General features: G+C 67.2%; 54 protein-coding genes and 4 tRNA genes. 32 read left to right on the forward strand and 26 right to left on the reverse strand.

The features are described 5' to 3' along the window. Positions 1-121: 121 nt before the first annotated feature. The 5 genes from ACFVWR_RS13185 (at position 122) to ACFVWR_RS13205 (ending at position 4,454) form a co-directional block, all read left to right on the forward strand. Positions 122-874 carry an ATP-binding cassette domain-containing protein gene (locus ACFVWR_RS13185; protein WP_387212606.1) on the forward strand — a complete coding sequence of 251 codons (753 nt, stop codon included), beginning with the start codon at positions 122-124 and terminating at the stop codon, positions 872-874. Next, positions 871-2,154, forward strand: coding sequence for a sugar ABC transporter permease (locus tag ACFVWR_RS13190; RefSeq protein WP_387212609.1), 1,284 nt, complete (start codon positions 871-873; stop codon positions 2,152-2,154). Before ACFVWR_RS13185 ends, ACFVWR_RS13190 begins: the two co-directional genes overlap by 4 nt. Next, positions 2,151-2,435, forward strand: a complete 285-nt coding sequence (locus tag ACFVWR_RS13195) for a hypothetical protein (RefSeq protein ID WP_387212613.1) — start codon at positions 2,151-2,153, stop codon at positions 2,433-2,435. Before ACFVWR_RS13190 ends, ACFVWR_RS13195 begins: the two co-directional genes overlap by 4 nt. 139 nt (positions 2,436-2,574) lie before the next feature. After that, positions 2,575-3,885: a low temperature requirement protein A gene (locus tag ACFVWR_RS13200; protein ID WP_387212616.1), complete on the forward strand. Its 1,311-nt coding sequence runs from the start codon at positions 2,575-2,577 to the stop codon at positions 3,883-3,885. Between the two features lie 50 nt (positions 3,886-3,935). Next, positions 3,936-4,454: a hypothetical protein gene (locus ACFVWR_RS13205; protein ID WP_387212620.1), complete on the forward strand. Its 519-nt coding sequence runs from the start codon at positions 3,936-3,938 to the stop codon at positions 4,452-4,454. Between the two features lie 38 nt (positions 4,455-4,492). Here ACFVWR_RS13205 and ACFVWR_RS13210 read toward each other — a convergent pair whose 3' ends face one another. Beyond that, positions 4,493-5,407 carry a cupin domain-containing protein gene (locus ACFVWR_RS13210; protein WP_387212623.1) on the reverse strand — a complete coding sequence of 305 codons (915 nt, stop codon included), beginning with the start codon at positions 5,405-5,407 and terminating at the stop codon, positions 4,493-4,495. Between the two features lie 72 nt (positions 5,408-5,479). Between ACFVWR_RS13210 and ACFVWR_RS13215 the strand changes: the two genes are divergently transcribed. The 4 genes from ACFVWR_RS13215 to ACFVWR_RS13230 all read left to right on the forward strand — a co-directional run bounded on the left by ACFVWR_RS13215 (position 5,480) and on the right by ACFVWR_RS13230 (position 9,176). Continuing rightward, positions 5,480-6,865 (forward strand): dihydrolipoyl dehydrogenase family protein, encoded by a 1,386-nt coding sequence (locus ACFVWR_RS13215; protein WP_387212626.1) that lies wholly within the window; start codon positions 5,480-5,482, stop codon positions 6,863-6,865. 72 nt (positions 6,866-6,937) lie between these two features. After that, positions 6,938-7,558, forward strand: coding sequence for a TetR/AcrR family transcriptional regulator (locus tag ACFVWR_RS13220; protein ID WP_387212629.1), 621 nt, complete (start codon positions 6,938-6,940; stop codon positions 7,556-7,558). A gap of 233 nt (positions 7,559-7,791) precedes the next feature. Next, positions 7,792-8,706 carry an NADP-dependent oxidoreductase gene (locus ACFVWR_RS13225; RefSeq protein ID WP_387212632.1) on the forward strand — a complete coding sequence of 305 codons (915 nt, stop codon included), beginning with the start codon at positions 7,792-7,794 and terminating at the stop codon, positions 8,704-8,706. Positions 8,707-8,738: 32 nt separating this feature from the next. After that, the gene (locus ACFVWR_RS13230; protein WP_387212635.1) at positions 8,739-9,176 is read left to right on the forward strand and encodes a GNAT family N-acetyltransferase; all 438 of its coding nucleotides are present in this window, start codon (positions 8,739-8,741) and stop codon (positions 9,174-9,176) included. 66 nt (positions 9,177-9,242) lie between these two features. Here ACFVWR_RS13230 and ACFVWR_RS13235 read toward each other — a convergent pair whose 3' ends face one another. Next, on the reverse strand, positions 9,243-9,461 hold the full coding sequence (locus ACFVWR_RS13235) for a hypothetical protein (protein WP_387212638.1): 219 nt from the start codon (positions 9,459-9,461) through the stop codon (positions 9,243-9,245). Positions 9,462-9,472: 11 nt separating this feature from the next. Beyond that, positions 9,473-10,630: an FAD-dependent oxidoreductase gene (locus ACFVWR_RS13240; protein WP_387212641.1), complete on the reverse strand. Its 1,158-nt coding sequence runs from the start codon at positions 10,628-10,630 to the stop codon at positions 9,473-9,475. A 127-nt stretch (positions 10,631-10,757) separates the two neighbouring features. Between ACFVWR_RS13240 and ACFVWR_RS13245 the strand changes: the two genes are divergently transcribed. The 4 genes from ACFVWR_RS13245 to ACFVWR_RS13260 all read left to right on the forward strand — a co-directional run bounded on the left by ACFVWR_RS13245 (position 10,758) and on the right by ACFVWR_RS13260 (position 14,477). Then, entirely contained in the window at positions 10,758-11,339 is a 582-nt protein-coding gene (locus tag ACFVWR_RS13245) for a TetR/AcrR family transcriptional regulator (protein WP_387212644.1), read from the forward strand. 230 nt (positions 11,340-11,569) lie between these two features. Further along, the gene (locus tag ACFVWR_RS13250) at positions 11,570-13,540 is read left to right on the forward strand and encodes a potassium transporter Kup (protein WP_387212647.1); all 1,971 of its coding nucleotides are present in this window, start codon (positions 11,570-11,572) and stop codon (positions 13,538-13,540) included. Positions 13,541-13,629: 89 nt separating this feature from the next. Continuing rightward, a complete protein-coding gene (locus tag ACFVWR_RS13255) occupies positions 13,630-13,755 on the forward strand; it encodes a hypothetical protein (protein WP_387212650.1) in 126 nt (41 codons plus the stop codon). Then, complete coding sequence (locus tag ACFVWR_RS13260) at positions 13,752-14,477, forward strand: Type 1 glutamine amidotransferase-like domain-containing protein (RefSeq protein ID WP_387212653.1); 726 nt, start codon at positions 13,752-13,754, stop codon at positions 14,475-14,477. The genes ACFVWR_RS13255 and ACFVWR_RS13260 overlap by 4 nt, the downstream gene beginning before the upstream one ends. A 276-nt stretch (positions 14,478-14,753) precedes the next feature. Here ACFVWR_RS13260 and ACFVWR_RS13265 read toward each other — a convergent pair whose 3' ends face one another. The 3 genes from ACFVWR_RS13265 to ACFVWR_RS13275 form a co-directional block, all read right to left on the reverse strand. After that, the gene (locus tag ACFVWR_RS13265; RefSeq protein ID WP_387212656.1) at positions 14,754-14,993 is read right to left on the reverse strand and encodes a hypothetical protein; all 240 of its coding nucleotides are present in this window, start codon (positions 14,991-14,993) and stop codon (positions 14,754-14,756) included. Between the two features lie 249 nt (positions 14,994-15,242). After that, entirely contained in the window at positions 15,243-15,389 is a 147-nt protein-coding gene (locus tag ACFVWR_RS13270; protein WP_387212659.1) for a hypothetical protein, read from the reverse strand. 20 nt (positions 15,390-15,409) lie between these two features. Then, positions 15,410-15,988 carry a hypothetical protein gene (locus tag ACFVWR_RS13275; RefSeq protein WP_387212662.1) on the reverse strand — a complete coding sequence of 193 codons (579 nt, stop codon included), beginning with the start codon at positions 15,986-15,988 and terminating at the stop codon, positions 15,410-15,412. A gap of 306 nt (positions 15,989-16,294) precedes the next feature. Here ACFVWR_RS13275 and ACFVWR_RS13280 point away from each other — a divergent pair, with 306 nt between their 5' ends. Both ACFVWR_RS13280 and ACFVWR_RS13285 read left to right on the forward strand, forming a co-directional pair. After that, complete coding sequence (locus ACFVWR_RS13280; protein ID WP_387212665.1) at positions 16,295-16,660, forward strand: GNAT family N-acetyltransferase; 366 nt, start codon at positions 16,295-16,297, stop codon at positions 16,658-16,660. A gap of 122 nt (positions 16,661-16,782) precedes the next feature. Beyond that, positions 16,783-17,079 (forward strand): hypothetical protein, encoded by a 297-nt coding sequence (locus ACFVWR_RS13285; RefSeq protein ID WP_387212668.1) that lies wholly within the window; start codon positions 16,783-16,785, stop codon positions 17,077-17,079. 118 nt (positions 17,080-17,197) lie between these two features. Here the strand turns inward: ACFVWR_RS13285 and ACFVWR_RS13290 are convergent, their stop codons facing one another. Then, positions 17,198-17,749 (reverse strand): CGNR zinc finger domain-containing protein, encoded by a 552-nt coding sequence (locus ACFVWR_RS13290; RefSeq protein WP_387212671.1) that lies wholly within the window; start codon positions 17,747-17,749, stop codon positions 17,198-17,200. 78 nt (positions 17,750-17,827) lie between these two features. Between ACFVWR_RS13290 and ACFVWR_RS13295 the strand changes: the two genes are divergently transcribed. Both ACFVWR_RS13295 and ACFVWR_RS13300 read left to right on the forward strand, forming a co-directional pair. Continuing rightward, entirely contained in the window at positions 17,828-18,208 is a 381-nt protein-coding gene (locus ACFVWR_RS13295; protein ID WP_387212674.1) for a carboxymuconolactone decarboxylase family protein, read from the forward strand. Between the two features lie 5 nt (positions 18,209-18,213). Further along, positions 18,214-19,098, forward strand: a complete 885-nt coding sequence (locus ACFVWR_RS13300; RefSeq protein ID WP_387212677.1) for a hypothetical protein — start codon at positions 18,214-18,216, stop codon at positions 19,096-19,098. A 422-nt stretch (positions 19,099-19,520) separates the two neighbouring features. Here the strand turns inward: ACFVWR_RS13300 and ACFVWR_RS13305 are convergent. The 3 genes from ACFVWR_RS13305 to ACFVWR_RS13315 form a co-directional block, all read right to left on the reverse strand. Continuing rightward, positions 19,521-19,595, reverse strand: a tRNA-Val gene (locus tag ACFVWR_RS13305). 20 nt (positions 19,596-19,615) lie between these two features. Further along, positions 19,616-19,689: transfer RNA gene (locus tag ACFVWR_RS13310), tRNA-Cys, on the reverse strand. Positions 19,690-19,742: 53 nt separating this feature from the next. Continuing rightward, positions 19,743-19,814, reverse strand: a tRNA-Gly gene (locus ACFVWR_RS13315). A gap of 163 nt (positions 19,815-19,977) precedes the next feature. On the opposite strand from ACFVWR_RS13315, the gene ACFVWR_RS13320 reads away from it, so the two are divergent. The 3 genes from ACFVWR_RS13320 (at position 19,978) to ACFVWR_RS13330 (ending at position 21,134) form a co-directional block, all read left to right on the forward strand. Beyond that, positions 19,978-20,050, forward strand: a tRNA-Val gene (locus tag ACFVWR_RS13320). Positions 20,051-20,113: 63 nt separating this feature from the next. Beyond that, a complete protein-coding gene (locus ACFVWR_RS13325; RefSeq protein WP_387212680.1) occupies positions 20,114-20,740 on the forward strand; it encodes a hypothetical protein in 627 nt (208 codons plus the stop codon). Between the two features lie 58 nt (positions 20,741-20,798). Next, the gene (locus ACFVWR_RS13330; RefSeq protein ID WP_387212683.1) at positions 20,799-21,134 is read left to right on the forward strand and encodes a hypothetical protein; all 336 of its coding nucleotides are present in this window, start codon (positions 20,799-20,801) and stop codon (positions 21,132-21,134) included. Between the two features lie 32 nt (positions 21,135-21,166). On the opposite strand, the gene ACFVWR_RS13335 is transcribed toward ACFVWR_RS13330, so the two are convergent. From ACFVWR_RS13335 to zapE, 4 genes are all read right to left on the reverse strand, one after another. Next, positions 21,167-21,529 carry a type II toxin-antitoxin system PemK/MazF family toxin gene (locus ACFVWR_RS13335; protein WP_387212686.1) on the reverse strand — a complete coding sequence of 121 codons (363 nt, stop codon included), beginning with the start codon at positions 21,527-21,529 and terminating at the stop codon, positions 21,167-21,169. A 19-nt stretch (positions 21,530-21,548) separates the two neighbouring features. Continuing rightward, positions 21,549-22,889, reverse strand: coding sequence for an ammonium transporter (locus ACFVWR_RS13340; protein ID WP_387212689.1), 1,341 nt, complete (start codon positions 22,887-22,889; stop codon positions 21,549-21,551). A gap of 102 nt (positions 22,890-22,991) precedes the next feature. Further along, positions 22,992-24,275: an ammonium transporter gene (locus tag ACFVWR_RS13345; protein ID WP_387212692.1), complete on the reverse strand. Its 1,284-nt coding sequence runs from the start codon at positions 24,273-24,275 to the stop codon at positions 22,992-22,994. A gap of 211 nt (positions 24,276-24,486) precedes the next feature. Further along, positions 24,487-25,569: a cell division protein ZapE gene (gene zapE / locus ACFVWR_RS13350; RefSeq protein ID WP_387212695.1), complete on the reverse strand. Its 1,083-nt coding sequence runs from the start codon at positions 25,567-25,569 to the stop codon at positions 24,487-24,489. Between the two features lie 165 nt (positions 25,570-25,734). Between zapE and ACFVWR_RS13355 the strand changes: the two genes are divergently transcribed. Together ACFVWR_RS13355 and ACFVWR_RS13360 are read left to right on the forward strand one after the other, a co-directional pair. Then, positions 25,735-26,634 carry a sulfurtransferase gene (locus ACFVWR_RS13355; protein WP_387212698.1) on the forward strand — a complete coding sequence of 300 codons (900 nt, stop codon included), beginning with the start codon at positions 25,735-25,737 and terminating at the stop codon, positions 26,632-26,634. A 9-nt stretch (positions 26,635-26,643) separates the two neighbouring features. Beyond that, positions 26,644-27,078 (forward strand): SufE family protein, encoded by a 435-nt coding sequence (locus ACFVWR_RS13360; RefSeq protein ID WP_387212701.1) that lies wholly within the window; start codon positions 26,644-26,646, stop codon positions 27,076-27,078. Between the two features lie 36 nt (positions 27,079-27,114). On the opposite strand, the gene ACFVWR_RS13365 is transcribed toward ACFVWR_RS13360, so the two are convergent. After that, complete coding sequence (locus ACFVWR_RS13365; RefSeq protein WP_387212704.1) at positions 27,115-28,290, reverse strand: alpha/beta fold hydrolase; 1,176 nt, start codon at positions 28,288-28,290, stop codon at positions 27,115-27,117. Positions 28,291-28,389: 99 nt separating this feature from the next. Here ACFVWR_RS13365 and ACFVWR_RS13370 point away from each other — a divergent pair, with 99 nt between their 5' ends. From ACFVWR_RS13370 to ACFVWR_RS13385, 4 genes are all read left to right on the forward strand, one after another. Continuing rightward, a complete protein-coding gene (locus ACFVWR_RS13370) occupies positions 28,390-28,986 on the forward strand; it encodes a DUF3000 domain-containing protein (RefSeq protein ID WP_387212707.1) in 597 nt (198 codons plus the stop codon). Continuing rightward, positions 28,979-30,175, forward strand: a complete 1,197-nt coding sequence (locus ACFVWR_RS13375; protein ID WP_387212710.1) for an HRDC domain-containing protein — start codon at positions 28,979-28,981, stop codon at positions 30,173-30,175. The genes ACFVWR_RS13370 and ACFVWR_RS13375 overlap by 8 nt, the downstream gene beginning before the upstream one ends. Before the next feature lie 71 nt (positions 30,176-30,246). Next, positions 30,247-31,452: a thiolase family protein gene (locus ACFVWR_RS13380; protein ID WP_387212713.1), complete on the forward strand. Its 1,206-nt coding sequence runs from the start codon at positions 30,247-30,249 to the stop codon at positions 31,450-31,452. A gap of 3 nt (positions 31,453-31,455) precedes the next feature. Next, positions 31,456-33,591, forward strand: a complete 2,136-nt coding sequence (locus ACFVWR_RS13385; protein ID WP_387212716.1) for a 3-hydroxyacyl-CoA dehydrogenase NAD-binding domain-containing protein — start codon at positions 31,456-31,458, stop codon at positions 33,589-33,591. Positions 33,592-33,672: 81 nt separating this feature from the next. Here the strand turns inward: ACFVWR_RS13385 and ACFVWR_RS13390 are convergent, their stop codons facing one another. Continuing rightward, positions 33,673-34,272 (reverse strand): TetR/AcrR family transcriptional regulator, encoded by a 600-nt coding sequence (locus tag ACFVWR_RS13390; protein WP_387212719.1) that lies wholly within the window; start codon positions 34,270-34,272, stop codon positions 33,673-33,675. Between the two features lie 50 nt (positions 34,273-34,322). Here ACFVWR_RS13390 and ACFVWR_RS13395 point away from each other — a divergent pair, with 50 nt between their 5' ends. Beyond that, positions 34,323-37,304, forward strand: coding sequence for a glycoside hydrolase family 2 TIM barrel-domain containing protein (locus tag ACFVWR_RS13395; protein ID WP_387212722.1), 2,982 nt, complete (start codon positions 34,323-34,325; stop codon positions 37,302-37,304). 6 nt (positions 37,305-37,310) lie between these two features. On the opposite strand, the gene ACFVWR_RS13400 is transcribed toward ACFVWR_RS13395, so the two are convergent. Further along, on the reverse strand, positions 37,311-38,303 hold the full coding sequence (locus ACFVWR_RS13400; RefSeq protein ID WP_387212725.1) for an aldo/keto reductase: 993 nt from the start codon (positions 38,301-38,303) through the stop codon (positions 37,311-37,313). Then, positions 38,300-38,689, reverse strand: coding sequence for a MerR family transcriptional regulator (locus ACFVWR_RS13405; RefSeq protein ID WP_387212728.1), 390 nt, complete (start codon positions 38,687-38,689; stop codon positions 38,300-38,302). The genes ACFVWR_RS13400 and ACFVWR_RS13405 overlap by 4 nt, the downstream gene beginning before the upstream one ends. 95 nt (positions 38,690-38,784) lie before the next feature. Here ACFVWR_RS13405 and ACFVWR_RS13410 point away from each other — a divergent pair, with 95 nt between their 5' ends. Together ACFVWR_RS13410 and ACFVWR_RS13415 are read left to right on the forward strand one after the other, a co-directional pair. Further along, positions 38,785-39,954 (forward strand): N(5)-(carboxyethyl)ornithine synthase, encoded by a 1,170-nt coding sequence (locus ACFVWR_RS13410; RefSeq protein WP_387212731.1) that lies wholly within the window; start codon positions 38,785-38,787, stop codon positions 39,952-39,954. Between the two features lie 12 nt (positions 39,955-39,966). Then, the gene (locus ACFVWR_RS13415) at positions 39,967-40,503 is read left to right on the forward strand and encodes a dihydrofolate reductase family protein (RefSeq protein WP_387212734.1); all 537 of its coding nucleotides are present in this window, start codon (positions 39,967-39,969) and stop codon (positions 40,501-40,503) included. A gap of 24 nt (positions 40,504-40,527) precedes the next feature. On the opposite strand, the gene dxs is transcribed toward ACFVWR_RS13415, so the two are convergent. The 6 genes from dxs to dut form a co-directional block, all read right to left on the reverse strand. After that, positions 40,528-42,465: a 1-deoxy-D-xylulose-5-phosphate synthase gene (dxs, locus tag ACFVWR_RS13420; protein WP_387212737.1), complete on the reverse strand. Its 1,938-nt coding sequence runs from the start codon at positions 42,463-42,465 to the stop codon at positions 40,528-40,530. A gap of 88 nt (positions 42,466-42,553) precedes the next feature. Continuing rightward, on the reverse strand, positions 42,554-45,367 hold the full coding sequence (gene acnA / locus ACFVWR_RS13425) for an aconitate hydratase AcnA (protein WP_387212740.1): 2,814 nt from the start codon (positions 45,365-45,367) through the stop codon (positions 42,554-42,556). A 141-nt stretch (positions 45,368-45,508) separates the two neighbouring features. Then, positions 45,509-47,884 carry an HAD-IC family P-type ATPase gene (locus ACFVWR_RS13430; RefSeq protein WP_387212743.1) on the reverse strand — a complete coding sequence of 792 codons (2,376 nt, stop codon included), beginning with the start codon at positions 47,882-47,884 and terminating at the stop codon, positions 45,509-45,511. 4 nt (positions 47,885-47,888) lie between these two features. Continuing rightward, positions 47,889-48,677, reverse strand: a complete 789-nt coding sequence (locus tag ACFVWR_RS13435) for a DUF3159 domain-containing protein (RefSeq protein ID WP_387212746.1) — start codon at positions 48,675-48,677, stop codon at positions 47,889-47,891. A gap of 5 nt (positions 48,678-48,682) precedes the next feature. Further along, a complete protein-coding gene (locus ACFVWR_RS13440) occupies positions 48,683-49,312 on the reverse strand; it encodes a DUF3710 domain-containing protein (protein WP_387212749.1) in 630 nt (209 codons plus the stop codon). After that, a complete protein-coding gene (gene dut / locus ACFVWR_RS13445) occupies positions 49,309-49,779 on the reverse strand; it encodes a dUTP diphosphatase (RefSeq protein ID WP_387212752.1) in 471 nt (156 codons plus the stop codon). Before dut ends, ACFVWR_RS13440 begins: the two co-directional genes overlap by 4 nt. 38 nt (positions 49,780-49,817) lie before the next feature. Between dut and ACFVWR_RS13450 the strand changes: the two genes are divergently transcribed. Further along, positions 49,818-50,264, forward strand: a complete 447-nt coding sequence (locus ACFVWR_RS13450; protein ID WP_387212755.1) for a DUF3093 domain-containing protein — start codon at positions 49,818-49,820, stop codon at positions 50,262-50,264. Positions 50,265-50,267: 3 nt separating this feature from the next. Here the strand turns inward: ACFVWR_RS13450 and ACFVWR_RS13455 are convergent, their stop codons facing one another. Continuing rightward, entirely contained in the window at positions 50,268-50,561 is a 294-nt protein-coding gene (locus ACFVWR_RS13455) for a DUF4193 domain-containing protein (protein WP_387212758.1), read from the reverse strand. 206 nt (positions 50,562-50,767) lie between these two features. Between ACFVWR_RS13455 and sepH the strand changes: the two genes are divergently transcribed. Beyond that, a complete protein-coding gene (gene sepH / locus ACFVWR_RS13460; RefSeq protein ID WP_387212761.1) occupies positions 50,768-51,931 on the forward strand; it encodes a septation protein SepH in 1,164 nt (387 codons plus the stop codon). Positions 51,932-51,959: 28 nt separating this feature from the next. Here the strand turns inward: sepH and ACFVWR_RS13465 are convergent, their stop codons facing one another. Beyond that, positions 51,960-53,093, reverse strand: coding sequence for an alkaline phosphatase family protein (locus ACFVWR_RS13465; RefSeq protein WP_387212767.1), 1,134 nt, complete (start codon positions 53,091-53,093; stop codon positions 51,960-51,962). 73 nt (positions 53,094-53,166) lie between these two features. Between ACFVWR_RS13465 and ACFVWR_RS13470 the strand changes: the two genes are divergently transcribed. Beyond that, entirely contained in the window at positions 53,167-55,656 is a 2,490-nt protein-coding gene (locus ACFVWR_RS13470; RefSeq protein WP_387212764.1) for a DNA topoisomerase (ATP-hydrolyzing) subunit A, read from the forward strand. Positions 55,657-55,739 lie beyond the last annotated feature (83 nt).

Raw genomic sequence — 55,739 nt, forward strand, 5'->3', positions numbered from 1 at the left:
CCCCGGGATCCGACGCGGAGCCCTTCTCGTGGACCGTCGGACGCTCTGCGCTCCGGCCGCATCCCCCACAGGACAACGACGCCCTGCACCTCCACGGGCGTCCGACATCAAGGAACCTGGCATGAATTCGCCCATCATCGAACTATCCGACGTCAAGAAGAGCTTCGGACCGGTCAGCGTCCTCAAAGGCGTCTCCCTCAGCGTGTATCCGGGCAAAGTGACCGCTCTCGTCGGCGACAACGGCGCGGGGAAGTCCACGCTGATCAAAGGCCTCGCCGGAGTGCAGCCCTACGACGAGGGCGAGGTGAGGGTCGACGGCGAGGTCGTCGCACTCCACAATCCGCGTGAGGCCGCCCGGCTCGGTATCGAGGTCGTCTACCAGGACCTCGCGCTCTGCGACAACCTGGACATCGTGCAGAACATGTTCCTCGGCCGCGAGGAACTCTCGGGCGGCACTTTCGACGAGGGGAGGATGGAGCGCGAGGCGTCGGAGACGTTGCGCTCGTTGTCGGTGCGCACGGTCAAGTCGGTCAGGCAGAAGGTCTCCTCGCTGTCGGGCGGCCAACGGCAGACCGTCGCGATCGCACGATCGGTGCTGAAGTCCGCCCGCGTCGTCATCCTCGACGAACCGACGGCCGCACTCGGCGTCGCGCAGACGGAGCAGGTGCTCTCCCTCGTCAAACGCCTGGCGGAGCGGAACGTCGGTGTGCTCATGATCAGCCACAACCTCGTCGACGTCTTCCAGGTCGCCGACTACATCAACGTGCTCTACCTCGGCCAGATGGTCGCATCCGTGGAGACCGCGAAGACGACCCGCGACGACGTCGTCGGTTACATCACAGGCAGCAAGACCTACACAGGAGCGAACCAGTGAGCGCCGTCGAGGAATCAGAGACCCCCGCCCCGCAGGCCCTCGCCCCCGAGCTCATCGGCAGCGGGCAGGAGGGTTCGCTCCGCGACCAGGCGACCGCCTACCTGCAGCGCCTGCGCAACGGCGACATGGGCGCTCTTCCTGCGATCGCCGGCTTCGTCGTTTTGAGCATCCTGTTCACGCTGTTGAGCCCGTACTTCTTGACCGAGCGCAACTTCGCCAACCTGCTGACCCAGGCGGCGACCCTCGTGATGCTCGCGATGGCGCTCGTGTTCGTGATCCTGCTCGGCGAGATCGACCTGTCGGCCGGCGTCACCTCCGGCGTCGCGATGTCGTTGTTCGTCGTGCTCTCCGATCCCGGCGGGCTCGCCATGAACTGGATCGTCGCCCTCATCGTCTCGCTGCTCTCTGGTGTCGTCATCGGACTGTTCATCGGCTTCTTCGTGGCCAGGGTGGGCATCCCGTCGTTCGTGGTGACGCTGGGTCTCTTCCTCGGCTTCCAGGGGGTGCAGCTGATCATCATCGGCAACGGCGGGCTGTACCGCATCCAGCAGGCGGAGATCCTCGCGATCCAGAACAGCAACCTCCCCACCTGGGGCGGCTGGGTGATGCTGGTCATCATGCTGCTCGTGTCAGCGGCGACGTCGTTCTTCGACCGCCGTCGCCGCACCCGCGCGGGCGTGCCGAACCGCACGATCGCCCTGGTGTGGGCGCGGCTCGCGGCGATCGCGATCTTCGGCGGCGTCGTGGTGGCCCTCCTCAATCAGGACCGCGGCACCGGCTTCCTCCCGGTCTCCGGGGTGCCCATCGTGGTTCCGATCACGCTCGCGATCCTCTGGATGGGCACGTTCGTGCTCGACAGAACGCGGTTCGGCCGGTACATCTATGCGATCGGCGGGAACGCCGAGGCCGCCCGCCGAGCCGGCGTCAAGGTCATCGCCATCAAGTGGGCAGCCTTCGCCGTCTGCTCCACCCTCGCCGTCGTCTCGGGCGTCTTCAGCGCCAGCAAGGTGGGGTCGGTGGATGCGGCGTTCGGCCGTGACATCGTGCTGAGCGGTATCGCTGCTGCGGTCGTGGGCGGGGTGAGCCTCTTCGGTGGCCGCGGGCGCCTGCTTCACGCTGCGATCGGTGCACTGGTGATCGCGGTGATCACGAACGGGCTCGGCCTGCTCAACCTCCCCGGCGGCGTGAACTTCCTCGTCACCGGTGGAGTGCTGATCCTCGCCGCGACCGTGGACGCCCTGTCCCGGCGCCGGGCGGGCGGTTCCCTCATCCGGCAATGATGGTTCCTCTCCCCCACCGCACAATGATGCTCGACGTCGCCGTGCTCGACGGCGACATCGAGGTCAGCTTGGAGTACATCGGTCGCGCCACTTGGTCGGTCGTCGCCGACGGACGATACGCCGGCATCATCAGGGAATGGGGCAATGCGTATCAGGCGCGTTCCCCCGGCGATGAAACCCTGGGAGGTGCAGAGAGGGAGGAGTGGACCGTCGCGCTCCATCTCCTGCTGATGGAGGCCGATGTCGGGGTCGCCGTCTCCGGGAGGGCCGTGTTCCGCTAGGGGGAGCGCCTCCGGTGGTCGTGGTTGACCTTCGCTGCCCGTTTTCTCCAATAATGAACTGTTGCACCGCCGCGATGAGCGAGGAGGCCGCGATGCCGTGGAAACCGGGACACACCGTGGAGTGCGCGAGGAGGAGCGCGTGAGCGAGTTCGGTTCGCAACTGCGGCTGGAACTGCGGCACCGCATCCGCCCGATGGCCGGTCGGGATCCTGCTGAGCGCGGCCGCACCACCACCCCGTTGGAGCTGCTGTACGACCTGACCTACGTGGTCGCATTCGCCGCGGCCGCCGATCAGTTGGCCGAGCAGCTCGGCCACGGGGTGATCTGGCCGGCCCTCGGTGCGTACGTGTTCGCGGTCTGGGCGGTCAGCTGGGCGTGGCTCAACTTCACCTGGTTCGCCTCCGCCTACGGCAACGACGACGTGCTGTTCCGGGTGGCGACGATCGTTCAGATGATCGGTGTCATCGTGCTCACCTATGGCTTGCCGGTGAGCTTCGAGGCCGCCGCGCACGGGGAGAGCCCGAACAATCTGCTCATGGTGATCGGATATGTGATCATGCGCGTGCCACTCATCGTGCTCTGGCTGCGTGCCGCCTCGGAAGACCCGGACCATCGCCGAAACGCGATCTCCTATGTGCTCATCATCTCCGCGGCGCAACTGGGCTGGCTGCTGACGGCGGTCATCCCGCTCGCCGCCGGTGTCACCGTCGTCTGCCTCGTCGTTCTCGCGCTCGCCGAGATGGTCGCGCCGGTGATCGCGACGGAACGATACGGCTTCTCCCCGTGGAACCCCGGGCACGTCGCGGAGAGGTTCGCACTGCTCACTCTGATCACCATCGGTGAGGTGATCGCGGGCACGACATCGGCGGTCGGCACCCTCACCCAGGAGAGCGGATGGTCGGTCGAGGCGGTGCTGATCGCTTCGTCGGGCCTCGTGATCGCGGCGGCGGTGTGGTGGACGTACTTCCTCGTGCCGTCACGGCTCGTGCTCGAAGAGAAGCCGGAACGCACCTTCGGCTGGCGGTACGCGCACCTGGCGCTGTTCGGGTCGATCGCGGCGATCGGCGCCGGGCTGCACCTGACCACGATCGCGATGGAAAAGGGCGGCGTCTCCCTGCTCGGCATCGCGCTTGCGCTCACCGTGCCGCTCGCGACCACCATCGCGATCATCTTCCTGGTGTGGAGCGTGCTGATGCGCTCCTTCGACCTGTCCCACCTGCCCCTGCTCCTCGTCACCTTCGCGCCACTTGTCGCGGCCGTCGTGGTGGGCGCCGCATCGCATCCGGGGGAACCGCTCGACTTGGAGACCCCCGGCTCGCTGACCGCGCTCAGCGCCGTCACCGGGCTCGTGGCCCTGGGCGCGGTGATCGAAGTCGTCGGGCACGAACTGCTCGGCTACCGGCACACCCTGCGCGCCTGGCAGAAGGGGACCGCGGAGGCTAGCGTGTGACGCCGCTCGGACGATTCGCGACCTGACGGGACCCTGGGTACGCTCAACCCGTGCGACAGCCAAACAGAGACGAGACGACGGCCCTCCGTCTTCAGGTCGGAGGCTCGACCCGCAGGGAGCTGCGAGCGGCGCTGCGGTCGAACGACGTGATGCTGAACGCCTACGCCGAAACCCTGCTGGATCATCCCGTGTTCGACCTCCGAGAGCCAGAGGTCGTGCGCATCGTCGAGTGCTCCGTCGCTGAATTGGAGCTCAGCGTCGGAGCGACACTGCCGGAGGTGTTCTCTGCTGCGCGGGAACACGGCCTGGAGCTGACCCCGCCCGACACCGGTCCCTACCTGCGGCTCGCATTGGCGTCCCAGGCGAACGCTCCGGATTCCGTGCTTTCAGCCGGCAGGTCGCCCGCGGGCGCGCTGAAGGTCGCCTCGGCGCCGCTGACCGTCGACCCGAGCTTCCCCAAAGGGTTCTATCTGCGCGTCGTCGATGGAACGCCGTGGCTGCGTGGATTCCGCTGCGACGACGAGTACCGATTCTCACCCGACGACAGGTTCGCGTTCCAGCTGCCCTGAGTGCGCTCGCTCTTCGGCCGCTCGGCCGATCGTTCGCCTCACTCCGCCTGGGACCTGCGAAAGCGGGCAGGGGTCTCGCCGATCTCGGCGCGGAAAGCGCGGGCGAACGCCGACTCCGAACGGAACCCGACGGCGGCGGCGATCGCGGCGACGGAGAGATCCGTCGCCATCAGCTGGTCCGCCGCCGTCATGAGGCGCGCACGCCCCAGAAAACGCCCGAAGGTCATGCCTGTCGCGGCTTGGAAATGCCGGATGAACGTCGCGCGCGACATGGACGATCGCCGACTCAACCGGTCGATCGACCAGTCGGCGCCTGGGTCGTCGAGGATGAGGCGCACGATCTCGCTCATCCTCGGCTCGCTGACGGCGGTCCAGAGGAGAGAGTTCGCCCCTCCGCGGGCGGGCGTGCGCAGGACAAGCGCCATCAGCACCGTGCAGAAAGCCGACATGATCGCGGCCGAGCCGGCGCCGTCGTGCGTGGCCTCCGACCGCATCAGGGAGCTGAGTCCGGTCAGGAGGTCGCGTCCGTCTTGCGAGCGGAACAGTGACACGTGGGTCGGAGTCGGAAGTGAGGCGAACAGCATCGCGCCGGCCCCAGCCCCGACCGTGTAGTGCCCGCAGAACAGGTCGATCACCGGATGCCCGCCGCCGTCACTGCTCGTCAGCGCGAAGGTCTGGCCCTGGCGCTCCGTGGTCGGTCGCACCGCACCGACGCCATCGGTGATCACGCGGTGACCGCTTCCCGAGGGGATCACCACCACGTCTCCGGCGCGCATCGTGATCAGAACGCCCCCGACCTCGAGCTGGCACTCCCCCTCCAGCAGCACGTGGAACGGCACTTCGCGTTCACCCATGGCGTCGACCTCCATCCTGGTGGAGGCAGCCAACAGGCAGCGCTTGTCGAGGGTGGCGTCGAGACGGGCCATCCTGAGCAATCGGCTGATGTCGTCCATCTGAGACTTTCAGGCTATTTGTTGCGACCGGATGCACTATTCGTATCACGACGCTCGCCGCAAACTCAAGATATGAACACCACCACAGCTCTCACCGCCGACGTTCTCGTGATCGGTTTCGGCAAGGGCGGCAAGACCGCCGCGCACGCGCTGACAGACGCCGGCCAACGCGTCATCCTCGTCGAGCAGTCCGACCAGATGTACGGCGGCACCTGCCCCAACGTCGGTTGCGTGCCGACGAAGATGCTCGTCCACTACTCCAACTCCAAGCGGCTGGAAGACGAAGCGCAAGAGTTCTTCGCGAACTCGATCGAAGGCGTCCGCGCGCTCACCAGCGCATTCCGGGCCGGAAACCTCGCATCCTTGGACGGCAAGGACACCGCCACCGTCATCACGGGCGCCGGGCGTTTCGTCGACGAGCACACCGTCTCGATCGGTGAAGGCGACGACCGCATCACGGTCACCGCACCGACCATCCTGATCAACACCGGCTCCGAGCCGATCGTGCCCGATCTCGAGGGCGTCAGCACGAGCGCGTACCAGGTGAGCAGCACCGACCTGATCCACGCCGAGCGTCTCCCCCGCCACCTTGCGATCATCGGAGGCGGATACCTGGGCCTGGAGTTCGCGTCGATCTACCGGCACTTCGGTGCCCAGGTCACTGTTCTGGAGGTGGCGGACCGCCTCCTGCCGAGGGAAGACGACGACGTCGCCGAGGTCGCGACCGGCATCCTCGCGGGCGACGGCATCCGGATCATCACCGGCGCCACCGTCACGTCGGTCGCCGACAGCGCTTCGAACGCGGTCGTCAGCTACGTCAAAGACGGCGAGAACCACACGGTCGAGGCGGATGCCTTCCTCGCTGCCACAGGCCGCCGGCCCGCCACCGGCTCGCTCGACCTCGCGGCCGCCGGCGTGGAGACGACCCCGCGCGGCGCCGTCATCGTCGACGAGCACCTGAGAACAAGCCGGTCGCACATCTTCGCGCTGGGAGATGTGAACGGCGGACCACAGTTCACCTATGTCTCACTTGACGACGCCCGCATCGTGATCGACCAGTTGCTGGGCGACGGCACACGTGTCACCAGCGACCGGGTGGCGGTTCCGCGGACCCTGTTCATCACTCCGCCACTCGCGACGGTCGGCCTGACCGAGCGCGAGGCACGGAATCAGAGCTTGAACATCCGGGTGGCCCGCGAAAACGTCGCGGACATCATCGCGATGCCCCGCGCTTACACGGTGGAGGAGACCCGCGGCGTGATGAAGTTCATCCTCGACGCCGACACCGACCTCATCCTGGGAGCAGCGATCCTCAGCATCGACGCGCAGGAGATCATCAACACGGTGGCCCTCGCCATGCGCCAGGGCGTCACCGCGACGACCCTCAAGAACGCGATCTACACCCACCCGAGCTCGACCGAGGCGCTGAACGAAGTGCTCGGCGTGATCGTCGGGTAGTGACCGGATGCTGTCGTCGCCCACCAGAAGCGGAAGACCCTGACGCCTCCCACGTACTATGAGGAGGTGTCCATGACCGCCGATACGCCGACCAAGCGCCTGACCGCGCGCGGCGCGAAGACGCGAGAGCGGATCGTCGATGCCGCGGCCGACCTGATGTACGTTCGTGGCATCGGAGCGACGACACTCGACGATGTGCTCGCGGCGAGCGGTGCGAGCAAGTCGCAGCTCTACCGTCACTTCGCCAACAAGGACGAGGTGGTCCGTGCGGTCATCGTGCGGATGGGTGAGCACGTCATCCAGCGAGAGCAGAACGCACTGGGCCGCGTATCGACGATGGCCGGTCTGCGGCGCTGGCGGGATGCGCTCGTGCAGAACAACGCGCTGCGGCACGGTGCATACGGCTGCGCGCTCGGGTCGTTCGCATCCGAAGTCGCCGATCACGATGACATCGCCCGCGCGACCCTGCAGGCGCTGTTCTCCGAATGGAACACGCTGCTCACCGCCGCTTTGAAGAGGCTCCAGGAGAACGGCGCCCTCCCCCAGGATGCCCCCGTCGACGAGCTCGCCACTGGCCTGTTGGGCGCACTCCAGGGCGGTTACCTGCTGGCGCAGACCGCCCACGACGTGACGCCGATGGCGACCTCGATCGACATGGCCCTCGCGCACATCCAGGGTCTGTCGGCCCGCTGACCGCTACCGTCTCGCGTCCGTTCACGCTGGGATTCAGCGAGGACGGCGCCATTCCGCTACCCCCACAGGGGACCGTTCAGTCCACAACGCACGTCATTCGCGAGACTTCATATAACTGAACTGGACTCAATCGTCCAGAAAACGGGTTAGTCTATTCCCTGACTCGACCATCCGGTCGAGACTGAGAAGTACGAGGCCGCGCTTCCGCGGTCGAAGGTGCAAGGAGATGCCCGATGAAGGCGATAGTCGTGACCGATCAGGCCGAGGGAACGGCCGGCATGAGGCTGGTGGAGCATCCTGACCCCCGGCCGGCCATCAATGACGTCATCGTCGAGGTGCGTGCTGCCGCCTCTGTGCCCACGGAGGTGGACTGGCCGTCCACCTGGGCCGACCGCGCGGGCAAAGACCGATCGCCCGCCGTCCTCGGTCACGACGTGGCCGGGATCGTGTCGGCGCTCGGCTACGGCACAACAGGCCTCACCATCGGACAACGCGTGTTCGGCATCACCGACTGGCATCGCGACGGAACGCTGGCCGAGTACGTCGCCGTCGAGTCCCGCAACCTCGCGCCTCTGCCCGGGGATGTGGAGTTCACCGTCGGTGCCAGCCTTCCGATCTCGGGTCTCACCGCGTGGCAGGGCCTGTTCCAGCATGGCCACCTGCGGTCCGGCCAGACGGTGCTCGCGCACGGTGCCGCCGGAGCGGTCGGCTCGATGGTCACGCAGCTCGCCCGCGAAGCCGGCGCCTACGTCATCGGCACCGGGCGCGCCGCGGACCGCGAGAAGGCGCTCGAGTACGGCGCGAACGAGTTCGTCGATCTCGAGCACGACGACCTCGAAGACGTCGGCGGCGTGGACCTGGTGTTCGATGTCATCGGCGGTGCGATCCAGGAGCGGTCGGCCCTGCTGATCCGCTCGGGCGGCACGCTCGTCACCGTCACAGGGCTGGGCGATGTGCGACCGGAGGGCCTCTCGGTCGACTTCGTCGTCGAGTCGGTGCCGACGCAGCTCACCGAGATCGTGGAGCGCGTCCGCGACGGTCGTCTCCGCACGAACATCGACGAAGTCGCCACCCTCGACGACGCCGTCACCGCACTCAACCCGACCCAGCGACGCAAGGGCAAGACCATCATCAGCGTCCGCTCCTGACGAGACCGTCGAACACAGCGAAGGAAGCAGCCATGGCCACCACAGACTTCGAATACCCCGACGAGGCCGGATACCCTGACGGCGTCGGCACCTTGACGCAGGACCAGGTCGTCCTCATCGACGAGGTGCGAGACGACCACTCCCCCTCGATCACCTTCTTCGTCGCCGACAAGGACAAGATCTCCACATACGAGGCCATCTCCGGTGACACCGTGATCGGCGGCCTGACCTACAACGTCGCAAGCGAGAACCGACGCGTTCTCGTGGCGGCCGCGGTGTTCCCCGAGTACCGCGGACAGGGCGTCGCCACGGAACTGATCCGCCAGGCCCTCGACGATGTGCGCACGCGCGGCACCACGGTCACCATCCTCTGCCCGATCGTCTGGGCCTTCATCGACCGGAACCCCGGCTACACGGATGTCGTCGATACGCAGTTCCCGGGCCTGCGCAAAGCCCGTCGGGAGAAGTAGCGAGATGAACAGGAAAAGGCCGAGCGATCCACCCCACTTCCCGGTGATGGAGTCGAGTTCACGAGTCTATTGAACAAGGCGCGCGGCGAGTTCGAGCGCATCGCGACTCTCGACGGAGCCGGAGCGGCCACCTGCCCCGCGCACTCGCTCGTCGCCTGCGTCTGCTGGGACGTGCAACAACTGGAGCGCGCGTAAGAACCGTCTTTCATGGGTCGACACCGCCCAGCTCGCGATGGTGGGCATCGCCCTGCCGACAACGCTGTTGTCGAGGACGGAGAGCAGCATGATCGGCGGCATCAATCCTCGTCCGCGTCGCCGTTGTCGTTGTCGTTTCCGAGTTCCCAAGCACGCCCGTCGAGGAGCATCTCGGCGCCGCCGTCGAGCATCTGCGCGATCTCGGACGAGCGCGGAATCATGGTCGCTTCATATGCGGTCACAGCCTCGTCGATCGTCGATGCTGCAGCGATCGCGAGCGCGAGCTCGGATGCGTCGAGCATGGCGAGGTTGACGCCGACCCCGAGTGGCGGCATGAGATGTGCAGCATCCCCGAGCAGCGCGATATTCGGGGAGTGCTCCCAGCTCAGCGGAACCGGGAGGGCGAACAGCGGCCGGTCGACGTAAGCGCCGTCGTTGTCGGTGATGAGGCGCAGCAGGGCTGGCGACCAGTGCGCGAACTGCGCCGTCAGGTGCGCGCGGATCCCATCGGAGCTGTCGGGCCGCAGCCCGGCGTCCGCGATCCAGTCGACCGAGGCACGCTGAATGACGTAGACGCGCATGTGGCCACCGCTGTTGCGCTGGGCGAACAGGGCGCGGTCCCCGTCCGAGGCGGTGGCGCTGCCGGCGCCCACGAGTTCGGCCAGCACGGGGTGTCGGGTGTCCATCTCGTTGAACCAGGCCTCGAGGAAGGTGGCGCCCGTGTAGATGGGCGTTGCGGTTGATATCGCGGCCCTCACCCGAGAGTTTGCGCCATCGGCGCCGATGACGAGATCCGACTCAACCGTGGTGCCGTCACCGAAGGTCAAGATGCGCGGGCTGGTGTCATCGCCGCTCACCGAGAGCAGCTTGTGCCCCCAGCGGATGGTGCCGGGCTGGAGGGACTTCAGGAGGAGCTCGCGCAGTTGGCCGCGGTCGATCTCCGGCGAGACCGCTTCATCCGCGTCAGGAATGTGATGCGATACGACCTGCCCATCCGGCTTCAGCATGCGCATTTCCTGACCCTCGAAGCGCGCCAGGGCGAAGAACTCGTCGATCAGACCGGCTTCGCGCAACGCGAGCTGACCGTCGTCGTCATGCAGGTCCAGGGAGCCGCCCTGGTTTCGGGAGCCGGCGTCGGTGTCTCGATCGTAAACAGTGACTGCGATGCCGTGCTGCTGCAAAATGCGCGCGCAGGTCAGCCCGCCAGGGCCGGCGCCGATGATGCTGATACGTGCGGTGGAGAGGGTTGGAGTGTTCATAGCCTGTTCTGCAGTCGGCGATGAGAACGCATCCCGGGCGGGACCCGTTCTTCGCACATCCATGGTGACACGATTTCTGGAGTTACTCCAATCTTGTAGTTGTTAAATGAATCTGTATGCTGGGAGCATGGTCGATGAACGCACCTCTGGCCGCCGCGAGCGCAAGCGCGCGGCCACCCGTCAAGCCATCAGCGATGCGGCTTTGGAACTTTTTCTTGCCCGAGGCTTCGACAGCGTGAGCGTGAACGAGGTCGCTCAGAAGGCCGACGTGGCAACCGCAACGCTGTTCAACCACTTTCCGAACAAAGAGTCCCTTCTATTCGACCGCGACGACACCTTCGACATCCGACTGGCGGAAGCGGTACGTGGGCGTCCGACCGGCATGACCATTCTCCAAGCCCTTCGCGAGCGTGCGCTTGCGGTCTGGGTGCCGCTCGCCCGTGACCCGAAACTCGCGGCGCGCAGGCAACTCATTGCCGGCACGCCGGCGCTGCGTGCTTACGATGAGCGCTCCTGGCTTCAGCACTCCGACGCTCTGGCGGCAGTGATCGCAGCGGAACTCGGACGGCCACTCGACGATCTCGCTTGTGTGACGCTCGCTCGATACTTTCTGGACATCGCCATCCTCACCGCCGACCGCGAGGACGTGGAGGGCGCCGTGCGAATTGTGTTCGACATGCTCGAGCACGGCTGGAACCTCGAAGGCTGACGCCCGCGCATCGCGGAATGTACGTGGATGTCGCGTAACCACTACAGAAGTGCGTAGAACTCAAGGTTGCCGCCGCCAAGCGGCCAAGGCGGGCGGCGCCCATGTGTCGACGAGGCTTATGTCAACTCGCCGTGTACTCGTGCGATGCGGGCCGAATGCAGGCCAGACAGGGGTAACGTTGCGAAAATGCAAGGTAGCTGGTTTCGCCGCCCGTGGCGCAGCAGGGTCGCATGACCCGGTCGATTTCGACCCGGCAGGTTAGCGGCGGTTCGGGACACAGAAATCAGCCGCGCATCCCCAGAGTTGCCGGGCACACGAGAGGGCCGCTCGTAGCGGTCGCGATCGCTGCACTCGGCGTGGTCTTCGGCGACATCGGAACGAGTCCGTTGTACGCGCTGAAGACGGTCTTCCTGCTCGACGGCGGCGCTGTGCGCGCGAACGAGACCGACGTGTTCGGGGTCATCTCGCTGATGTTCTGGAGCATCACGATCGTCGTGTCGATCAAGTACGTGGGTATCCTGATGCGCGCGGACAACGACGGCGAGGGCGGCGTGATGGCGTTGGCCGCGCTCGCGCAGCGGCTGTACTCCAAACGCGCCGGCAAGGCCGGGATCCTCCTCGTCATCGGCATCGTGGGGGTCTCCCTTTTCTATGGCGACTCGATCATCACGCCGGCGATCAGTGTCCTCTCAGCCGTCGAGGGACTCGAGGTCACCGTGCCTTCGATCTCGCACTTGGTCATCCCGATCGCAGCGGTGATCCTGATCGGCCTGTTCGTCGTGCAGCGCTTCGGGACGGGCAAGGTGGGCGGTCTCTTCGGCCCGGTCATGGTGCTGTGGTTCGTGGTCCTTGCCGCCGCAGGCCTTGCCATGGTGATCCAGTATCCGTCGGTGCTGCTCGGTCTCTCGCCGACCTACGCGGTCGTCTTCATCGTCTCGCATCCCTCGATTTCGTTCATCGCGCTTGGCGCGGTGGTGCTCGTGATCACAGGAGCGGAAGCCCTGTACGCCGACATGGGGCACTTCGGGCGCTCTCCGATCCGTCGGGCGTGGTTCTTCCTCGTCTTCCCGGCGCTCACCATCAATTACCTCGGGCAGGCCGCTCTGATCCTGCATGATCCCGCGGCCAAGGCCAATCCGTTCTTCCTACTCATCCCGGAATGGGGACGGCTCCCTATGGTCATCCTGGCGACGGCGGCCACCGTGATCGCCAGCCAGGCGGTCATCTCCGGAGCCTTCTCGTTGTCCCGGCAGGCAGTGCAGCTCGGCGTGCTGCCTCCGCTTACCATCCGACAGACGTCGAAGCGCGAGGGCGGTCAGATCTACATGCCGGCCGTCAATGCCCTGCTGTTCATCGGGGTTATGACCGTGATGCTGGCGTTCGGCTCATCCGAACGACTGTCGACGGCCTACGGTATCTCTGTCACCGGCGCCCTCGTCGTGGACACGCTTCTGCTCGTGCTCGTCGCCCGTCCGCTCTGGAACTGGGGACGGTGGAAGATCGCGGCCGCCGCTGTCGCGTTCGGCGGCCTCGAACTGGCGTTCCTCGCCGGCAACCTCTCGAAGATCGTGAACGGCGGCTGGGTGCCTCTGCTCATCGCCGCGGCGGTCATCACCGTCATGACGACGTGGCACCGCGGGCGGCAGCTCGTTCAGAACGACAGGAAGAAGAAGGAGGGTTCGCTCGCGCAGTTCATCGAGGACGTGCGCGTGCAGAACCTGCCACGGGTGCCTGGGGTCGCCATTTTCCCGCATCCGAACAAGGACAGCACCCCGCTCGCTCTGCGCGCGAATGTGAAGCACAACCACGTTCTGCATGAGCATGTCATCATCGTGTCGGTGGCCACGGCGCCGGTGCCGCACGTGCCGCCGTCCGAGGCGTTCACTTACGACGATCTCGGTTACGCCGACGACGGCATCGAGCACCTGGCGATCCGTTTCGGCTTTTCGGACAAGCCGGACATCCCGCGGGCGCTCCGCGCTGCGTGTCATGCCGGAGCTCTCCCCCTCAATGCCGGCGACTTCAAGAACGCCTCGTACTTCATCTCCCGCGGTGCGATCCGTACGACGAAGAACAAGGGCATGGTTCGATGGCGGCGTTCGTTGTTCGTCGCCCTTGCTCACAACGCGGCCGATCCTGCCGCCCGCTTCGGACTGCCGGCCCTCCGCACGGTCACGATGGGCAGTGACGTCGAGATCTGACGCAGCAGCTGCTCAGGGTGCCGTTCGTCGTAGTCTGACCCGCGGCTGCGTCGCCTGTCGATATTGAGACACCGGGGTAGCCTCTTCGGATGACGTTCGATGCGAACGACGCGGGCTCCGGCGTCGATGGGATCCGCCGCGAGCTCCTCACTTGGGACCAGTTCGGCGGTGCGGCACCATCGCTTGCCGTGGCAGCTGGGGATGATGCCGCGTGAGCGTGCACCTCATCGGCGGCGGCGCGACCACGGCTGTGGACGCCCCGCTCTACGCGCCGTTCGTCGCCGAAGCGGCGCAGCGAGCGGGACAGGCGGGACGCGAGCGGCCGCGCGTCGCCGTGATCTCGCTGCACCCCGAGGCCGAGGAGAAGGCGGAGGCGCTTGGCGAGCTCCTGGCCGAGGCCGGAACGGGACTCGCGATCGAGGTGCACCGAACCGCAGGGCGGCACGGCGAGGCGATCGGGCTCGGCGCGATCGCCGACGTCGATGGCATCGCGGTGGGCGGCGGCGTCGTCGAGGACGTGCGCGCCGGGCTCGAGCCGCTGTTCAGCGAGTTGCGCCGGCTGGTCGCCGGCGGCGTGCCCTTCCTCGGCGTCTCGGCCGGTGCGATGATCGCGGCGGAGGGCTCGCTCGGCGGCGGCTCGCGCATCGGCGGGGTGGTCGTCTCACCTGAGGACTCCGGCGAAGCGGGCGACGAGCTGGAGATCGAGGCCGGCATCGGCCTCGTCGACATGGCCATCGAGGTGCACGTGGCCCAGCGCGGCATGCTGTCCCGACTTGTCGTCGCCGTCGAATCCGGACTGGTCGCGGGCGGCCTCGGCATCGACGAGCGCACGGCCCTGATCGTGGGAGATGGCGAGCTCCGGGTCGAGGGCAAAGGCAGCGTCTGGCGGGTGCTGCCAACCGAGGGCGGCGTCCTGGTCTCCACGATCGGCACTTGAGGGCGCCATCGATCCCTCGCATCCGTAGGACCGCAGTCCGAATGCCCATCCGCTTACGGAACGTTCTCGATCCGTACCCTCGACGACGGCCGTGCCCTCTTCGCCCTGGCCGGTGAACGCCGGTTTGGTAGCGGACGCCCGATAGCATCGTCTCGAACCGCGACGAAGGGGGGAGTCCGTCATGGAATCCAAGCTGCGACCGAGAGTGATGCTGTGGTGGGGCATCGGCCCGACCGTCGCCGGAGTGCTGTTGACCGTGCTGGTGCCGCAGATCGGCTACGCCGACTGATTCACATCCGTGTGGTCCCATATGAAGGCGGTCACCTTGCTGCCGAAGCGGACACCAAGGCGTTTGCCGCCGTTGCCGTCCGGTCCGTAGTAGACCACCTCGTACCCGAAGTACTCCGGGCTCGCCGGCGTGGACACCGGCGCACCGAGCCCCCAGGTCACGACGATCTTGTCGGGCTGCTCCTCGACGAGCACTGAGGTCGCGATTCGGGGGTAGGCGTCAATCATGCGCTCAGACTAGGACTCACCATCGTCGTTCGCACCTGGCTCCGGGATGCTCGGCGCCCGTACGAGTCGTTGACCAGTTGTTCCAGTTCGCCGTCGATCTCCGCGTCGAGCTTGTGTGATTCGCAGACCCCAGGCCACGCGCCGTCCTCGTGTTGGGTCTCATGTGGTCACTTCGGTCACGGTAGCAAGAAGGGCGGCAACGCGGAATGCGCTGCCGCCCTTCATCAGCTGGTGAGGAGAGTCATCTCGTCAGGTATGGCTGCCGTTCAGTTGCTCGCGCTGCTCGCGGTACCGCCTGGTGAACCGTCGGTAGGCCCAAACGAGGCCGACAACCAACGCAGCGATGATGATGGCTCCGACCACGAAAAGCAAATTCCATAGCGTCACAGGTCCCATGATTCCTCCTCAGTTCGAACTTACGCGGACCAGCTCTCATTCGCGACTCCACCGCTGACGGTGGCCTGCAGCCAGAACACCGTCTGGTACGGGATTGCGCACATGGACGCCGAGACCTCCAGGCGCGCGACGTTGTAGGCGGGCTTGCCCAAGTACTTCTGACTGGACCCGCACGCGCCACCGATCGACCAGGAGCCGCCGTAGACGTTGGTGACCGTGTTGGTGGATGCGTTGTAGCTCATCAGGAAGCCCATGCTGACGACGCCAACCCACATGTCAGCCTGACAGTTGTTTCGCATGTTGCCGCTGACCGTGCAACCGTGAACCGCGTCCATCGGCTGGATGGTCCCGGGTGTGATCACGCGAGGAACCTGCGCACGCGTGACGGCAACCGAGCCGTCTGCGTAGTGCTTGACCGTCTCGTCGAAGCCGGCGACGCGCTGCGTCTGAGAGCTCACCGGCGCGGACTCGCTCGAAAACGAGTCCCACTTGCCCCCGTTCTCGTACTCAGCGATGAGCGTGTCGATCGTGCCCTGATCGACTCCGTACTTCGCCAAGAAGTCCGACGCCGACCCGGTCACGCCGGACACCGTTTGCACGGACGCGTTATCGACATCGACCGGGCTCGCTGTTTGCGCAGGCATAGCCCGCCCCGACCACGACGAGTGCCGCACTTGCAGCAGTTGCGAACGCCCCCAATAGCGCTCGCGACTTGAGTGATTTCATCCCTAGTTTCCTTCCCCAACATGAGTGGAACCGAGCCTCCGGGAGGAGGTCTCTATAAGGGGATGTCCGGCAGAGCCCATGGGGTTCCCACGAATCGAGATCTCTTCGTCCCGACACGGGTAGGGCCACGATGGTGCGTGCTCGCTTCTCGGACTGACCTCACCCGATACGCTGCAGCCATGTCCGAGGAGATTCGCGTCCACGTTGCAGGTTCCCTCTCCGAGGAGGACTTCACCGCTATCGAGCAGCTGCTTCCGCAGCTGTCGTCGAGCGCGACGTTCGACCGCGACCGCGTCACGTCGATGCTCGATCATGACGGCACCGACCTCATCGTCGCCCGCGAGGGCGGCCAGCTCGTTGGTATGGCGACGCTCGCGTCGTTCCCTTTGCCGACGGGCATGCGTGGTCACCTCGACGATGTGGTCGTCGACCAGGACCTGCGAGGCCGTGGCATCGCTCGGCTGCTGCTCGAGGCGGTGATCGAGCTCGCTCGCGAGCGAAAGCTGCGGACCCTCGATCTGACGTCGCGTCCGAGCCGCGGGTAGGCGATCCGCCTCTACGAGTCGGTGGGCTTCCAGCGGCGCGACTCGATGCTGATGCGGTACGCTGGCGAGCTTTCGTAACGAGCCATCGGGACAGCGCCGTCCGCTCCTGCGAAGATGTGAGCATGACGAGCGATGAGCAGCAGCACGCGGCCGCCGCCCTCCGAGATTGGGCGCGCGGCTCAACGACTCTCGTCGCCGCGACCGAGCTTCTGATCCGGAGCGGCTTCGCGCAGGAGTGGCGTCCTTGGGTGCACTTCGACGAGTTTTACGACTTGCTTCAGGCCGACGACCAGTATGAGCTGGAAGGTACAGCGATCGCCGCGCGAGAGATTATCGAGCGATGCGACAACGATAGGATGCGCGAGATCAACCTCGGACTCGTATGGGCAGAGGCTGACGACGAACACCTGAATGAGTAGCGCTTCAGTTTTGCCTACGCAGAACGATCGCGATCCAGTACCCCGAGCGGACCTGTTGGCGATCGGCTTACGGGCACTCGATCCCGCCTCGGACGTTCTGACGGTGGCGCCCCGGTAATCACTCGGCGGATGTCTCTGCTTGTCGTGCGCGGAGGGCGCGCACGCGCCCGCGGCTGGCGCAGGAGGGAGACGGGCACCAATGGCGTCGACCGGAAGTGTCTAGGAATACCCACCTGCAATCCGTCTCGGCGCACTCCTTCAAGAGCGCTCGATCGGGGCCATGCACAGTAACGAGCGCTTGCATGGCGATGACCGCCAGGGCGGCTTGCACGGGGGTTCGGCGATCTCGGAGCATCCCCGAAAGAGACAGCACCGCCGTCGACGTCGCGATGCGGTCAATGTATTCGGCCGCCGCGACCGGTGGGTCGACTTCGGCGATCGACGCCATCGCAACCTCGCGGAGCGCTTCGCGCAACGACACGATCTCTTCAAGCTCTGCCGCCGTCACGGCCGAGGCGGGCGAAAAGCCGGCGAGGGTCAGCCAGAGACCTGCTGCCTCGGGGGTGGCCAGGCGTTCAACGGGGCGAGGCCCGAAACTGCGTCCTTTCGTGGCGAGCAGATTCAACCAGGTCGCTCCTCCGTCGAAACGGAACTCCGCTGTGCTTCCCATATTGACACTGTAACGCTTAAACCGTTACAAAGGGGAGATCATCGACGCGAGGAGATACTGATGGGCTCAAGTTTTGACATGGCTGCAGGCCGTGCGCGGCTAGCGGAGCTGCAGGACGACGCCACGACGGCCGGCTGGCGAAGCACGGTGGATGCTGCCGCTCCGGGATTCGACGAGTGGATCGTGGGCGCGGTCTTCGGGGGCACCTACCAGCGCGACGGTCTGGCGTCACGGGATCGGCAGCTGTTGATCATCGGGGCGCTGACAGCCCTCGGTGGCGTCGAGCCCCAACTGAACGGCCACTTCCAGACATCTCTGCGCATCGGGATGACACGCGATGAGATCAGTGAATCGCTCGTCCATCTCGTTCCCTATGTCGGGCTGCCGAGGGTAATGGCGGCGCTTCGTCTGCTGCCGCCAACGAATGCCACGGCCTTTGGCGAGGGTTCTGCCGGTTGAGGAACGTGATTCGCACGGTGCTCGGCAGTCTCGACCCGTCCGCAGCAGGGATCGTCGACTCTCACGACCACCTGTTCCTCTCCACTCCACTGCTGCCCGGTGACGAGCTGGACGACGCCGCTGCCGCGACCGACGACCTGCGGGGCTTTGCGCAGCAAGGTGGAGGCACCCTCATTCAATGGACTCCCCGCGGCCTTAAACGAGGGCTCGACGCGCTTCGCCGCATCAGCGAGTCAACCGGCGTCCACATCGTCGCGGCAACCGGGAGGCACCGGAGGGCGCTCTATCCCCGTCACGCTCCCGGTGCCGACCTCGATCCGAACCAGCTCGCGGACGCATTCATTCGCGACCTCGTCAACAACGATTGCGGCCTGATCAAGGTCGGCGTCAGCTACGAGGAAATCACCCCGGACGAGGTCGACGCTTTATACGCCGCCGCAGTCGCCCACCATGCCACGAGCGCCCCCATCGCGGTCCATCTGGAACAGGGGTCAGCGGCCGACCTGGTCCTCGACCGCCTGTTCGCGGAGAACGTTCCCGCGCGTTCGATCATCCTCGGGCACGTAGCGAAAAACCCGGATCCAGACGGAATTGCCAATACAGCACAAGCGGGCACCTGGCTCTGCCTCGACGCCCCGTCGCCTCGGAACCGGATCACCACCGACCAACTCGCGCGCATCGCCGGAAGGCTCGTCGATCAGGGTCATTCGTCGCAACTGCTGCTCGGCGCGGACACCACCACCGCCGGAAGTCGCACGGCCCCGCGCCAATACGGTCCGTCCGGGCTCCTCACTGATGTAATGCCCCAGCTGACCGAGGCTCTCGGAACCGACAAGATGACCGAAATCATGGTCACAAACCCCGCCCTCGCCTGGAGCGTACCCCTGTGACCAGTACCGGCGCGGGAGTGAGCTACATCCGCTGCTGAACCGCCATGATTCCATTGACCGGCCAGCGCCGCACGGTAGACGATCCCTCAGTGGGCATCTCGGCGTCGGGCGACGATTGCGGCTGGAGGGCGCTGGCCGGTGACGTAGGATTCGACCATCTCGAAGCCGGTCACGCTCAGTTCAGCGCTGAGGTCATCCACGGGCCATCTGTATGCGGGCGCGACCGCATGAGCGAATTCCTCGACGACCGGGCCTGTGACGAACCCCACAAGCAGTTAGCAAAAGGGCCGGAGCTGTCGCAAACTGACCTTCGCCTAGAAGTTACCCAATCGGGTACCCCACGCTGACCCCACGATGCAGCGCATCCGCCGAAAACGGAGGCCAGAAACGCAAGAAACCCCCGGTTTTCCGGGGGTTTCATGTGGTGGGCGATACTGGGATCGAACCAGTGACCTCTTCCGTGTCAGGGAAGCGCGCTACCGCTGCGCCAATCGCCCAGACCTGAGTTGCCTCAGGCTGGAGGTGGATACGGGATTCGAACCCGTGTATACGGCTTTGCAGGCCGCTGCCTCGCCTCTCGGCCAATCCACCGTACGGGTTCACCACCGTAATGAGAAGCCCGATCTCACGACCGGGCCGACTCGAGCGGATGACGAGATTCGAACTCGCGACCCTAACCTTGGCAAGGTTATGCGCTACCACTGCGCCACATCCGCATTTCGTTCCGCATCGCTGCGGCACTTGAATGACTGTAGCCGATCTTTTCGCCGATCACCAAACCGGATGACGCCACCGGGTGTGTCGTGCGCTCGATGTGCGTCCAGGGTGTTTCGTCGGCTAGTATCGAGACTCGCAGCCGGGAAACTTGGCAGCACTTCAGGGCGATTGGCGCAGTTGGTAGCGCGCTTCCTTCACACGGAAGAGGTCATCGGTTCGAGTCCGGTATCGCCCACCGAAAGATGACGCCGAGCCGATGAAACCAAGCGGTGCCGCCGCGCCCGCTAGAGTCGGTCGGGTGAAGCGAACCGTACCGATCGTCCTGCTTATGGCGCTGCTCGACCTGACGGGGTGTACGGCTCCACTCACCACCGGGCCGCACACAGCAGCAACGCACGCGACGACCACGGACGCGACGCCGACGGCCCCCGCGTCCACGACCGTCGCGGAAGGCCTCCTGACCAGTTGCGACGCCCTCTACTCCCCCGAGTTGCAGAAGTTCGTCTCACCGGACGGATCGCTCGTCCTGAACCCGGCTTGGAAGTCCGGGGCGGGCACGATTTGGAGCCCCGACGGAGGTTACGGCTCCCATGACCCGACGATCTCGGCCCTGCTGTCGGCCGACCCCGGTCTGGTCTGCGACTGGGCGCCGGCGACGGGCCCGTCCGCGCAATTCCTCACCACGCAGGTGAGGCACGCCGACCAGACGGTTCGAGACGCCGCCCTGGCCCGAGCGAAGGCGCTGGGCGCGGTCTGCACGCCATATCGCGGCGGCGACTGGTGCGTCACCAACGTCCCCGACGGAAACGGCGCCCTCGTCGGAGAGTCGCAGTTCTTCCGGGGCGGCGTCTGGCTGGCGTCCGACTGGTACGACGCCGGCCCCGACCAGTACACCGACAAGATGATCACGACCCTGTTCGGATGACCGACGCTCCGTAGCCGGACGCGTTTTCCGGATGCGGTTCGCAAGTGAGGAGGAACGGATGCGGACACGACTGCAGATGCTCGTTGTCGCGGGCACCATCATCGTCGTCATCTGCGGCGCCGTCGTCTTCTTCGTGCAGGTGCACGCCGCGACAGCCGATTGGTGGCCGGGGGCGATCCCCACCCGTGTTCAATACGAGGGACGAAACTTCACCTGCCTCAGCGGCGGGCGCAAGCTAGCTGCGACCCGCGACGACCTGATGGGGCTGGAGGCGCGCGGACACACCATCGGGGGCGGCACGATCTACGCGCCTCCCGGCCTCACACTCCCCCTCGGGATCGTCGTAGCGTCAGGCGACGAGCTGCGTCAGTGCTCCCTCAGCGGCGGACCGTGACCAGCGCCCCTGCGCCTTCCGTGGGTGCCCGGTCAGCGCCAGCCGTATCGGGCGCCGAGCGCAGCCCGCACCGCTTCGAAGCGGCGGGCGTCGAGTGCTGCCGCCTCGCGGCGCATCCCCGACTGGTGCACCCGGAACACCCGGTCGAGCACGGCGTAGCTGGGGCGCCGCTGTGCGTCCCAGGCGCCGGTGCCGACCGGCACATACTCCGGCCGGCCGGGATGCTCCTGGCTGGTCAGCTGCACGGCGAGCACGCTGCTCCCGGGCTCTGACGCGACAACGAGCACGGGCCTGTCCTTGCCCCGGCCGTCACGCTCCTCGTACGGCACCCAGGTCCAGATGATCTCGCCCGGGTCGGCGTCGCCATCGGTGCTCGGGGAGTACGCGGTCGTCACCTTGCCGATTCGTCCGGGGTCAACCTCGACCGTCGCCTCCGGGCCGCTCCGTCCCGGTGACAGGTCCGGTGGGCGCACCGTCGGCGCCGTCGACGGCCGTGTGAGGTTCTTCGTGTTCGGACGGAACACGTCGGCCGGAGCGCGCAGAAATCTCATCGGTGATGCCACGATCGGCACCATACCCGACGCGGGCGAGGCCGATGCTGAAGCGCAGCGCCAGCGCGATGCCCGACGACACCGCGAACGAGTAGAGCGCTACGCCGAACCCGGCGATCGCCTGGCCGACGAACAGGTCGAAGTTTCCGCTGTCGATCATGCCGCCGCCGGTGGCGAACAGTCCGACGAAGAGCAGACCGACAAGACTCGCCACGATGTGGACGACCCCGATCATCATCGGAACGCCGAAACGGGCGCGGGCGGCCACATCCACCATGGAGGCGCAAGCGAGCGCGGCCAGCACGCCGAGGATGAGCGCCCATCCTGGTGCCACGACTCCCGAACCCGGAGTGATCGCCACCAGGCCAGAGACGGCGCCGCAGAGGGCGCTGGTGATGGTCGGCCGGCGCAGCATCACCCTGTCCACCACCACCCAGGCGAGAACGCCCCCGGCCGATGCGACGAGGGTGTTGATCCAGATCAGCCCGGTGTACGCGTCGACGGCTCCCTCGGAGCCGACCGTGATACCGAACCAGCCGAACCAGACCAGCGCTCCCCCGATGGACGACAGGGGCAGGCTCTGGGTGCCGGCCGGCGGATGACTGCGCCGTCCGCAGGCCAGGATGACCCCAGCGGCCGCGCTCCCCGCCGCCAGTGACACCGGCAGTGCGCCGCCGAAGTCGATGACCCGCAGACCGGCGACGGCCCATCCGTCGTTCAGCGCGAACACGGCGAAGAACGCGGGGAAGAGCACCAGCACCGACCAGAGCGCGACGAAGACCATCCAGGCGCGCAGGGTCACCCGCGACGCGACAGCGGCACCGAGGATGGCGACGGCGACAGCGCTGAGCACGATCAGGTACGCCGCCTGTGCCAAGGGATACGGATCTCCCGCGGATTTCGCCAGCGCTGAGCCAAGACCCCAGTCAGGACGCCCCACGACGCCGGGGATGAGCGCCGGGCCGACCATCATCCCGTAGCCGCCGACCAGCGCGAGCAGCACCACCACGGCGGCCCCGGAGACGGCCGCTCGAAACGCTGCGATGGCTCCGGCCCGCCCCGACATCCCACCGTAGAAGAACGGGACCCCGACGACCACGGCGAAAGCGAAGGTGGCGCACACGAGCAGGAGCAGCGCATCCACCTGCCGGCTCGAAGCCGTCGATGCAACCAAGGCGATGGCGTCGGGCCGCCACGAGACCATCGGCCGTCCTCCTTCTCGCCGTGTGCTGCGTTCACCCTAGCGCCACGCGAAACGGGGCGCCGCCCGAAGGCGACACCCCGTTCTGCTGCTGTGTGAAATGGATCAGACGGTGTCGAGCGCGTAGCCCTCTTCGCCGTGCACCGTGGTGTCGACGCCGGCCAGCTCGTCCTCGTTCTTGATGCGGAACCCCATCGTCTTCTGGATGATCCAGCCGATGACGAAGGTCAGCACGAACGAGTAGATCAGCACGGCGAAGGCGCCGAGGGCCTGGGCCCCGAGCTGCTTGAAGCTGCCCGTGTCGATGAGGCCGATGCCGGTGCCGAAGATACCGATGTAGAGGGTACCGATGATGCCGCCGACGAGGTGGATGCCCACCACATCGAGCGAGTCGTCGAAGCCGAGCTTGAACTTGAGGTCGACAGCCAGGGCGCAGACCGCACCGGCGATGAGACCGAGCACGATGGCCCAGAACGGCGTCAGGATGTTACAGGCCGGGGTGATCGCGACCAGACCCGCGACGGCGCCGGATGCTGCGCCGATCGAGGTCGGCTTGCCGTCGCGGAGCTTCTCGATGACCAGCCAGCCGATGGTCGCTGCGGCCGGAGCGGCCAACGTGTTGATCCAGGCGAGGGCCGCAATACCGTCGACCGCAGCCTCGGAACCGGCGTTGAACCCGAACCATCCGAACCACAGGAGCGCGGCGCCAAGGAGCGTGAGGGGGACGTTGTGCGGCTTCGCCATGCCCTTCTGGAACCCGATGCGCTTGCCGAGCACGAGTGCCAGGGCGAGGCCCGCAGCACCGGCGTTGATGTGCACCGCCGTTCCACCGGCGAAGTCGTTGACGCCCAATCCGAAGACGATCCAGCCGCCGTCGGTCAGCCCCTTGTCACCGAGGGTGAAGTTGAACACCCAGCTCGCGACCGGGAAGTAGACGACCGTGACCCAGATCGCCGAGAAGACCATCCAGGCGCCGAACTTGGCGCGGTCGGCGATCGCACCCGAGATCAGGGCGACGGTGATGATCGCGAACGTGGCCTGGAAACCGGCGAACGCGAGCATGTTCATGTCGGGCCCGCCGTTGTCGGCGGTCAGGAGCGGGATGAGCCCGGCGTTCGTGAACGGGTTGCCGAGCACGTGCGGGATCAGCCAGTCGTCACCGGACGTGAACGACATGGAGTACCCGTAGAGCACCCAGAGCACTCCGACGACCGCGATCGCGCCGAAGCTCATCATCATCATGCTGACGACGCTCTTGGCCCGCACCATTCCTCCGTAGAAGAAGGCGACGCCGGGCGTCATGAGCAGAACAAGCGCGGCGGCGACGAGCAGCCACAGGGTGTTCACCGACACCGTCGTAGCGGCTTCAGCTGCTGTGTGTAGCAACATACGAATGGTCTACCTCTCTCGTGAGTGCACAAAATGTCCCCGCTCGACCTCGGGTTCACGAGCGCTTCGGGGTGTCGCCAGTTTTACCGGGAGAGGTTTCGGTCGAGCGATGCTCGTGTTTCGCGAGTGTTACGGGTCGACGGTGGATGTAAACATCGTGTTTCGTGCAGCGGCGAATGCGGTCGGAGCGTCCGGGCCCGCCGGCCGCCCGCTACTCGTCGTGTGGGGGAAGTTCGCCCGTGGTCAGCGCGATCATGCGGGACACCGAGCGCAGGTACTTCTTGCGGTAGCCGCCGCCGAGCATCTCCTCGTCGAACACCTCGTTGAGCGGCACGCCCGTCTGGATGATCGGTATCTCGGCGTCGTAGACGCGGTCGATGAAGGCGACCAGGCGCAGAGCCGCCATCTGGTCGTGGAGGATGTGCACGTCGGTGAGCCCGATGACGTCGACGCCGTCGAGCAGCTTGATGTACTTCGACGGGTGGACCGTCGCCAGGTGCGCGATCAGGTCGCCGAAGTCGTCGGAGCTCACGGCGGTTCCGCGCGCGGCGAGCGCCGCCGTCGTCTCGTCGAACGCCTCCCGCTCGATCGTGACCGCGCGCCCCTCGGTGTCGCGGCGCCGGTAGTCGAGCCCATCGATGCGAACGGTCTCGAACCGGTCGGACAGCGCCTGGATCTCGCGCAGGAAGTCACTCGCGGCGAAGCGCCCCTCGCCGAGCGCGTTCGGTGGGGTGTTCGACGTGGCGGCGATGCGGGTTCCCGAGGCGACGAGTTCGCCGAGCATCCTCGTCATCATCATGGTGTCGCCGGGGTCGTCGAGCTCGAACTCGTCGATGCAGATCAACGCCGATCCGCGCAGCAGGTTCACGGCGCCCGCGTATCCCAGTGCGCCGACCAGGGCGGTGTACTCGATGAAGGTGCCGAAATACTTGGGGCCGGGAGCCTCGTGCCAGAGGGACGCGAGCAGGTGGGTCTTACCGACGCCGAATCCGCCGTCGAGGTAGACGCCCGGCTTGGTCTCCGCCTTCTTGCGGTTGCGGCTGAACAGCCCGGCCGGGCGCTGCGGCTCCCACGATTTGACGAAGGTCTTCAGAATGCTAACCGCCTCGGACTGCGACGGATAGTCGTGGTCGGGGCGGTAGGACTCGAACGTCGCGTGCGCGAACTGCGATGGCGGAACGAGCGACTCCGCGATCTCCGCTCCGGTGATGTCGGGAGTGCGATCGGCCAGGCGCACCAGGGCGCTGGTGTCGGCCGTCGCCTCGGCTGCGGTCGCTTCGGGGTCGAACGTCATGAAACTGCACCTTTGATCGGGGGCGTGACTGTGTCGAAGTCTTACAGCGACCGTTTACACCGCGTTAGCCTGGAACGTAAGTTCGCTGTGTGTCGAGGCTTCCAGCCTAATCCGACGCCGACGAGAGTTCTCTGCGCTCCGTGCGCCATCAGGAGGTACATCCGCATGTCCATCGAGGTCGACCCGTCCCCCGCTTTCGCCGACTACGCGCATCCAGAAAGCCTGGTGAGCACCGAGTGGTTGCAGGAGCACCTGGGCGAACCGGGACTGGTGGTGGTCGAATCGGATGAAGACGTGTTGCTGTACGACACCGGCCACATCCCGGGTTCGGTCAAGATCGACTGGCACACCGACCTCAACGACCCGGTGCAGCGCGACTACGTCGACGGCGAGCGGTTCGCCCAGCTACTGAGCGCCAAGGGAATCTCCCGCGACGACACGATCGTGTTCTACGGCGACAAGAACAACTGGTGGGCGGCCTACGCGCTCTGGGTGTTCAGCCTGTTCGGTCACGACGATGTGCGCCTGCTCGACGGCGGCCGCGACAAGTGGATCGCGGAGGGCCGCGAGATCACAACGGACGCGACGACGCGCGAGCCGGTCGAGTACCCGGTGGTCGAGCGCGACGACACGGTGATCCGTGCGTTCAAGGATGACGTGCTCGCCCACCTCGGCAAGCCCCTGATCGACGTGCGCTCCCCCGAGGAGTACAGCGGCGAGCGCACCGAGATCCCCGGCTACCCGACCGAGAGCGCCCTGCGTGCCGGCCACATCCCGTCGGCCGCCTCCGTGCCGTGGGCGCGCGCGGCCGCCGCCGACGCCACCTTCAAGCGCCGCCCCGAGCTGGAGGGCATCTACCTCGGCGACGCCGGCCTGAAGCCGGGTGACGATGTGATCGCCTACTGCCGTATCGGTGAGCGGTCGAGCCACACCTGGTTCGTGCTCACGCACCTGCTCGGGTTCGAGAACGTGCGCAACTACGACGGCTCGTGGACGGAATGGGGTAGCGCCGTGCGCGTTCCCATCGTCACCGGCAGCGAGCCCGGTGAGGTTCCGGCGAAGTAAAATCGGTTCATGACCTCTTTGGCTCCGGCACTCGCCGAGATCCGTGACGACTTCTTGGCGCTCGAACAACCCGACCGGCTGCAGCTGCTGCTCGAGTTCTCGAACGAGCTCCCCGAGCTGCCCGAGCGCTATCGCGATCATCCCGACCTGCTCGAGCGGGTCGAGGAGTGCCAGTCGCCGGTGTACATCTTCGTGGAGGTGGACGACTCGAACGTCGTGCACCTCCACGCCACCGCGCCGCGCGAGTCCCCGACCACACGGGGTTTCGCGTCGATCCTCGTGCAGGGGCTGGCCGGGCTGACCGCCGACGAGGTTCTGGCCGTGCCCGACGACTACCCGCAGACCATCGGGCTCACGCAGGCCGTGTCGCCGTTGCGCATCCGTGGCATGTCGGCGTTGCTCGGCCGCACCAAACGGCAGGTGCGCGAGAAACTCGCGGCCTGAGACGTCGCCCGGCCTGGCCCCGCCGATGAGTGGGCCTCAGACGATGTGCTCGTCGAGCCAGTCGGCGATCGATGAACTCCAGCGCGCCTCGTCGTAGTTCCAGAGCTTGGTGTGCAGCGCGGTCGCGAACGGCACCAGGGTGACGATGTCGCTCCGGGCTTCGGCGAGCGCGCGGGATGCGGTCGATGGCACGAACCCGTCATCGTCGCTGTGCAGGATCAGCGTGGGGCGGTCGAGCTCCGAGGCCCGCGCCACGAAGTTCATGCTCGCGAGATCGATCGGTGCGCCGAGCCCGGTGATGGGAGCGCTCCAGGTCGACTCGATGAGGCGGAGCGCCCCCTGCGTGATCGGGTCGGGCAGGCGCAGCAGTCGCGCCTGGTATTCGAGGGTGTCGATCCAGTCGATGACCGGGGAGTCGAGGATGATGCCATGCACCAGCTCGGCGGACGACGACCGGGTGAGCGTCTGCAGCACCACGGCCCCGCCCATCGACCAGCCCATCAAGACGATCGATGTCGCGCCGCTGTCGGCGGCGTACCGGAGGGCGGCATCGATGTCGTGCCACTCCGTGCCGCCGAGTCCGTAGCGGCGGTCGGCGCTCTCTGGAGCATCGCCGTCGTTGCGGTAGGACGCGAGCAGGGTCGTGTAACCCTGCTCGCGAAAAGTCTTGACCGCGCGCAATCCCTCTTGGCGCGTCGCACCCCAGCCGTGCACCTGGATGACCCAGCGCCCGGTGTCGGTGCCATCGGCCGGCGGGAACCGCCACGCGGGCGCCTCTCCGAGCTCGGTCTCGATGGTCACGCTGCGCACGGGCACCCCGAGCTCGGCCGGTTCCAGGTAGTAGTAGCCGCTCAGCCTGGCCCTCGACGTCGGCCGGATGTCTCCGAACGCCACGTCCTGCAGCTCGCGCTCGACATTGGCGTCCGACTTCTGGATCACGCCGCCGACCTTCGCGTACCCGGTGTCGTCGTCGAACCAGAGGCCGTACCGGCCGGGGACAGCGGCATCCGGCGTGTGTTTGAGGGTGACCGTTCCTGCATCCTCGTCGACGGCCCGGATGCTCTGGTTCTGCGGTCGCTTCCGCACCGGTGTGATCACGGTGAGCGCGACCCGCGCCATCACCAGACCGGCGCACGCCGCAGCGATCAGTGCAAGTCCGCCGCCGACCGCGGCAGCCGTCCAAAGGGATTTCGCGCTCGTCGACCTCGCCATGTCAAGCAGCGTATCGCCGAATACTCGGTCACCGTCCAGGAGTCTGCCAGCGGCGTGCCTTACCCGGCAGCGTAGGCAACCGACCCTAGTGTTCGTAGCGTGCCGACAACATCCTCGACCCCTCGCACTCCCCCGGAGTTCGCCGCGGCGTTGGAGACCATCCGCACCGTGACATCGCGCTCAGAGCTCGTGATCACGGAGATCCCGGCCCCGGGGCAGCTGGCGCCGTACGCGGTCGCGCTCGCTGCGGATGTGCGCCCTGCGCGGCACGGCGCAGACTCCGATCTCGGTACGGGCCGGTTCATCCTTCTGTACGATCCAGAAGAACCGGAGGCCTGGGGCGGCCGCTTCCGCGTCGTCTGCTTCGCGCAGGCTCCCCTCGAAACCGATATCGGGCTCGATCCGTTTCTCGCCGACGTCGCGTGGTCGTGGCTCGTGGACGCGCTCGATGCGCGTCATGCCAGCTACACCGCAGCGAGCGGAACGGCCACCAAGATCATCTCCACCGGTTTCGGCGAGCTCGCCAAGCAGGGCGACGGCTCGCAGATCGAGCTCCGTGCCTCGTGGACGCCACTCGAGCACGACATCAAGGCCCACGTCGAGGGATGGGGTGAGCTGCTCTGCATGCTCGCCGGCCTCCCCCCGGCGGGCGAGGGTGTGAGCCTGCTCTCGACCAGACGGGCCCCTCGTGACTGACCACTTCGTCATCGCCGATCGCAAGGACTACCTCGCCGCAGTGGAGTCCATCGCCGCCGGCACCGGGCCCATCGCGGTGGACGCGGAGCGCGCCTCCGGCTTCCGCTACTCGCAGCGCGCGTACCTGATCCAGGTCTTCCGGCGTGGTTCGGGCACCTTCCTCTTCGACCCGCCGGCGATCGGCCGGTTCGACGAGCTCAACGACAGCATCGCCGACGAGGAGTGGGTGCTGCACGCGGCGACCCAAGACCTCACCTGCTTGCGGGAGGTCGGCCTCGACCCGCACAGGATCTTCGACACGGAGCTCGCCGCGCGACTGCTCGGCATGCCCCGGGTCGGCCTCGGCACGGTCGTCGAGGAGCTTCTCGGCATCCATCTCGCCAAAGAGCACTCTGCCGCCGACTGGTCGACCCGGCCTCTGCCCGAGCCGTGGCTGGTCTACGCCGCGCTCGACGTCGAGCTCCTCCCCGATCTGCGCGACGCGATCAATGCGCTGCTGATCGAAGCGGGCAAATCCGGTATCGCTGAGCAGGAGTTCTCCGCCGAGCTCACGCGCGACCTGAAACCGATGCGGGCGGAACCGTGGCGCCGCCTCTCCGGCATCCACGCCGTCAAGGGTCTCCGCAATCTCGCCGTGGCCCGCGAGCTGTGGCTGAGCCGCGACGAACTCGCTCGTGAGACCGACACGGCACCCGGCCGCTTGGTTCCGGACGCCTCTCTGACCGCGGTCGCCAAGGCGATGCCGGAGTCGAAGCGCGCCCTGGCGTCGCTCCGCGAGTTCAACGGCCGCGCGAGCCGCACCGAGATCGACCGCTGGTGGGCCGCGGTCGAGGCCGGCCGCACCACGAAAGACCTCCCCGTCCTCCGCGCGAACGGCGACACCCTCCCCCCTCCGCGCGCCTGGATCGACCGCAACCCGGAGGCGGACGCCCGCTTGAAGGCCGCGCGCGCCGCGGTCGGCGAACTCTCCGAGCGGCTGTCCATCCCGATGGAGAACCTCATGACGCCCGAGACGCTTCGTCGCGTCGCCTGGGCTCCACCGGCCGAGATCACGCCGGAGACGGTCGGCGATGCCCTCGCCGGATGGGGCGCTCGCCCCTGGCAGATTGAGGCAACCTCACAGTCGATCGCCCAGGCTTTTGTGGAAGCCCACCAAAAGCCCGCGGAACCCGACGAAGCGGATTCGTAGGAAGAATCAAACGATTCCGTCCGTTCAGCTCGGCTCCTTAAGATCGATGTCGACCTGATTATGGAGGCATTGTGGCCGATAGAGTTGATGTCGTCTTCGTCGACGGAGTTCGCACTCCGTTCGGACGAGCCGGCGAAAAAGGGCAGTACTGGAACACGCGAGCGGACGATCTGGTGGTCAAGGCCATGATCGACCTGATGGAGCGCAATCCGAACGTGCCCAAAGACCGAATCGATGACGTCGCGATCGCAGCGACCACCCAGCAGGGCGACCAGGGCCTCACGCTCGGCCGTACCGCCGCGCTGCTCGCCGGTCTTCCCAAGTCCGTCCCCGGTTTCGCCATCGACAGGATGTGCGCCGGCGCCATGACGAGCGTCACCACCCTGGGCTCCGGTATCGCGTTCGGCGCATACGACCTGGCCATCGCCGGAGGCGTCGAGCACATGGGACGCCACCCGATGGGCTTCGGCGCCGACCCGAACCCGCGCTTCCTCTCCGAGCGCCTGGTCGGCGAAGACGCCCTCAACATGGGTTCCACCGCCGAGCGCATCCACGACCGCTTCCCGGCTCTGACGAAGGAGCGCAGCGACCGCTACGCCATGCGGAGCCAGCAGAAGACGGCCGCCGCCTATGCCGCGGGCAAGATCCAGCCCGACCTGGTGCCGGTCGCCATCCGCTCCGAGAACGGCTGGGGTCTGGCGACGCAAGACGAGGGGATGCGCCCTGAGACGAACATGGAGTCTCTCGCCACCCTGCGCACCCCGTTCCGGCCGCACGGCCGCGTCAGCGCCGGCAACTCCTCACCCCTCACCGACGGCGCCACGGCGAGCCTGCTCGCGTCGGGCGACGCCGTGAAGGAGTTCGGCCTGCAGCCGAAGATGCGCATGGTCAGCTTCGCGTTCGCCGGTGTCGAGCCGGAGATCATGGGCATCGGCCCGGTGCCGTCGACCGAGAAGGCTCTCCGCAAGGCCGGTCTGACGATCGACGACATCGGACTGTTCGAGCTGAACGAGGCGTTCGCCATCCAGGTGCTCTCGCTGCTCGACCACTTCGGCATCGACGATGACGATGACCGCGTCAACAAGTGGGGCGGCGCGATCGCCGTCGGCCACCCGCTCGCCGCCAGCGGCGTGCGCCTGATGATCCAGCTCGCCGCCCAGTTCGAGGAGCACCCCGAGGTGCGGTACGGACTGACGGCCATGTGCGTCGGCCTCGGCCAGGGCGGAAGCGTCATCTGGGAGAACCCCCACTACAACAAGCGCGCGCGGAAGGCCTGACACGTGACCGACTACTCCACCATCGACTTCAGCCCGCTCGCTGCCGTCTCCGACGACGAGGTCGTCACCCACTCGTATGTGAAGGACGTGCCGCTCTCCGGCGGCAAGGTGCTCGCTCTGGTCACGCTCGACAACGGCCGCGACCACACCCGTCCGAACACGCTCGGCCCGGCGACGCTGATCGAGCTCGGCGAGACGTTCGACGCGCTGACCGAGCGCGCATCCCGGGGCGAGATCCATGCGGTGGCCGTCACGGGCAAGCCGTTCATCCTCGCCGCCGGCGCCGACCTCTCGAAGGTCGGCGACATCCCGAACAAGGAGGTGGCGAAGCTGCTCCCCCAGCTCGGCCACTACGTGCTCGGCAAGCAGGCGACCTTCGGCGTTCCCTCGTTCGTGTTCACGAACGGGTTGGCCCTCGGCGGTGGCGTGGAGATCGGCCTCAACGCCGACTACCGCACCATCGACCGCTCGACGGCGGCGTTCGCACTTCCCGAGGTCTTCCTCGGCCTGATCCCCGGCTGGGGCGGTGCGTACCTGCTGCCGAACCTGATCGGCATCGAGAACGCCCTCAAGGTGATCGTCGAGAACCCGCTCAAGCAGAACCGCATGCTGAAGCCTCAGGACGTGTTCGACCTGGGCATCGCCGACGCGATCTTCGACTCGGCCAACTTTCTCGAAGACTCGATCAAGTGGGCCGACAAGGTCGTCTCGCGCGAGCTGACCGTCAAGCGCCCGCACGTGCCGGGCAAGGTCGAGCGGATGGTCAAGTGGGATGCCGCCATCGGCATCGCCCGCAAGATGCTCGAGAGCCGCATCGGCACGGTTCCCAAGTCGCCGTACGCTGCTCTCGACCTGCTCAAGGCGGCGAAGAGCGGCACCAAGGAGGAGGGTTTCGAGCGCGAAGACGACGTGCTCGGCGAGCTCATCTCCGGCGATCAGTTCCAGGCGAGCATCTACGCCTTCAACCTGGTGCAGAAGCGCGCGAAGCGCCCGGCGGGGGCGCCCGACAAGAAGCTCGCGAAGAAGGTCACCAAGGTCGGCGTGATCGGCGCCGGCTACATGGCAAGCCAGTTCGCACTGCTGTTCGTCCGCCGGCTGCGCGTTCCCGTGGTGATCACCGACCTCGACCAGGCGCACGTCGACAAGGGCGTCGCCTACATCCACGACGAGATCGGCAAGCTCCAGGAGAAGGGCCGCATCTCACCGGATGAGGGCAACCGCCTGCGCGCGCTCGTCACCGGCACGACCGACAAGTCGCTCTTCGCCGACGCCGACTGGGTGATCGAGGCCGTGTTCGAAGAGCTGAGCGTGAAGCAGAACGTCTTCGAGGAGATCGAGCAGTACATCTCCGACGACGCCGTGCTGGCCACGAACACCTCCTCACTGTCGGTGGAGAAGATCGGCGCCAAGCTGAAGCATCCGGAACGCCTCGTCGGCTTCCACTTCTTCACGCCGGTCGCCGTGATGCCACTGATCGAGGTCGTCAACACCCCGAACACCGATGAGGCGACGCTGTCGACCGCGATGGTCACGGCAGCGGCACTCCGGAAGAACGCGGTCATCACCGCCGATACCCCCGGATTCGTCGTCAACCGGGTTCTGGCCAAGGTGCTCGGCGAGGCGATGCACGCGGTCGACGACGGAACCTCGTTCGAGGTCGTCGACGAGGCGTTCGCACCGCTCGGGCTGCCCATGCCGCCGTCGGCGCTGCTCGACCTCGTCGGGCTCAAGGTCGGCGCGCACGTTCTCGACACGCACCACGAAGCGTTCCCGGAGCGCTTCTACCGCAGCGAGAACCTGCACAAGCTCGCCGAGCACGGCAAGCTGCTCGAGAAAGACGCCAAGGGCAAGATCAAGGGCTTCGACAAGACCGCGGTGAAGATCATCTCCGGCGGCAAGAACCCGTGGACGAAGGAGCAGATCCTCCAACGCCTCGAAGACGGCCTCGCCGACGAGATCCACCGGATGCTCGAAGACGACGTCGTGCACGCTGCGGAAGACATCGACCTCTGCATGATCCTGGGCGCCGGCTTCCCGTTCCAGATGGGCGGCATCACGCCGTACCTCGATCGGGTCGGGGCGTCGGAGCGCGTCTTCGGCGACACGTTCCACCACCCGCCCGTGAAGGGCGTCGCGTAAGCGGCGCTCCGCTCATCGAGGGGTCCGGACACGCCGTCACGCCAGGTCCGCTGACGGCGAGTCGGGACCCCTCGTTGGTCTTCAGGCCGTGAGCACCAGCTCGAGGTAGGCGCGCAGCGTGGCGGACGCGTCGATCGCATCCGGTGTGTACAGCCACCGCAACTGGATGCCCTCCCAGAGCGCGACCACGGTCGTCGCGGCGATGGCCGGGTCGACCCCGTCACGGAGACGCCCCGCTCGGCGGAGCGCCTCGAACTCGGCCGTGTACTCGGCCTGCAGCGTCTCGTACCGCTCGAGAAAGTAGTCGCGCGCCGGGTGGCCCTCGGTCGTCGCCTCGGCCGCGAGCACGCTGTAGAGCGCGATCAGGCCGGGGACGCTCTCGTTGGCTTTCGCCTGCGCGACGATGTGCCTCTCGAACGACGCGCCCTCGTCACCAGGCAGGTCGCCTCCTCGGAGTTCGTCGCGCCGCGCCAGCACGGCGAGCAGCAGCTCCTCTTTGCCCGCGAAATGGTGCTGCAGGTTCGACTGACTCATGCCCGCCGCGGTGGCGACGTCTCGCAACGAACTGGCGTGGTAGCCCTTGAGCGAGAAGAGCCGGTACGCCTCGTCGATGATCTGCTCGCGGCGCGCGGCCGTCTTCGCATACGGCCCGCGGCGGCGGGGGCGCTCTGCACCGGTCATCTGCGTCTCCAAATTAGGTCAGGTCGTCGAGATTCAGCTAGCCTCATGCTATGCCAGTGGCACCCGCTCCCTACCTCGCCGATACCGCGCCCGGTCGTGGCGCCCGCCGCCCGGCCCGATCGTGGCTGCACTCGGATGCGCCCAGCCTGAGCCTCAACGGCGACTGGCGATTCCGGCTCTCCCCCGCCGCACCCGCCACTGAGGAGGTGGGCGAGCGTGACTTCGACGACTCGGGATGGGACACCATCCCGGTCCCGTCGCACTGGGTACTGCAGGGCGACGGCCGGTACGGTGCGCCGATTTACACGAACATCCAGTTCCCGTTTCCGATCGACCCGCCGCACGTTCCCGACGAGAACCCCACCGGCGACTACCGCCGCCATGTCGAGGTTCCCGCATCGTGGATCGACGCCGAGCGGATCGTTCTGCGGTTCGAGGGCGTCGAGTCGATGTACAAGGTCTGGGTGAACGGCGGCGAGATCGGCATCGCCACCGGCAGCCGCCTCGCGCAGGAGTTCGACGTCACGGCCTCCGTGCGCGCCGGAGACAACCTCGTGGTGGTGCGCGTTCACCAGTGGTCGGCGGCCAGCTACCTCGAAGACCAGGACCAGTGGTGGCTGCCGGGCATCTTCCGCGATGTCACACTGATCGCGCGGCCCGCCGGCGGCATCGAGGATGCGTGGCTACGAGCGGGCTTCCACGAAGGACGCGGCACCGTGACGACCGAGATCACGGCCGCACCCGAGGCGTATCCGTTGACCCTGCGCATCCCGGAGCTCGGCATCGAGCAGGTGTGGGACTCGCCCGCCGACGTCGTGCCCCTCGACGTGGGCGCGGTCGAGCCGTGGAGCGCCGAAACGCCCCGTCTCTACTCCGCGTCGCTGTCGAACGAGGCCGAGAGCATCGACCTGCGGCTCGGCTTCCGTTCTGTCGAGATCCGCGGCGACCGTTTTCTGGTGAACGGCCGCCGGGTGGTCTTCCACGGGATGAACCGGCACGAGACACATCCCGTGCGCGGTCGCGTCTTCGACGAGGAGAACGCCCGCGAGGATCTGGCGCGCATGAAGCGGTTCAACGTGAACGCGATCCGCACGAGCCATTATCCGCCGCATCCGCGCCTGCTCGACCTGGCCGACGAGCTCGGGCTGTGGGTGATCGACGAGTGCGATCTCGAGACCCACGGGTTCGAGAAAGACGGCTGGAGGAACAACCCGAGCGACGATCAGGCGTGGCACGCGGCGTATCTCGACCGCATCCAGCGCACCGTCGAACGCGACAAGAACCACCCGAGCATCGTGATCTGGTCGCTCGGCAACGAGTCGGGCACCGGATCGAACCTCGCGGCGATGTCCGCGTGGGTACACGCCCGCGACCCCGAGCGCCCGGTGCACTACGAGGGTGATTACACGGGTGAGTACACGGATGTGTACTCACGGATGTACTCGTCGGTGCCCGAGACCGAGGCGATCGGCACAGACGGCTCGCTCGCACCCATCCTCGGCTGCACCCCGGCCCAGGCCGCCCGCCAGCGTGCCAAGCCCTTCCTGCTCTGCGAGTACGCCCACGCGATGGGCAACGGCCCGGGAGCGCTCGACCAGTACGACGCGCTGACCCACGAGCATCCGCGGCTGCACGGCGGCTTCGTCTGGGAGTGGCGCGATCACGGGCTCCTGGCCGAAACGAGCGACGGTGTGCCGTTCTACGCCTATGGAGGCGACTTCGGCGAGGTCGTGCACGACGGCAACTTCGTCATGGACGGCATGGTGCTGAGCGACGACGTTCCGACCCCAGGCCTGGCGGAGTTCAAGGCGGTCGTGCAGCCCATCCGGTTCACCTTCGACGACAAGTCGGTGCACCTGACCAATCTGCGACACTCGGCAGACGCGTCAGACCTGGCATTCCGCTGGCGGGTCGAGCACGACGGAACCGACGTGTCTGCGGGAGAGCTGGCGGTGCCCCGACTGGCAGCCGGCGAGACGGTGACCGTGCCGCTCCCCCACATCGACGCCGCCGGACAGGGCGAGACGTGGCTGACGATCGACGCCGTGCTGCGCTCGGCCACCGCGTGGGCCCCCGAGGGGCACCTGGTCGCGTCCGCGCAGCTGAACCGGACGGCGGCCGCGCCCGTCGCGGCGGTGCCGCGTGCGCGCATCCTCCCCGCCGGCACCGGATCGCTCACCCTCGGACCGGCCGAGTTCGAGCGCGGACAGCTCGTGGGACTGCTGGGCCGGCCCGTGCGCGGGCCGCGCCTGGAACTCTGGCGCGCACCGACGGACAACGACGAGGGCTCAGCACCGTCGTTCTGGGACGGCAGCGACGCGAGCAGCCCCGGTGTCTCGAGCGCTTCGCTCTGGCGGCGGGACGGGCTCGACCGTCTGACCCACCGCGTCCTCGAGCTGCAGAACGACGCGGCGGGGCTGCGGACACTGACCAAGGTCTCCGCCGCGAACAGTTCGCGAGCGGTGCTCGTCGAGACCAGCTGGACTCTCGACGACGGCGGGCTCGAGCTGCGTGTCGAGATCGAGCCGGGCACCGGATGGGAGACCGTCTGGCCTCGGATCGGCGTGCGGTTCGAGCTCCCCGACCTGTCGGACTCACGCGTCGACGGCGCCGAGTGGTTCGGTCGCGGACCGCTCGAGTCGTATCCGGACAGCCTGCGCGCCGCCCGGGTCGGCCGGTTCGAAGCCGGCATCGACGAGCTCGGCGCGGGCTACGCGCGCCCCCAGGAGACCGGACATCGCTCGGACGTGCGCACGCTCGCCCTCCGCAGCGGAGGGCGAGACGCGCTCGCGCTCGAATTCCTGCCCGACTCCCGTGGACGCAGGCCCGGGTTCACCCTGTCGCGACACACGCCGCAGCAGGTCGCCCGGGCCGCGCATCCCTTCGAGTTGCCGTCGAGCGACACGAGCTACCTGTTCGTCGACGCAGCGCAGCACGGCCTCGGCTCGCGTGCGTGCGGTCCCGACGTGTGGCCCGAGTTCGCGCTTCGGCCCGAAGCACGGAGTCTGCGCATCCGGTTCGCCCGGCAGTAGCCGCGCCTACTTGTTGAGCGGGCTCATGTCGGCGTAGCGGTCACCGGCTGGCGCCGCGACGTCGGCGAGCCGGTCGACCTGATCCTGGCTCAGTTCGAGCTCGTCCGCGGCGACGTTCTGCTCCAGGTTCTCCACGCGGCGGGTGCCGGGGATCGGGGCGATGTCGTCGCCCTGCGCCAGCAGCCAGGCGAGAGCCACCTGACCGGCCGTCGCGTCGACCTCTTTCGCGATCGCGTCGACCTGCTCGACGATGCGGATGTTCGCCTCCAGGTTGTCGCCTTCGAACCGCGGGTTGAACCGGCGGAAGTCGTCGTCGGCGAGCTGGTCGAGAGAACGGATCGTCCCCGTGAGGAAGCCGCGTCCGAGCGGCGAATAGGGAACGAAACCGATTCCGAGCTCGCGCACGGTCGGCAGCACCTCGGCCTCGGGATCGCGCGTCCAGAGCGAGTACTCGGTCTGCACCGCGGTGACCGGATGCACGGCGTTGGCGCGGCGGATGGTCTCCGGCGCTGCCTCCGACAGCCCGTAGTGACGGATCTTGCCCTCCTGAACGAGCTCGGCGAGCGCTCCGACGGTCTCCTCGACCGGCGTGCCCGGATCCATCCGGTGCTGGTAGTACAGGTCGATGTAGTCGGTGTTCAGCCGTCGCAGCGAACGTTCGACCGAGAGCCGCACGTTCTCCGGCGAACCGTCGAGACCTCGAGCCGGCTGCCCGTTCACCTCGGGCGACCGGTGCAGGAGCGTGCCGAACTTGGTGGCGATGACCACCTGATCGCGCTTGCCGGCGAAAGCCTTGGCGAGCAGTTCCTCGTTGGTGAACGGCCCGTAGATCTCGGCCGTGTCGAAGAACGTGACACCCAGGTCGACGGCGCGGTGGATGGTGCGGATCGACCCGGCGTCGTCGGTTCCGGCGCCGGTGTAGAACGCCGACATGCCCATGCAGCCGAGTCCGAGCCGGGAGACCTCGAGCTTGTCGGTTCCGAGAGTGATCTTCTTCATGCGGTTACCTTTTCTTGATAGAGACCGATCTTGTAGTCGATGGCAGCGAGGCTCGCCGTCATCGCCTCCAGCCGGCGCACGACGTTCATCCGGTGGATGAGCAGGAGTTCGAGCCGCTCGGCCGAGCTGTCGTCGCCGAGGCGGGCGAGTTCGACGTACTCGCGCATTTTCGCGATGGGCATGGAGGTCAGCCTGAGCTTGGTGAGGAAGGTCACCCAGGTCACGTCGTTCGCGCTGTACCGCCGGTGCGACGACGAGGCGCGGTCGACGGGTGCGAACATCAGTCCTTCGCGCTCGTAGTAGCGCAGGGTGTGGGTCGACAGCCCGGTCAGCTCCGCCACGTCGGAGATCGACATCGCCCGTTCGGGCTGGGATGAATCGGTCATGTCCCCACGATAGAACTTAGAGCGCACTCGAAGTCAAACTCTGGGCATAGTCTGGGGCGACGGAGCCAGCGTGGCGCCCGACGAGGAGCCGCACGATGACCGACAGCCCGACCACCCCCACTCTCTCGCTCGGCGTGCTCGCCACGAGCCGCAAGCCCGATGAGCGTCGGCTGCCCCTGCATCCCGCCCGGCTCGACCGCATCGAACCCGAGCTGCGCGAACGCATCATGCTGGAGACCGGATACGGCGAGCGTTTCGGCTTCACCGACGAGCAGTTGCGCCCGCTCGTCGGCGGCATCGCATCCCGGAACGACGTGATCGCCGAGTCGGACGTGGTTCTGCTGCCGAAACCACAGGCGAGCGACCTCGACGACCTGCGCGACGGCCAGACGCTGTGGGGCTGGCCGCACTGCGTGCAAGACAGCGAGATCACCCAGCGTGCGATCGACAAGCAGCTGACCCTCATCGCGTTCGAGGCCATGAACCACTGGACGAGCAGCGGACATTTCGGACTGCACGTCTTTCACGCCAACAACGAGCTCGCCGGCTACTGCTCGGTGCTGCACGCCCTGCAGCTGGTCGGGCTCACCGGCGACTACGGACGACGGATGAACGCGATCGTGATCGGGTTCGGCGCCACCGCGCGCGGCGCCGTGACAGCGCTCAACGCCCACGGGGTGCACGACGTCCAGGTCCTCACGAACCGCGAGGTCGCGGCGGTCGGCTCCCCCATCCACTCCGTGCGCATCGTGCAGTTCGACCACGACGACTCGGCGCCGCACCTCAGTCATGTGATCACCGACCACGGCCGGGTGCCCATCGCGCCCTTCCTCGCCGAGGCGGACATCGTCGTCAACTGCACCCTGCAAGACCCGAACGCACCGCTCACCTACCTCACCGAGAACGACCTCGACGGTTTCGCCCCGGGCAGCCTGATCGTCGACGTCTCCTGCGACGAGGGCATGGGATTCAGCTGGGCACGCTCCACGACGTTCTCCGACCCGATCTTCGAGGTGGGCGACCACGTCCGCTACTACGCCGTCGACCACAGCCCGTCGTACCTCTGGGACTCCGCGACGTGGGAGATCGGCGAGGCGCTCACGCCCTTCCTGTCGGTCGTTCTGGCCGGACCGGAGGCGTGGGAGGCCGACACGACCATCCGCCGCGCCATCGAGATCCGAGACGGACTGATCGTGAATCCGGCCATCCTGGAGTTCCAGAACAGGGAGCCGCTGCCGCCGTACCGGCATGTCGGCCGTCGCTGATAGCTTCGCCGCATGGCACGAACCCTCTACTACGTCGCATCCTCGATCGACGGCTTCATCGCCGACTCCGACGACCGCATCGACTGGCTCCTGCAGTTCGGATTCGAGGCGTACGACGAGCACTATCAGCGCTTCCTGTCGGGCATCGGCGCCATCGTCATGGGGGCGGCGACCTACGACTTCCTCCTCGGCGACGAGAACCTGGAATGGCCGTACGCCGGCATCCCCACCTGGGTGGTCACCCACCGCGATCTCCCTGTCGTCGCCGGCGCAGACATCACATTCTTCGCCGGAGACATCGGCACGCTCGACACGGAGCTGCGAGCCGCGGCCGGCGATCGTGACGTGTGGGTCGTCGGCGGCGGCTCCGTCGCGGCGCAGTTCGCCGACGCCGGGCTCCTCGACCAGCTGCACGTGACGATCATGCCGATCCTGGTCGGCTCGGGAAAGCCGCTGCTGCCGGTCGGCCAGGCGTCACCGCCGTTGGAGCTGCTGCGCACGACGCCGTTCGCGGGCGGCGCTGTGGAGCACGTCTACACGCTGAGCTGAAGTCGCCTGAGCTGAAGCCGCCGCTCAGGCTTCCAGGTGGCGCTCGCTGAACTCCTCGGCGGGCAGAGGACGGGCGATGGGGATGCGGCTGCCCAGCACCTGCGCGACGAGGTCACGAGCGATGTTCTGCGGGGTGAGCCCTGCCTCTTCGAGGATCTCCTCGCGCGTCGCGTGGTCGATGAACTCGTCGGGCAGCCCCAGCTCGTCCACGGCCGTGTCGATGCCGGCCTCGCGCAGATCTTGGCGAACCCTGGTGCCGATGCCGCCCACCCGGATGCCGTCTTCGATCGTCACGACGATCCGGTGCTCCGCAGCCAGTGCGATGACGCTCTTCGGCACGGGAACGACCCAGCGCGGGTCGACGACAGTGGCGCCGATCCCCTGAGCCGCGAGACGTTCCGCAACCTTCAGGCCGAGGGTGGCCATCGGGCCCACCGTCACGAGGAGTACGTCTTTGCGCTCGGACTCGTGAAGAACGTCGACACCGTCGTCGGTGCGGCGCACGGCGTCGATGTCTGGTCCGACGGCGCCCCTCGGGAACCGCAGAACCGTCGGGGCGTCGTCGACGACGACGGCCTCCGCGAGCTCTTCCCGAAAGCGCGACCCGTCGCGCGGTGCCGCCAGCCGGATGTTCGGCACGACCTGCAGAATCGCCAGGTCCCAGATGCCGTGGTGACTCGGGCCATCGGGCCCCGTCACACCGGCGCGGTCGAGCACGAACGTCACGCCCGCTTTGTGGAGCGCCACGTCCATCAGCACCTGGTCGAACGCCCGGTTGATGAACGTCGCATAGATCGCGACCACGGGATGCAGGCCGCCGAACGCGAGGCCGGCGGCGCTGGTCACGGCGTGCTGCTCGGCGATGCCGACGTCGTGCACCCGGTCGGGGAAGCGCTCGGCGAACTTGTGGAGCCCGGTCGGGCGCAGCATCGCGGCGGTGATCCCGACGAGCCGGGAGTTCCCCTCCGCCAGGTTCACGATCTCGTCGGCGAACACGCTCGTCCACGAGGGCTTGCTCGAGCTCTCGATCGGCTCGCCCGTCTCGGGATCGATCTGACCGACCGCGTGGAACTGGTCGGCCGCATCCCGCAGAGCCGGCTCGTAACCGCGGCCCTTCTGGGTGATCGCGTGCACGATCACCGGGGCGCCGTAGTTCTTCGCCTGCCGGAGCGCCTCCTCCATCGCTTCGATGTCGTGGCCGTGAACGGGCCCGATGTACTTGATGTCGAGGTTGGAGTAGAGGGCCTCGTTGTTAGAGAACCGGCTGAGGAAGCCGTGCAGCCCGCCCCGGATGCCGCGGTAGAGCGACTGGCCGGGGTCACCGAGCTTGTCGAATGCGCGCCGGCTCGAGAGGTACAGGTTGCGGTAGCTGCGTCGCGTGCGCACCGTGTTGAGAAAGCGGGCCATGCCGCCGATCGTCGGGGCGTAGGAGCGGCCGTTGTCGTTCACGACGATGATGAGCCGGCGGGTGTTGTCGTCGCTGATGTTGTTCAGCGCCTCCCAGGTCATGCCGCCGGTGAGCGCGCCGTCGCCCACCATCGCGATCACGTGCCTGTCATCCTGACCGGTCATCGCGAACGCGCGCGAGATGCCGTCGGCCCACGAGAGCGAGCTCGAGGCGTGCGAACTCTCGACGATGTCGTGCTCCGACTCCGAGCGCTGCGGGTAGCCCGCGAGGCCACCCTTCTGGCGCAGCAGAGAGAAGTCTTGGCGACCGGTCAGCAGCTTGTGCACATACGACTGGTGCCCGGTGTCGAAGACGATCGCGTCGCGGGGTGAGTCGAACACCCGGTGGATGGCGATCGTCGACTCGACGACCCCCAGGTTCGGACCGAGGTGCCCGCCCGTCTTGGAGACGTTGGCGATGAGGAACGTGCGCACCTCGCCCGCCAGTTGCACGAGCTGCTCTTCGGTGAGCGCGTCGAGGTCGCGGGGACCGTGGATCGTCTCGAGGATGCTCATGGTTCGAGTCTAGGCGCGTGGAAATCGAAGGTGGCTCGGAACCGTGATTCCGAGCCACCTCTCGTCGATCTCCGACGGATCGCGCTGGCTAGACGAGGCTCCGCAGCACGTACTGCAGGATGCCGCCGTTGCGGTAGTAGTCGGCCTCACCCGGTGTGTCGATCCGCACGACCGCGTCGAACTCGATCGTCTGCTTTCCGGCGGGCGAGTCGGAGGACGGCTCGGCGGTGACGCGCACGGTCTTCGGCGTTGTGCCGGCGTTCAGCTCTTCCAGACCGGCGATCGAGATGACCTCCGTGCCGTCGAGGCCGAGCGACGCCCAGCTCTCGCCGGCGGGGAACTGCAGGGGAACCACGCCCATGCCGATGAGGTTCGAGCGGTGGATGCGCTCGAAGCTCTCGGTGATGACCGCGCGCACGCCCAGCAGGCTCGTGCCCTTCGCCGCCCAGTCGCGCGACGAGCCTGAGCCGTACTCCTTGCCGCCGAGGATGACGAGCGGGATGCCCTGCTCCTGGTAGTGCTGCGACGCGTCGTAGATGAACGACTGAGGCGCGCCCTCCTGGGTGAAGTCGCGCGTGTAGCCGCCTTCGACGCCGTCGAGGAGCTGGTTCTTCAGGCGGATGTTCGCGAACGTTCCGCGGATCATCACCTCGTGGTTTCCGCGACGCGAGCCGTAGGAGTTGTAGTCTTTGCGGTCGATGCCGTGCTCATCGAGGTAACGACCCGCAGGGCTGTCGGCCTTGATGTTTCCCGCCGGGCTGATGTGGTCGGTGGTGACCGAGTCGCCGAGCTTCGCCAGCACCCGCGCGCCCTGGATGTCGGTGACCGGCGTGGTCTCCAGGGTCATCCCGTCGAAGTACGGGGGCTTCCGCACGTACGTCGACTTCTCGTCCCACTCGAAGACCGAGCCGGTCGGCGTGGGCAGCGACTTCCAGCGGTCGTCACCCTCGAACACGCTCGCGTATTCGTGGGTGAACATGCCCTCGTTGATCGACGAGTCGATGGTCTCCTGCACCTCGGCCGCGTCGGGCCAGATGTCTTTGAGGAAGACGTCGTTGCCGTCTTGGTCCTTACCGAGCGCGTCGACCTCGAAGTCGAAGTTCATGGAGCCGGCGAGGGCGTAGGCGATCACCAGCGGCGGGCTCGCGAGATAGTTCATCTTGACGTCGGGGTTGATGCGGCCCTCGAAGTTGCGGTTGCCCGAGAGCACCGCGGTGACGGCGAGGTCGTTGTCGTTGACCGCCTGCGAGATCTCGTCGATCAGGGGTCCCGAGTTACCGATGCAGGTCGTGCAGCCGTAGCCGACTGTGTAGAAGCCGAGGTCTTCGAGGTAGCCGGTGAGTCCCGCCTTCTCGTAGTAGTCGGTGACGACCTTCGAGCCCGGGGCGAGCGTGGTCTTCACCCACGGCTTGGACTTGAGGCCCTTGCGGGCGGCGTTGCGGGCGAGCAGACCGGCGGCCAGCATGACCGACGGGTTCGACGTGTTCGTGCACGACGTGATGGCCGCGATGGCGACCGCTCCGTGGTCGAGCGTGAACGAGGCGCCGTTCTCGGCGATGGTGACCGGTGTCGGGCTCGAGGCGGTCTTCGGCGCGTGGCTGTGGTGGTGGTGCTCGTGCGTGCTGTTCGTGTCTTCCGGGCTCAGCTCGCCCGGGTCTGACGCCGGGAACGACTCGGAGATCGTGAGGTCGACGAGGTCGTGCGAGACCTCCGCGTAGTCGACGAGGTCTTTCTCGAACTGGCCTTTGGCCTCGGCGAGCACGATTCTGTCTTGCGGACGCTTCGGGCCGGCGATCGACGGAACGACGGTGCCGAGGTCGAGCTCGAGGTACTCACTGAACACCGGCTCGGTCGACGGGTCGTGCCAGAGGGTCTGCAGCTTTGCGTACTCCTCGACCAGGGCGATCTGCTCGGCGCTGCGCCCGGTGAGGCGCAGGTAGTCGAGGGTCACGTCGTCGATCGGGAACATGGCGGCGGTCGAGCCGAACTCGGGGCTCATGTTGCCGATGGTGGCGCGGTTGGCCAGCGGCACCTCGGCGACGCCCGCGCCGTAGAACTCGACGAACTTGCCGACGACGCCGTGCTTGCGCAGCATCTGGGTGATCGTGAGCACGACATCCGTCGCCGTCACACCGGTGGGGATGGCGCCGGTCAGCTTGAAGCCGACGACCTTGGGGATGAGCATGGAGACGGGCTGGCCGAGCATGGCCGCCTCGGCCTCGATGCCGCCGACGCCCCAGCCGAGCACGCCGAGACCGTTCACCATGGTGGTGTGCGAGTCGGTGCCGACGCAGGTGTCGGGGTAAGCCTGGAGTGCGCCGTTCACCTCGCGGGTCATCGTGACCCTGGCGAGGTATTCGATGTTGACCTGGTGCACGATGCCGGTTCCCGGCGGAACGACCTTGAAGTCGTCGAACGCGGTCTGGCCCCAGCGAAGGAACTGGTACCGCTCGCCGTTGCGCTCGTACTCGATGTCGGTGTTGCGCTCGAGGGCGTTCTCGGTGCCGAAGAGGTCGGCGATGACGGAGTGGTCGATGACCATCTCGGCCGGAGCGAGCGGGTTGATCTTCTTCGGGTCGCCACCGAGTGCGGAGACGGCTTCGCGCATGGTGGCGAGGTCGACGATGCAGGGCACGCCGGTGAAGTCCTGCATGATCACGCGCGCCGGCGTGAACTGGATCTCGGTGTCGGGCTCCGCCGTGGGAACCCAGTCGCCCAAGGCCTTGATGTGGTCGGCGGTGATGTTCGCACCGTCTTCGGTGCGGAGGAGATTCTCCAGCAGCACCTTGAGACTGAACGGAAGCTTCTCGTATCCGTCGACTTTGTCGATGCGGAACACCTCGTACTCGGTCGAGCCGACCTTCAGGGTGTCTTTCGCTCCAAAGCTGTTCACCGCAGACACAGTGCCCTCTCCTTCATTGGCAGGCCTGGTAACGCAAGCCTTCATCTCAATCTTGTTGTCGGTCGAAGAACGTTTCCAGCAAGGCAAGCCTAAGTCGCTCGCGCCCAGATTTATCTTGACGTCAAGATAAATCTACCACGATCACTCCCGGTCGAAGACCAGCCCGCGCCGTCGGGCGAAGCGATAGAAGAGCTCGATGCCGACAGCGCCGACAGCGCCGACGGCGATGCCCCAGACGAGGGTGATGTCGAGCGGAACATGCATCTGGAAGAAGCTCGCGGTGAAAGGGATGACGCACACGAGCACCATGGCGACGCTGACCGCCGCCAGCAGGGCCCACCGAGGGCCGCTGAGCGGGCGCGTGAGCACGCAGAGGATCCAGAGCGAGACGCAGAACAGCGAGATCGTCGTGATGCTCCGCGCCTCGTGCAGCGGGATGCTGCGGTACAGCGGGAGGTACACCACGATGCACGTGAGCCCGGCGATCACCCCGGTCGGGATCGAGTACTTGAGAACGCGCGACAGCACCCCCGGCCGGTAGATGCGGCGGTTGGGAGCGAGCGCCAGGAAGAAGGAAGGGATCCCGATGGCGAGGGATGAGACGAGCGTCAGTTGCCGGGGAAGGAAGGGGAACGGCCAGAGCACGGCCGCGCTGACCAGCGCCAGGATGATCCCGTACACCGTCTTCGCGAGGAAGATGTTCGACACGCGTTCGACGTTGGCGATCACCCGGCGCCCGAATGACAGCACGTCGGGCAGCCGTTCGAACTTGTTGTCGAGGAGCACGATGCGCGACACGGCCTTCGTCGCGGGCGTCGCCGTTCCCATCGCGATCCCCAGGCTCGCGTCTTTGATCGCCATCGCGTCGTTGACGCCGTCGCCGGTCATGGCGACGGTTCTGCCCTGCGCTCGGAGCAGCCCGACGGCGACACGTTTCTGCTCGGGGCTGACTCGTCCGAAGATGTCACTGCTCGCGAGCGCGGCGGCGAGCGCGTCGTCGTCCGTCAGTGTCGAGGCGTCGACCGCATCCCCCGGCAGGTCGAGGCCGCGTGCGATCGCTTCGACGGTGATCGGGTTGTCGCCCGACATCACGATCACGCGCACGGATTGCTCGGCGAAGTAGCCGAGCGTCGCTGCCGCGTCTGGTCGCACCGTCTCGCTCAGCACCACCAGAGCGGCCGGCTCCACCCGCAGACCGGCGATCGCCACGTGGCTGCCGCCTGGCAACGGGTCGATGGCGCGCACCAGCGCGAGGGTGCGTTGCCCCGTCGCCGCGATCGCGTTGGCCCGGGCGAGCGACTCCGCGTGGTCGGCGAGCACGCGCTCCGGGGCGCCGAGCAGCCACGAGCTCTCCGCGCCGTCGACCGTCAGCACGACGCCGCTGTACTTCGTGGCCGAACTGAACGGCACACGCCGCACGATGCGGTAGCGATCAGAGGTGAAGCGACTCGACAGGATGCCCGCCGTCGCATTGCCGGCGTCGTCCGCCCCGAATGCCGAGAGCGCGATGGCCGTCGCCTCATCGTCCACCGCATCCCCGAGGCGCTCAGTGCGCTCGAGGGCCAGCTCGCCGGTCGTCAGTGTTCCTGTCTTGTCGAGGCACAGCACATCCACGCGGGCCAGCACCTCGACGGCGGCGAGTTCCTGCACCAGCACTTTGCGGGCGGCGAGCTGGATCGCCGCCACCCCGAAAGCGAGGCTCGTCAGAAGCACGAGACCCTCCGGGATCATGCCGACGACAGCGGCCACGGCGTCGAGCAGCGCCCGGCGCCAGTGACCGTTCACGAAGAGCTCGTTCCAGCCTCCGTAAGCGAACACCCGGCCGATGATGGTGATCAGGATGATCGGCCCGAGGATCCACGACAGGTAGACGAGGATGCGGTTCGTCGCATCCCGCAGCTCGGAGTGCACGAGCGAGTGCTTGCGGATCTCGCTCGTCAGCTTGCTCGCGTACGAGTCCGCGCCGACCGCCGTCACGACGGCATACCCGGTTCCGGTCGCCACGTGCGACCCCGACAGCAGCTCCGCGCCGTCGTCTTTGAACACCGGATCGGACTCGCCGGTCAGCATCGACTCGTCGAGCGAGAGCCCCGTGCTCTGGACCACCCGGGCGTCGGCCGGGATCTGATCTCCCGGCCGCAGCACGAGCAGGTCGTCGAGCACGACGCCGTCGAGCGGCACCGAGGTCACGGCGCCGTCCCGGCGCACCCGGCTCTCCGGCGCAGCGAGCAGAGCGGCCCGCTCGAGCACGACCTTCGCCCGCACCTCCTGAACGATGCCGATCAGAGCATTGATGACCACGACTCCGTAGAAGAACCCGTCGCGGAGGTCGCCGAGGGCGATCACCGCGAGGAAACAGACGGTGAGGATGCCGTTGAAGAGCGTGAAGATGTTCTCGCGCAGGATGTCCGCGATCGACCGCGAGCTCGGCTGGCGCTGTGTGTTGCCTCGGCCGTCGGCCAGACGTTCGGCGACCTCTGCGCGGGTCAGCCCCTCCCTGATTCGCGCGTCCAGCATCCGGCTACCCTTCGGCCGGCTTCTTCGCCGCGGGCTTGCCTTCCGGCTTGTCCGCCGACGCGAACTGCCCGCGCACCACGAACCAGGTGATGAGGAGGAGCGGCGCGTACAGCGGAACACCCATGAGGAGTTTCGTGATGCCGAGAGCGACCGTGGCCTCGGGCGTGTGGGCGAGATACAGGGGAACCTGCACAGCGAGGCGGGCGGCGAAGAGGAGGAACCAGAGGAAGGTCAGCGCCTGCATCACGCGGAACTTCCCGCGCACGCTGCGCCAGGCGATCCCGTCTCCCATCAGATATCCGGCGATCAGGCCGATCAGCGGCCAGCGCACCAGCATCGAGATCAGCAGAGCGGCCCCGTACGCCGCATTCGTCCAGATGCCGAGGATGAAGTTGTCTTCTCCCCTGCCGGTGATCAGAGCGAGGATGGCCGATATGCCGACGCCGAGCAGCCCGGCGATCGCCTGGGTGACCGGTGTCTTGCCGACGATGCGCACGACGGTGAACACCGCGGCGACCAGTACGGAGATGCCGATCGAGAGCGGGACGTTCTGGGTGAAGGTGAACAGCACGAGGAACACGAGCCCCGGCAGGATGGTCTCGGCGAGCCCTCGAACGCCGCCGAGCGCCCCGAGCAGGGCCGTGCCCGTGGGCGTCTCGCTGTCGGCGAGCTGGCCGAGCCCGGACTTCTGGGCGGCGCGCGCGAGGCTCTCGCCGATCACCGAGGGCGCCGACTCGGCGGCGCTGTCGGAACGGTCGGTCCGGCCGGACTCCTCCGGGGTGCTGTCGGTCATGGTTCCTACAGAGAGGTGAAGCTGTTGTCCGAACCGTTGGCCGGCGCGGTGGGCATCCGAAGGGGGATCAGGTCGCGCGGGGGCATCGGGGTCGACCCGCGCACGACGACGATGCTGCGGAACAGGTCTTCGACGAGCGCCGCGGCATCCGGCTTCACGGCCGCGTCACCCGCGATCACTCCGCGCAGGAACCAGCGCGGTCCGTCGACGCCGACGAAACGCGCGACCCGGGTCTCGCCCGGCGCTCCCTGAGGGGCGGCGACAGGGATCTCGGCGACGAGCTCGGGGCCGAACACCCCTTCGCGCTCCTGCGTGCGACCACCCTGGCGGTTGACCTGCTCGGTGATCTGGTCTCGGATCTCGTGCCAGAGGCCACTCGATCTCGGCGCCGCGAACGGCTGCACCTGCAGGGTCGAGTTGGCGTAGTCGAGACCGACCGCCACGACGCGCTGCGTCTCCTCCTCCACCTCGAGACGCAGATGCAGGCCCTCACGCGGGAGGATCTTCACCCCGCCGAGATCGACGTACGGGCGAACCGGATTCGCCTCGCTCTCATCCAGCGGACCCTCGGTCTCGCGGTCCTCCGGCGCCGACTTCTCCCAGATCTCGGGGTCGGTGTTGCTGCTGTCGGTCACGCGTTCTCTCCTGACTGCGCTGCGCTGAGCCCAGTGTTGTATCCGGTCGAGCCGAACCCCGCGGTTCCGCGGCGGCTCTCGGGCAGACTGTCGACGGGCACGAAGGTGGCCCGCGTGACCGGCATCACGATCAGTTGCGCGATCCGGTCGCCGACGGCGATATCGTACGGCATCGACATGTCGGTGTTCAGAACCGTCACGCGGATCTCGCCGCGATATCCCGCATCCACCGTTCCCGGAGAATTGACGATCGTGATGCCGTGCTTGGCGGCCAGACCGCTGCGGGGAACCACGAAAGCCGCGAAGCCCTCGGGCAGCGCTATCGACACGCCGGTGGGCACCGTGTGCCGCTGGCCAGGGGCCAGCGTCACCGCCTCGGCGGCATGGAGATCGGCGCCGGCGTCGCCAGGATGCGCGTACGCGGGGACGAGGCCGGCGATGATCGGAACGTCAACGGTATCGGTCACGTGTCGAGGGTAGTGCAGAAGTCTGATCGAATAGAGACATGGACCTGTACCGCGAGCGCCTCTATGCAGCGCCCTGGCTCTTCATCGCCAGTGCTCTGATCATCCCCATCACGATCCTCATCCTCGCGCCGATCAATCTGACGGTCGGCATCGTCACGGCGATCGTCTTCTATGCCGCGATCGTCGTGGTGTACATCGTCTCGGCGCCGACGATCAGGGTCACAGGCGCCGAATTGATCGCCGGGCGCGCGCGCATCCCGATCGGGCTCGTGGGAGAGGCGAGCGCGTACGACGGCGAGGAGGCGCGAATCCAGCGCGGCCAGAAGCTCGACGCCCGCGCGTGGCTGCTCATCCGCGGCTGGATCATGCCCGTCGTCAAGGTGCCGGTGACCGACCCCCAGGACCCGGCGCCGTACTGGCTCCTCTCAACAAGAAACCCGGACCAGTTGGTCCGGGTTCTCAGTGAGGCTCGACTCGCGACGTAACCGTCAGGCTGCGCACTCCACGCAGATCGGTCCGAGCTTGGTGTCGTGATCGATCTGCGAGCGGTGCTTCACCAGGAAGCAGCTCACACAGGTGAACTCGTCGGCCTGGGGCGGCAGCACGACGACGTCGAGGTCGAGGTCCGAGAGGTCTGCACCAGGGAGCTCGTACCCACCAGGGTTGTCGGCATCTTCGACGTCGACAACACCGGACATCTTGTCCGGGACTCGCTCCTTGAGGGCCTCGATCGACTCGGAGTCGTCTTCGGTCTTCCGCGGTGCGTCGTAATCCGTTGCCATGCCCATCCACTTCTCATACTTAACGGCCGATTCTTCGCAATCGGCGGCCATAGTTTGCATCAATCACCGGGGAATAGCAAACCACTCGGCGGGCTCTCGGCGATTGCTCGGTTTTCAACTTCCGGCACGCCACGGTTATTCCCCGGATTCGGGCCTCTGGCGTGCCATTCTTGGGCCGTACTCCAACAGCTGGGAAGGCATTCACCATGCAGGATTTGAAGGTCATCGGCGTCGAGGACGGCGCACTTGTCGCCGTCGGCGACGATGGTGAGCGGTTCCGCATCGCCATCGACGAAGGTCTGCAGTCCAAGGTCCGACAATTCAGGCAGGATTCCTCCGCGTCGGCCCCGAAGCTCTCGCCCCGCGAGGTGCAGGCCCACATCCGTTCGGGCATGTCGGCGGAGGACGTCGCCGCCGTCACCGGAGCGCCGCTCGAGTACATCCAGCGCTTCGAAGGGCCGATCGTCGCCGAACGCGAGCACATCGTGGCCAGCGCCCTCAGCGTGCCCGTGCACACCTCCGTCGACGTCGACCCGCTCGGCGAAGGCAACACCTTCGGCTCGGTCATCCGCGACAGGCTCGCGTCGCTCGGCGTCAGCGGCGAGCGCTGGGCCAGCTGGAAAGACTCCGAAGCCGGCTGGATCATCAAGCTCGAGTTCACCGCCGACCTCATCGACCACGACGCCCGCTGGGGCTACGACGCCCGCAAGCACGCGCTCGCGCCGCTGAACTCGGAGGCGACCACCCTGTCGCAGGCCGGCGAGCTGAAGGGTGCGCTCATCCCGCGCCTGCGCGCCGTGCTCCCGAACGACGGCCAGCCCGACGAGTCACGGTTCGACAGCGGCGCGTTCACGTTCCACGAGCCGCAGACCGATCTGCTCGGCCCGGACTCCGCGCCATTTCCCGAGCCGCTGACCTACGGGCGCACCCCCACCTCGGCGAACAACTCGATCGCGGTCAGCGCCATCAAGCGCGCCGACGACGAGACACCGCGCGACTTGCACCAGACCGCCGACCTCCTGGAGGCGTTGCGCCGCCGTCGGGGTGAGCGCGAGGCCGCGAACTACGAGCTCCCGGTCGACGACAAGGCCGAGCCGCTTCCCGAGCCGCTCGACGAGACTCCTCCGCACCTGGTCGACGAGCCCTTGGCCATCTTCGACGCCTCGAGCAACGACGGCCCTGTGGCTCCGCCCGCGAACACCCCGGGCGACCGGGCGCCTGCGACCTCGGCGGGCATCCTGCCGTCGGCATCCGGCTCAGGCTCCAACGCGACGGGCCCGCAGAGCCGCGCGTCGAAGAAGGGCCGCGCGTCGATGCCCAGCTGGGACGAGATCGTGTTCGGCGCACGCACCGACGACGACCTCGCCTAGCGACTCGACGTCGTAAGAGAGCGTTCGCCTACGCGAACGCTCCGAACCGCAGCAGAGGAACGCGCGTCTCCTCCGCCGTGAGCGAGCCGTGCTGGCCCACCATGTTCTGCCCGGTGCGCAGCGGGTCGCGGGAGTCGTAGTAGGCGACGCGTTTGCGGGCCGCCACGAGCACATCCCCGATCCTCGGGAGCACTTCGGGGTCGACGGACGGGCCGAACCAGCCGGCCTCGACGGCCTCCGCTCTGGTCGCCACCCAGGCGCGTTCGCCCTCGACGGAGCGCCAGGCCTCCGCGAGCGACCGGGCGGCCTCCTCGCCGGGATGCTCGAGGTGCAGGTGCAGGCAGCGCGGCTCACCCGCGACGGCCGCCACGCCGTCCACGAGCTCGGGTGCGGTGTCGAACAACACGTGTCCGCTGACCGGAACGTCGACGACGCCGTGGTCGGCGGTGAGGAGCATCCCCTGACCGGGCACGAGCCGGCGCGTGAGACCGGCGACGAGCGCGTCAAGCTGCTCCAGCGCCTCCGTCCACTCCGGCGACTCCCAGCCGCGGGCGTGGGCGATCTGGTCGAGTTCGGCGACGTACAGATAGGTGAGGCTCTGGGCTGGATTGGCGAGGATGCGCTCCGCCGCGGCGAACCTGTCGGCCATGGTGCGCGCGGACACGTACTCCGCGCCCCGCAGGATGGCCTTGGTGAAGCCCGAGTCGGCGTACTTGGGCATCCCGATGGCCCAGCTCTTCACTCCGCTGTCGGATGCGACCTCGAAGACGGTGCGCGAGCGCTGCCAGGTCGCCGGATCGAGCTCGTCGTCCCAGCCGCTCAGCTGGTTGACGACGCGGTCGTGGAGGTCGTCACGCACCTTGTACCCGACCAGACCGTGCACACCGGGCAGAGTTCCGGTGGCGAGCGTTGCGAGCGCGGCAGCGGTGGTCGTCGGAAAGCCGCTGTCGATGGTCGTCGTCTTGCCGAGCAGCGGGGCGAGCGTTCTGGCATGGCCGGCGCGGGCCCGCAGAGCGCTTGCACCCAGTCCGTCGACGACGATCACGACCGCCTGACGCACGGCCGGCAGGCTCAGCTCGTTGTCGGCGCCCTCGAGCGCGGCCAGGCAACTTGGCAGAACAGCGGCAAGGCTCGAACGAGTCGAGAACGCGGCCGGTAGCATGGGGGGCATCTGGCCCAGTTTGTCACAGGCGAACCGGGCCGGCGACGTGATCCCCTCCCCCAAGATTGCCCGAATGACACCGACAGACGACCAGCCTCCCGCCGGAACCACCGAACGCATCGAAGACGTCGACGTCACGACCGAGATGGAGGGCTCGTTCCTCGAATACGCGTATTCGGTCATCTACTCGCGCGCTCTGCCCGACGCTCGAGACGGGCTCAAACCCGTTCAGCGCCGCATCCTCTACCAGATGACCGAGATGGGGTTGCGACCCGACCGCGGTCACGTGAAGTCGGCCCGTGTCACCGGCGAAGTGATGGGAAAGCTCCACCCGCACGGCGACAGCGCCATCTACGACGCCCTCGTGCGCATGGCACAGGACTTCACCCTCCGCGTTCCGCTCATCGACGGACACGGCAACTTCGGATCGCTCGACGACGGACCCGCTGCCCCCCGGTACACGGAGGCCCGGCTCGCGGCCGCGGCCCTCGCACTCACCGAAGACCTCGACGAAGACGTCGTCGACTTCGTGCCCAACTACGACAACCAGCTCATGCAGCCGGATGTCCTCCCTGCCGCTTTCCCGAACCTCCTGGTCAACGGCGCGAGCGGTATCGCGGTCGGCATGGCGACGAACATGGCACCCCACAACCTCATCGAGGTCGTCGGCGCCGCGCGCCACCTGCTCGCGCATCCGGACGCCACGCTCGACGACCTGATGGAGTATGTGCCCGGGCCCGACCTGCCGACCGGTGGAACCATCGTGGGCTTGGCCGGGGTGCGGGATGCGTACGCGACAGGCCGCGGCAGCTTCAAGACCCGCGCCAAGGTCGCGGTCGAGTCGATCACGGCCCGCAAGAGCGGACTCGTCGTCACGGAGCTTCCCTACCTCGTCGGCCCCGAGAAGGTCATCGAGAAGATCAAAGACGGCGTCAACTCGAAGAAGCTCTCCGGCATCTCCGACGTCACCGACCTCAGCGACCGTCAGCACGGTCTGCGCCTCGTCATCGGAATCAAGACCGGCTTCAGCCCGGATGCGGTGCTCGAACAGCTCTACCGGCACACGCCGCTCGAAGACGGCTTCTCGATCAACAACGTCGCGCTCGTCGAGGGCGGCCCGCAGACCCTCGGCCTCCGGGAGCTGCTGAGCGTCTACATCGACCACCGGGTGAGCGTCGTCACCCGCCGCTCGGCCTTCCGGCTCGCGCGACGCAAAGAGCGCCTGCACCTGGTCGAAGGCCTGCTCATCGCGATCGTCGACATCGACGAGGTCATCCAGGTCATCCGCACCAGCGACGACACCGACCAGGCACGCACCAGGCTGATGGACGTGTTCGACCTCAGCACGCTGCAGGCCGACTACATCCTCGAACTCCGGCTGCGGCGCCTCACCAAGTTCTCCCGCATCGAGCTCGAGAACGAGAAGGCGCAGCTCGAGGCGGAGATCGCCGAGCTCGAAGAACTGCTCGGGAGCCGCGAACGCATCAACGCCATGGTCTCCGACGAGCTCGAGCAGGTCGCCGTCAAGTTCGGCACCCCGCGCCGCACTCTGCTCACCGAGGCGCGGCCGTCGATCGCGACGGCGAACGCGCGCGGCAAGATGCCGGTCGTGCTCGAGGTCGCCGACGTTCCGTGTCGTGTGCTCCTGTCCACCACGGGCCGCATCCTCCGCGTCGACCAGCAGACGGGCGGCGCGGATGCGGGCGATGGCTCCCTCGACCGCATCGCCGCGCCCGCGCGCCGCAGCAAGCACGACGCGATCCTGTCGCAGCTCGACACGACCACGCGCACGGAGATCGGCGCGGTGACCAACCGCGGGCGCCTCATCCGGTTCTCCCCCGTCGACCTGCCCGCAGCGCCGGTGAACTCCATCCAGCTGGGCGCCGGGGTCAAGATCGGCGACTACCTCGCACTCGCCGATCGCAAGGAGAAGATCATCGCGATCGTCTCTCTCGACGCTCCCCGCTCCATCGCGCTCGGCACTCGGCAGGGCGTCGTCAAGCGGGTCACCGCCGGCGACTGGGCCAACAAGCCCGAGTTCGAGATCATCGCCCTGAAACCCGGTGACGAGGTCGTCGGCGCTGTGCAGGGCGACGACACCGATGAGCTCGTCTTCGTCGCCTCCGATTCGCAGCTTCTGCGCTTCCCCGCATCGACGGTGCGCCCTCAGGGCCGTGCGGCCGGAGGCATGGCCGGCATCAACCTGGCCGCGGATGCGCGGGTCGTCTTCTTCACCAGCGTGCCGGCGGCGGAGACCGACGAGACCGTCGTGGTCACCGTCGCCACCGGCGGCGACACGCTGCTCGGCGCCGACCCGGGCAGTGGCAAGGTCAGCGATTTCACCGAGTTCCCCGCGAAGGGCCGTGCAACCGGCGGTGTGCGCGCCCAGCGCTTCCTGAAGGGCGAGACCGAGGTCGTGCTCGCGTGGGTGGGTCGCGCACCGGCGCTGGCCGTCTCCTCCGACGGAGCCGCTCGCGCCCTGCCCGACTCCGGCGCCCGACGCGACGCCTCCGGCACGCCCCTCGACATGGTCATCGCCTCCATAGGCCGCCGCCTAGGCTGACGCCCCGCCCCCTCGCCCCGCCCCGCCCGCCCCAAAGCAATCGACTACAGGAAGAACGCTCCCCATCACGCGATTCGGGAGCG

Source organism: Leifsonia sp. NPDC058292, from assembly GCF_042880955.1.
GTDB lineage: Bacteria > Actinomycetota > Actinomycetes > Actinomycetales > Microbacteriaceae > Leifsonia.

What these genes read in the sequence shown, in the direction of transcription:
- ACFVWR_RS13215 (WP_387212626.1), top strand. Translation starts at nt 5,480, where the DNA reads ATGAACACCACCACAGCTCTCACCGCCGACGTTCTCGTGATCGGTTTC.
- ACFVWR_RS13230 (WP_387212635.1), top strand. Translation starts at nt 8,739, where the DNA reads ATGGCCACCACAGACTTCGAATACCCCGACGAGGCCGGATACCCTGAC.
- ACFVWR_RS13450 (WP_387212755.1), top strand. Translation starts at nt 49,818, where the DNA reads ATGGACCTGTACCGCGAGCGCCTCTATGCAGCGCCCTGGCTCTTCATC.
- ACFVWR_RS13430 (WP_387212743.1), bottom strand. Translation starts at nt 47,884, where the DNA reads ATGCTGGACGCGCGAATCAGGGAGGGGCTGACCCGCGCAGAGGTCGCC.
- ACFVWR_RS13295 (WP_387212674.1), top strand. Translation starts at nt 17,828, where the DNA reads ATGGCTGCAGGCCGTGCGCGGCTAGCGGAGCTGCAGGACGACGCCACG.
- ACFVWR_RS13400 (WP_387212725.1), bottom strand. Translation starts at nt 38,303, where the DNA reads ATGAAGAAGATCACTCTCGGAACCGACAAGCTCGAGGTCTCCCGGCTC.
- ACFVWR_RS13455 (WP_387212758.1), bottom strand. Translation starts at nt 50,561, where the DNA reads ATGGCAACGGATTACGACGCACCGCGGAAGACCGAAGACGACTCCGAG.
- ACFVWR_RS13250 (WP_387212647.1), top strand. Translation starts at nt 11,570, where the DNA reads ATGACCCGGTCGATTTCGACCCGGCAGGTTAGCGGCGGTTCGGGACAC.
- ACFVWR_RS13410 (WP_387212731.1), top strand. Translation starts at nt 38,785, where the DNA reads ATGACCGACAGCCCGACCACCCCCACTCTCTCGCTCGGCGTGCTCGCC.
- ACFVWR_RS13185 (WP_387212606.1), top strand. Translation starts at nt 122, where the DNA reads ATGAATTCGCCCATCATCGAACTATCCGACGTCAAGAAGAGCTTCGGA.
- ACFVWR_RS13195 (WP_387212613.1), top strand. Translation starts at nt 2,151, where the DNA reads ATGATGGTTCCTCTCCCCCACCGCACAATGATGCTCGACGTCGCCGTG.
- ACFVWR_RS13435 (WP_387212746.1), bottom strand. Translation starts at nt 48,677, where the DNA reads ATGACCGACAGCACCCCGGAGGAGTCCGGCCGGACCGACCGTTCCGAC.
- ACFVWR_RS13395 (WP_387212722.1), top strand. Translation starts at nt 34,323, where the DNA reads ATGCCAGTGGCACCCGCTCCCTACCTCGCCGATACCGCGCCCGGTCGT.
- zapE (WP_387212695.1), bottom strand. Translation starts at nt 25,569, where the DNA reads ATGACGTTCGACCCCGAAGCGACCGCAGCCGAGGCGACGGCCGACACC.
- ACFVWR_RS13365 (WP_387212704.1), bottom strand. Translation starts at nt 28,290, where the DNA reads ATGGCGAGGTCGACGAGCGCGAAATCCCTTTGGACGGCTGCCGCGGTC.
- ACFVWR_RS13330 (WP_387212683.1), top strand. Translation starts at nt 20,799, where the DNA reads ATGCGGACACGACTGCAGATGCTCGTTGTCGCGGGCACCATCATCGTC.
- ACFVWR_RS13470 (WP_387212764.1), top strand. Translation starts at nt 53,167, where the DNA reads ATGACACCGACAGACGACCAGCCTCCCGCCGGAACCACCGAACGCATC.
- ACFVWR_RS13255 (WP_387212650.1), top strand. Translation starts at nt 13,630, where the DNA reads ATGACGTTCGATGCGAACGACGCGGGCTCCGGCGTCGATGGGATCCGC.
- sepH (WP_387212761.1), top strand. Translation starts at nt 50,768, where the DNA reads ATGCAGGATTTGAAGGTCATCGGCGTCGAGGACGGCGCACTTGTCGCC.
- ACFVWR_RS13290 (WP_387212671.1), bottom strand. Translation starts at nt 17,749, where the DNA reads ATGGGAAGCACAGCGGAGTTCCGTTTCGACGGAGGAGCGACCTGGTTG.
- ACFVWR_RS13285 (WP_387212668.1), top strand. Translation starts at nt 16,783, where the DNA reads ATGACGAGCGATGAGCAGCAGCACGCGGCCGCCGCCCTCCGAGATTGG.
- ACFVWR_RS13225 (WP_387212632.1), top strand. Translation starts at nt 7,792, where the DNA reads ATGAAGGCGATAGTCGTGACCGATCAGGCCGAGGGAACGGCCGGCATG.
- dxs (WP_387212737.1), bottom strand. Translation starts at nt 42,465, where the DNA reads ATGAGCATCCTCGAGACGATCCACGGTCCCCGCGACCTCGACGCGCTC.
- ACFVWR_RS13345 (WP_387212692.1), bottom strand. Translation starts at nt 24,275, where the DNA reads ATGTTGCTACACACAGCAGCTGAAGCCGCTACGACGGTGTCGGTGAAC.
- ACFVWR_RS13235 (WP_387212638.1), bottom strand. Translation starts at nt 9,461, where the DNA reads ATGCTGCTCTCCGTCCTCGACAACAGCGTTGTCGGCAGGGCGATGCCC.
- ACFVWR_RS13210 (WP_387212623.1), bottom strand. Translation starts at nt 5,407, where the DNA reads ATGGACGACATCAGCCGATTGCTCAGGATGGCCCGTCTCGACGCCACC.
- ACFVWR_RS13245 (WP_387212644.1), top strand. Translation starts at nt 10,758, where the DNA reads ATGGTCGATGAACGCACCTCTGGCCGCCGCGAGCGCAAGCGCGCGGCC.
- ACFVWR_RS13220 (WP_387212629.1), top strand. Translation starts at nt 6,938, where the DNA reads ATGACCGCCGATACGCCGACCAAGCGCCTGACCGCGCGCGGCGCGAAG.
- ACFVWR_RS13465 (WP_387212767.1), bottom strand. Translation starts at nt 53,093, where the DNA reads ATGCTACCGGCCGCGTTCTCGACTCGTTCGAGCCTTGCCGCTGTTCTG.
- ACFVWR_RS13280 (WP_387212665.1), top strand. Translation starts at nt 16,295, where the DNA reads ATGTCCGAGGAGATTCGCGTCCACGTTGCAGGTTCCCTCTCCGAGGAG.
- ACFVWR_RS13360 (WP_387212701.1), top strand. Translation starts at nt 26,644, where the DNA reads ATGACCTCTTTGGCTCCGGCACTCGCCGAGATCCGTGACGACTTCTTG.
- ACFVWR_RS13270 (WP_387212659.1), bottom strand. Translation starts at nt 15,389, where the DNA reads ATGGGACCTGTGACGCTATGGAATTTGCTTTTCGTGGTCGGAGCCATC.
- ACFVWR_RS13405 (WP_387212728.1), bottom strand. Translation starts at nt 38,689, where the DNA reads ATGACCGATTCATCCCAGCCCGAACGGGCGATGTCGATCTCCGACGTG.
- ACFVWR_RS13355 (WP_387212698.1), top strand. Translation starts at nt 25,735, where the DNA reads ATGTCCATCGAGGTCGACCCGTCCCCCGCTTTCGCCGACTACGCGCAT.
- ACFVWR_RS13240 (WP_387212641.1), bottom strand. Translation starts at nt 10,630, where the DNA reads ATGAACACTCCAACCCTCTCCACCGCACGTATCAGCATCATCGGCGCC.
- ACFVWR_RS13390 (WP_387212719.1), bottom strand. Translation starts at nt 34,272, where the DNA reads ATGACCGGTGCAGAGCGCCCCCGCCGCCGCGGGCCGTATGCGAAGACG.
- ACFVWR_RS13265 (WP_387212656.1), bottom strand. Translation starts at nt 14,993, where the DNA reads ATGATTGACGCCTACCCCCGAATCGCGACCTCAGTGCTCGTCGAGGAG.
- ACFVWR_RS13415 (WP_387212734.1), top strand. Translation starts at nt 39,967, where the DNA reads ATGGCACGAACCCTCTACTACGTCGCATCCTCGATCGACGGCTTCATC.
- ACFVWR_RS13340 (WP_387212689.1), bottom strand. Translation starts at nt 22,889, where the DNA reads ATGGTCTCGTGGCGGCCCGACGCCATCGCCTTGGTTGCATCGACGGCT.